This is a genomic window from Brevundimonas sp. FV1ye28 (assembly GCF_058681135.1).
Map to the genome: position 1 here is coordinate 2,732,501 of NZ_CM178731.1, position 55,492 is coordinate 2,787,992.

Sequence of the window (55,492 nt, forward strand, 5' to 3'; positions counted from 1 at the left end):
TTGCTTCAACGCTTCGGCGCTGACGCATTGATATTGTGAAGGAAGAATTGGTCCGGCCCCTCATAGGCTTCGAGGACCTGTTCGAGAGAAGACATTGTCTGACAAAATATCAGGCAGGACCCCACCGGCATTTCTTTCCAGTCGGTCGGATCAGTCCTGCATGAGTTTTGCTGAGAAACGATCAAGCGTTGAAGGGCTTCTGACGGATGCCTTGGCGTAGAGAGGCGATGAAGGACGTGGCAAGCTGCGATAAGAACCGGGGAGGCGCTAGCACCCTTTGATCCGGTTATTTCCGAATGGGGAAACCCACCTTTACGGTCTTCCAACTTTGCTCCCCTTCGGGGGTGCGAGGATTGGCGGATCGTTCAAAGGTATAATGACCTGAATACATAGGGTTCATTAAGCAAACCCGGGGAACTGAAACATCTCAGTACCCGGAGGAAAGGACATCAACCGAGACTCCCGTAGTAGTGGCGAGCGAACCGGGACCAGGCCAGTGCTTCTGTGACATAAAGCCGAACGATCTGGAAAGGTCGGCCATAGCGGGTGAAAGCCCCGTAGGCGTCAAACAGCAGAAGACTCGAGTAGGGCGGGACACGTGAAATCCTGTCTGAACATGGGGGGACCACCCTCCAAGCCTAAGTACTCCTCTACGACCGATAGTGAACAAGTACCGTGAGGGAAAGGTGAAAAGCACCCCGACAAGGGGAGTGAAACAGATCCTGAAATCGGAAGCCTACAAGCAGTCGGAGCCTCCAAGCGAGGTGACGGCGTACCTTTTGTATAATGGGTCAGCGACTTCATGTGTCGAGCAAGCTTAAGCCGTTAGGTGTAGGCGCAGCGAAAGCGAGTCTGAATAGGGCGCTAAGTTCGACGTATGACGACCCGAAACTAGGTGATCTATCCATGAGCAGGCTGAAGGTAAGGTAACACTTACTGGAGGGCCGAACCCGTGAATGTTGAAAAATTCTGGGATGACTTGTGGATAGGGGTGAAAGGCCAATCAAACCTAGACATAGCTGGTTCTCCGCGAAATCTATTTAGGTAGAGCGTCCGACGAATTCCTCAGGGGGTAGAGCACTGGATGGTTGCGGGCTGCGCGAGCGGTACCAATACTAACCAAACTCCGAATACCTGAGAGAACTATCGGGCAGACACACGGCGGGTGCTAACGTCCGTCGTGAAAAGGGAAACAACCCTAACCATCATCTAAGGCCCCCAAGTACTGGCTAAGTGGGAAACGATGTGGGATTGCTTTGACAATCAGGAGGTTGGCTTAGAAGCAGCCATCCTTTAAAGAAAGCGTAACAGCTCACTGATCAAGCGATCCTGCGCGGAAAATGTAACGGGGCTCAAGCCAGTCGCCGAAGATATGGGTTCACGTAAGTGAGCGGTAGCGGAGCGTTCCGTAAGCCGGTGAAGGTCAGGCGTGAGCCTGGCTGGAGGTATCGGAAGTGAGAATGCTGACATGAGTAACGATAGGAGTGTGAGAGACACTCCCGCCGAAAGACCAAGGGTTCCTGCGTAAAGCTAATCTGCGCAGGGTTAGTCGGCCCCTAAGGCGAGGCTGAAAAGCGTAGTCGATGGGAAGCAGGTAAATATTCCTGCACCAGCTGGAAGTGACGGATGGCGCAACTTGTCAGGGCTTATTGGATTGTCCTGGCAGGGAAGTTGTCCCTGGAAATAACTCCAGCAGAGACCGTACCCGAAACCGACACAGGTGGTCAGGTAGAGCATACCAAGGCGTTTGAGAGAACTATGCTGAAGGAACTCGGCAAATTGCACGCGTAACTTCGGAATAAGCGTGACTCTGCTTAGGGCAACCTTTGCAGAGTGGCACAAGCCAGGGGGTAGCGACTGTTTAGCAAAAACACAGGGCTCTGCGAAGCAGCAATGCGACGTATAGGGTCTGACGCCTGCCCGGTGCCTGAAGGTTAAAGGGAGATGTGAAAGCGTCGAACTGAAGCCCAGGTAAACGGCGGCCGTAACTATAACGGTCCTAAGGTAGCGAAATTCCTTGTCGGGTAAGTTCCGACCTGCACGAATGGCGTAACGACTTCCCCACTGTCTCCAGCATAGGCTCAGTGAAATTGAATTCCCCGTGAAGATGCGGGGTTCCCGCGGTCAGACGGAAAGACCCTATGAACCTTTACTATAGCTTCGCCTTGGCGTTAGCGACCGTATGTGTAGGATAGGTGGGAGGCTATGAAACCGGGGCGCCAGCTCTGGTGGAGCCATCCTTGAAATACCACCCTTACTGTCGTTGACGTCTAACCGAGGACCGTTATCCGGTCCCGGGACATGGCGTGGTGGGTAGTTTGACTGGGGCGGTCGCCTCCTAAAGTGTAACGGAGGCGCGCGATGGTGGGCTCAGACCGGTCGGAAATCGGTCGTCGAGTGCAATGGCATAAGCCCGCCTGACTGCGAGACTGACAAGTCGAGCAGAGACGAAAGTCGGCCATAGTGATCCGGTGGTCCCGCGTGGAAGGGCCATCGCTCAACGGATAAAAGGTACTCTAGGGATAACAGGCTGATTTTGCCCAAGAGTCCATATCGACGGCAAAGTTTGGCACCTCGATGTCGGCTCATCACATCCTGGGGCTGGAGCAGGTCCCAAGGGTTCGGCTGTTCGCCGATTAAAGTGGTACGTGAGCTGGGTTCAGAACGTCGTGAGACAGTTTGGTCCCTATCTGCCGTGGGTGTTCGAAGCTTGAGAGGATCTGTCCCTAGTACGAGAGGACCGGGATGGACATACCTCTGGTGTACCTGTCATGGCGCCAGCTGTGCAGCAGGGTAGCTAAGTATGGAATAGATAACCGCTGAAAGCATCTAAGCGGGAAACTAACCTCAAAACAAGGCTTCGCTGAGGATCGTGGAAGACTACCACGTTGATAGGCCAGGTGTGGAAGTGCGGCGACGCATGAAGCTTACTGGTACTAATAATCCGATCGGCTTGATCGTTTCTCAGCAAAACTCATTCGATATTCGAATACGACAATGTCTTCTCGCACAGTCTGATATCCGCTCGGTTGACCTGGTGGTTATGTCGGAGGTTCCCCACCCGATCCCATCCCGAACTCGGTCGTTAAGCCCTCCAGAGCCGATGGTACTATGTCTCAAGGCATGGGAGAGTAGGTCGCCGCCGGGTCTACCAAGCGGATATCAACTGTACCTCTTCTCGAACATCTTCCTTCACACTACCGTTTGCCGCGGGATGGAGCAGCCCGGTAGCTCGTCAGGCTCATAACCTGAAGGTCGCAGGTTCAAATCCTGCTCCCGCACCCAAAAATACCTCACGCCGGTGAGACACTGCAAAAGCCCCGCTGCCCCCCAGCGGGGCTTTTGTGCGTCTGGCACTCAGTTCCGACCGACCGAGAAATCCGTAGCAACCTCGCAGGGTGACCTTGGATATCAAACTCGGACTTGCCGAGGCCTTCGATCGGGATGAACACGATCTGCTCGATCAGCGACCGGATGGCGTTGCGAGCCAACTCGCGCCAAGCAGGGATTGGAGCGGGCAGCGGGAATCGAACCCGCACGAGCAGCTTGGGAAGCTGCCAGGCTACCACTACATCATGCCCGCAGAGCCGGAGGCAACCTAGCGGAAAGCAGGGCCGGCTCAAGGGGCAAGTGTCGGATGGCCTTCTTGCGACAAACCGTCCGGCGACGGAAGCATTGTTGTCCAATCGTCGTAAAGTATTCGGGCCGACTTCTGGTGTGAATATAACTCCGTATCCAGACGGACTGTAATATTCGGGCGATTTTCTGTCATTTCAGCTTTACAATGACCTCCTAAGGGAGCCCCGGGATTGCTGAACTTGTGTCGAACGGCGCGCGGCGATCAGACCATTTCAAACCCGAGGGGATATCGATGCTTCGTCTGACCAAGGTTCTAATGGCCGGTACGGCCGTCCTGGCGCTGGCCGCCTGCGGCTCCGCTGAGGTGGCTTCCCCTGGCGAAGGCGATTTCGGCACGGGGCCGACCACTCCGACCACCCCGACGACGCCGACGACGCCAACGACCCCTCCCGGTACGCCCGCCGCTGACTGCCCGTCCGGCTTCGACAACGTCGGCCTAGTCGCCAATGGCACGCTGCGCGCCTGCCAGTTGCCGGCCACGATCGTCGGTAACCTGACGGTTCCGCTGCGCGCCGGCACCATCTACTCCATCGCGGGCCGCACTCAGGTCGGCGTCGACCTCGGTCTCGACCCCGCCGCTCCGGCTGCCTCGGGCGCCCGCGGCCAGCTGAACATCGAGCCCGGCGTTCGCCTGTTCGCCTCGGGCGGTTCGGACTATCTGATCGTCAACCGTGGTTCGCAAATCTTCGCTGAGGGCACCGCGTCCAACCCGATCATCTTCACCAGCCGCCAGAACGTCGAAGGTACGACTACTCTGACCTCGCAAGGTCAGTGGGGCGGTCTCGTGATCGCCGGTCGCGCACCGCAGGCCAACTGCCAGCTGACGGCTCCGGTGACCTGCACCGGCCAGGTCGAGGGCACCTCGGCCTTCTACGGCGGCAATACTCCGACCGATAACTCGGGCCGCATTCGCTACGTCCAGATCAAGTTCTCGGGCTTCGAAATCTCCACCGGCAACGAACTGCAGGGCCTGACCATGGCCGGCGTCGGTTCGGGAACCACGGTCGAGTTCGTCCAGATCCACAACTCGTCGGACGACGGCATCGAAATCTTCGGCGGTAACGTCAACCTACGCCGTCTGGTCATCACCGGTGCAGACGATGATGGTCTGGACACGGACACCGGCTGGCGCGGTGGTGCCCAGTTCGGCATCGTGACCCAGCGTGCGCCGAACTCGACCAGCCGTTCGGCCGGTTTCGAGTTCTCGGCCGCCCCGGCCGCGACCCCGCTGGCTTCGCGCTACGTTTCGCAGCCAAAGATCGCCAACTTCACCCTTGTCGGCCGGGTTTCGCCGACCGACGCTCACACTGTCGCCCACTTCGACACCGGCACCGATCCGACCATCATCAACTCGGTCTTCACCGCGGCGACCGGCTCGCTCGCGGGCTGCCTGGACATCGCCGACGCTGACACGGCCACCAGCCAGCCGGTGTTCCAGTCGGTCTTCATGTCCTGCCCGGTCTCCTACCGTGCGTCCAACGCCGCTCGCTCGACGGCGACCTTCGCCCAGGCTCCGAGCGCCGGAAACACCGCCGCCGGCACGAACACGATGACGGCTCCCTCGGGCGCCACCCTGACCAACCAGATCCTGACCTTCATCAACGGCGCCAACGAAACCGCCGTGACCCCGGTCAATGCTCCGGCCGTGTACGCCTTCTTCACCGCCACGACCTACGTCGGCGCGGTCCAGAACGCGGCCGACACCTGGTACCTCGGTTGGTCCTGCGGCCTGAACTCCACGACCTGCTGATCACGGAAGCACGGCGGCGGCCCCGTGAGGGGGCGCCGCCGACCTTTCCGCTTTCCGTTTGAACCCCTTCGAGGCGCAGATCATGAAGACGCTTTCCCTGACCCTGACAGGGGTCCTCCTGGCCAGCAGCGCACTTATCGCGCCTTCGCTGGCTCATGCTCAGACCGCGCCCGTCGAACAGACGCCGGCGGAGCAGGCCGTTCCCCAGGTCGATGAGACCACCCAGGTCGACGAGATCGTCGTGCTCGGCCGCTACATTCCAGAACCCAACCGCGAAAGTCCCGAGGTCGCCGCCTTCCTGACGTCGGAAGACCTGCAGCGGACCGGCGACTCCAACGCCGCGGCCGCCTTGACCCGAGTGACGGGCCTGTCGATCGTCGAGGGCCGCTTCATCTACGTGCGTGGCCTGGGCGAGCGCTACTCGTCCGCACTGCTGAACGGTTCGCCCCTGCCCAGCCCCGAGCCGTTGCAGCGTGTCGTGCCGCTGGATCTGTTCCCGTCCTCGATCCTCGAGGGTGTGACGGTGCAGAAGACCTACTCGGTCAACTATCCCGGCGAATTCGGCGGTGGCGTGATCGATCTTCGGACCATCGACGCCCCGGCGGATCCCTTCTTCACCTTCCAGGCCGGCATCGGCGGCAACACCGAGACCACCGCCCAAGAGGGTCTGATCTACTACGGCGGCCGCACCGACTTCCTCGGCTTCGACGACGACACTCGCGACATTCCCGGTCCGCTCGCGCTCGCCTTCAACTCCGGCAACCAGATCCAGGCCGGCCCGAACTATGACGCGACGCAGCTGCGCCGCATCGGTCAGTCGCTCGTGAACGCTCCCTTGCGCCTGTTGCAGAGCGAGGAAATCCCCGTTGATGTGAGCTTCGAGGTCTCGGGCGGCTTCTCCAACGAAACGTCGCTGGGAACGCTCGGCGTCATCCTGGTCGGAGGCTATGACAACAGCTGGCAGACCCGTTCGGGCGTCCAGGAAGAGGCCCAGTTCTCGGGTTCCGACATCGTCGCCTCGACCAGCTACGCCTACGGTTCGACCCAGAATGACGTACAGCTGAACCTGCTCGGCGGCCTGTCGCTGTCGGGCATGGATCATGAGGTCAAGTGGACGAACCTTTACGTCCGCAACACGACCAAGGAGGCCCGCTCGCGGGTCGGGCCGGACTTCGACGCCGGCGGTTCGATCCTGCGCGACGACTACACCGAATGGTTCGTGCGTCAGCTGTTCTCGACCCAACTGGCCGGCGAGCACGCCTTCGCCGACGGGGCCTGGAACCTGGATTGGCGCGCCAACTACTCGACCACCTCGCGTGACGCCCCCTATGAGACCCGTTTCGGCTACGGCCAGAACGCCGGCGGCGACTTCGTCCACGACATCGAGCGCAACCTGATCTCGTTCAGTGAACTGAACGACGATGTCTATTCGGGCGGTGCCGACCTGTCCTACACCCTGCCGCTGTCGGACTACCGTGAGGCGGTCTTCTCGGCGGGCTTTGCCCTGTACGAGAACACCCGTGATTCCGAGCGTCGCGACCTGCGGTTCATCTCGCCCAACGGCCTGACGCCTGACCAGACCGAGAGCCGGGTCGACTTCCTGTTCTCCGACTTCAACATCAACGACAATGTCCTGCAGATCAACGAGATCACCGGATCCAACGGTGCCGCGGCCTATGACGCCGAACTGGTCGTCAACGCGGTCTACGGCCAGGTCGAGGCGGAGATCCTTCCACTGGTCAACCTGACCGCCGGGGTCCGCTTCGAGGACGCGGAGCAGACCGTGACGCCGCGCGACCTGTTCGGTGGCTCGACCACCTTCCAGTCGACCAGCCTCGAAGAACAGTACTACCTGCCCGCCGGCACCCTGACCTGGAACTTCGCCGAGGACATGCAACTGCGTGTCGGCGCCTCCCAGACCATCGGTCGTCCGCAGTTCCGCGAACTGGCTCCGCAGTCCTACACGGACCCGGAAAGCGACCGGACCTTCATCGGCAACCCCTTCCTGGTGGACACCGAGATCCTGAACCTCGACGCCCGGTGGGAGTGGTTCTTCGCCCGCCAGCAGTTCATCACCGCCGGCGTCTTCTACAAGGACCTGGACAAGCCGGTCGAAGCCGTCATCGTCGACGTCGGAAACCAGCGCCAGCAGTCGTTCCTGAACGCACCCCAGGCGACCATCTTCGGCGCCGAGGTCGAGGCCAAGAAATACTTCGAGTACCCCGACAACGGCATGTCCTTCATCGCCAACAAGCGCTGGCTGGTGCAGGCGAACTACACCTACTCGAAGTCCGAGGTATCGGTTGAAGCTAGCGACACCGTCCTGACCCTGGGCGGAGCGGGGACCCCGGAGAGCGCGGCCTTCTTCATCACCGACGGTAGCCGCCTGCAAGGTCAGTCGGAGCACGTCGCCAACCTGCAACTGGGTTGGGAAGACGACATGGCGCGCTCGCAGGCGACCATCATCGTCAACTATGTGTCCGAGCGGATCACCGCCCGCGGCGCCGGCGTCGCGGGAAGCCGCGAGCCCGACTACATCCAGGAACCCGGCGTCTTCCTCGACCTCGTCTATCGCAAGGACTTCACCGCGATGGGCAAGGACCTGGGCTTCGCCGTCGAGCTTCGCAACCTGCTGGGAACGGACTTCGACGAGTACCAGGAACTGGGCAACAAGGTCCGGATCAACAACTACGACCTGGGCTCCAGCGCCTCGGTCAGCCTGACCGCCCGCTTCTAAAGAGGGTTTACGGTTTCAAAGACCAGGGCCGTCCACCGCGAGGTGGGCGGCCCTTTTCCGTTCAGTCCGCGCGATAGACCACCTCGCCGTCCACCACCGTCAGCACCGCCTGGCCCTTGGGGATGTCGGCTTCCGGAACGGTCATCAGGTCGATGTCGAAGGCGGTGAAGTCGGCGCGTTTGCCGACCTCGATCGTGCCGAGTTCGGCCTCGCGGAAGGAGGCGTAGGCGGGCCAGAGGGTGAACATCTTCAGGGCCGTGGCGCGATCGACGGCCTCGTCCGGACGCCAGTCGGGGCCCTGGAAGCCTTCGAGGTCGCGGCGGGCGACGGCGGCGTAGAACTCGATCAGGGGATCGCCGCGCTCGACCGGGGCGTCGGAGCCGCCGACCACCACGACGCCGAGATCGACCAGGCTGTGCCAGGCATAGGCGCCGTCGAGGCGGGCGTCGCCGAGCCGGGCGGAGGCGAAGTGGAAGTCACCGATGGCGTGGCTGGGCTGCATGGAGGCGATGACGGCCAGGTCGCGGAATGTGGCCTCGTCCGAGGGGCGCAGGATCTGGGCGTGCTCGATGCGCCAGCGGGGATCGGCGAGGCCGCGCTGGTCGACGGGGACGGCGGCGAGGGCGCCGCGGTACCAGTCGAGAACCTCGGTATTGCCCCGGTCGCCGATGGCGTGGGTGGCGACCTGGATGCCGGCGCGCAGGGCGTTCTCATAGAGCGGGATCATCTCGGCGCCGCTGGTCTGCATCAGGCCCGAGGTGTGGGGCGCGTCGGCGTAGGGGGCGTGAAGCGCGGCGCCGCGCGAACCGAGGGCGCCGTCGACATAGTATTTGATGGCGCGGGTGATGATCCGGCCGTCCGCGACGCTGCGCGGGCCGGAGGCGACGAGGGCGGCACCCCCGTCCGGGGTGACCGAGTTGTAGACGCGCAGCGGCGCCTCGCCGGCCTCGGCCATCTGTTCCAGCAAGGGGATGTCGGACCAGGGGGCGCTCATGAAGTGGATGCCGGTCCAGCCGTACCGAGCTTCGACCTGGAAGCCGGCGCGGTAGGCGTTCCGCTTCGCCTCGGGGTCGGCCTGGGGCATGAGCGGGGCGAGCAGGGACATGGCCGCATCGACGATGAAGCCGGTGGGTCGGCCGTCCGCACCCTTGGCGATCTCGCCGCCCGAGGGGGCGACGGTCGAGGCGTCGATGTTCGCAGCGGCGAGGGCGGCCGTGGAGGCGGTGATGGCGTGACCGTCGGCGCGCTCGAGCAGGACGATGCGGCCGGGGGCGGCGGCGTCGAGATCGGCTGCGGTCAGGAAGCGGGCGCCGTTCGCGCTCTCGGGCCAGCGGGTCTCGATCCAGCCGCGACCGATGATGGGGCCGTCGGGATGGGCCTCGGCCCAGGCGGTCAGCTTGGCCATCGCGTCGACGACCGAGGTCGAGCCCTCGAGGTTCAGGGTCAGTTCGCGCCAGCCGACGCCGTCGAGGTGGGCGTGGCCGTCGGTGAAGCCGGGGAACAGGGTCGCGCCGTCGAGATCGACGACTTCGAGTCCCTCAGTTCGCGACGGTGGAGCGTCCATTCCCCAAGTGATGAAGTCGATACGCCCGTCCCTGACGATGACCATTTGGGCAGGAGGTTGTCCCTCCACTCCGGTGTAAATCTTTCCACCCCGGATCACGAGATCCTGGGCTTGAGCCGGAAGGGCGAGGGCGACGAGGGCGGCGGCGGTCAGGAGGGATCGAAGCATGAGGTCACCGGACTGGCGGAAATCGGACGGCGAGTTGCGGGGATCGAGAGGCCGGCGTCAAGGCGGCGCGTTGGCCCTTTCCCTCGGGAGGGCGGAGCCGATTCCAGACGTGCGTCATCCCTCCCTGCCCATCGGGCGGAAGTTGTGGGGAAGTGGACGGAGCCTGGGCGTTCGCCCGGAACCGAGATGGCCCCCTGCTTTCGCGTTACGGGGACCGAGTTTAGAATTTTCGGCTCGCGCCGTGGCTCCGTCGCGGTCGGTTCACGCGAGCGGCCGGGGAAGGGTTTCGTGCAGCCTGCCGGGGTGGTGTCAGTTTCGACCCCCGAACCTTTTCGCCGCTTAAACCCAGTCCGACCTCGGCCCGCGACGGGCGGAGGTTTTCAGGTCCCTCCGGGCTCCACGGTTTTACACCCCATGGACAGTCCTGCATCAGCGCCGGTTCGTGCCTCCACAGATCCAGGTCATCGCCGGATCAGGGTCCTCGGCCGCCGCAGCGATACAGTTTCCCGCTCGATCGCGCCCCACCGCACGTCCGGGTCCTGGGCCCAGGACGCCTTCCCCACGCGATGGGACAGTCAGCATTGTAAGGGAGATTTGAAGGGCGCCAGTTCGGAGGGGCCTTAAAAGTTCGGGGTGTTGGAATCGTTGGGGGATTTGGGGTGTGTTTGGCCAAACTTGGACGCCCTTATCCGTGCACCCCGGCGAAGGCCGGGGTCCAGAGCAAGCGCCCAGGCGGCCGGGATGAGGCGTCGGTGTGCTGCCTGAACCTTTGGTGACCTCCATCTGGACCCCGGCCTTCGCCGGGGTGCACGGTGAGAGAGAGAGTGGGTGCGACCCCTCACCTGCCCGCGCCAGGACGACGGCTTCGCCGCCGTGCGCCGCCTCCCTCTCCCGCAGGGGGAGGGCGTTTCCTATGTCTGGGGCATGAAACTGTTCACCATCGGATATGAAGGCGCGACCCAGTCGGAAGTGATCGGCCGGCTGAAGGCCGTCGGCGTGGAGACCCTGGTCGATGTGCGGGCCGTAGCGGCGTCGCGGCGGGCGGGGTTTTCCAAGACTCTTCTCGGCGAAAGCCTGAAGGCCGAGGGGATCGACTATCTGCATCTGCGGGCGCTGGGCACGCCCAAGGCGGGGCGGGAGGCGGCGAAGAAGGGCTATATCCGCGAGATGCGGGCAATCTTCGCCGACCACATGGCCGAACCGGCGTCGCAGCTGCAGCTCGCGCAGCTGAAGGCGCTGGCGGGCGAGAAGCGTGTGGCGATGTTGTGTTTCGAGGCGGACCACGCGGGGTGTCACCGCGCGGTGCTGGCCGAGCGGCTGGCGAGCGAGGACGGGTTCGAGGTGGTGAATCTTTGAACCATGCCTCTCCCGGCGGGAGAGGGTTCAGGAACTTGGAACCCCGACCACGGCATCCACTGAACCCGTTGTCACCGGGTGGTAGCCCGGCCGTGCCTGGGCGTAGACGCGGGTCGCGATCGGACGGCCCCAGTCGCCCTGAGCCCATAGCGAGGTGAACAGCGGCAGGACGAACTTGCGGCGGCCCTGGGACGTCAGGAACCGCTCCAGCGTCGGCACGGCCGGCTGGTAGCGGTGGGCGATGGCGATCTGGAGCCACTGGAACAGGACCTCCGCATTGCCCTCGTTGCGCAGGTTCAGGGTGTTTTCCAGATCGGCGAGCTGGGCGTTTGTCAGCCACGGACGGCTGGCGGCGGCACCCTCGGGTCGCCAATCGAGGAAATGCTGGCGCTCCTGGGTCGACCAGCCGGCCCAGGGAATGGCCGAGGCGGGGCCCTTGGCGACGAAATAGGCGTCGGCGGCGGTGTCGACGGCCGCCAGTTTGGTCGAGGTCGGGGCGACCGCGTTGGACGGCAGGCCGGGCTGATAGATCCAGTTGTCGAGCTGCAACTGGCGCTCCAGCGCCGGGTCGTCGCCGATCAGGTTGGCGCGGATGTCCGTCAGGAAGCCCTGGGCATTCATGGGCCGGAAGGCGTTGCGCTCGAAATAGCCCTTCAGCCAGGCGTCGAAACGCTCGCGCCCGACATGCCGCTCGATGGTGCGCAGGAAGGCGGCACCCTTCTCATAGGCGATGTCGGTCAGGCCCTCGTCGGGATCGCGGCCTTCGAGGTCGAGGTGCAGGCGGGTGTCGAGCGGCGGCAGGTCGGTCAGCGACGACTGAAGGTCGTTCCAGCCGAGGACCTGAAGCATGTCGGCGCGCTCCTTGCCGTAGACCGCCTCCATGATGCGGTTCTCGAAATAGACGGTGAAGCCCTCGTTGAGCCAGAAGTCCGCCCAGGTGGCGTTGGTAACGAGGTTGCCCGACCAGGAGTGGGCCAGTTCGTGGGCGACCAAAGACACCAGCGACTTGTCGCCCGCGACCACGGTGGGGGTGGCGAAGGTCAGGCGCGGGTTCTCCATCCCGCCGAACGGGAAGGAGGGCGGAAGGATCAAGAGGTCGTAGCGACCCCAGGCATAGGGGCCGTAGAGAGCCTCGGCCGCGTCGACCAGCCGGCGCATTTCCGAGAACTCGTTACGGGCGGCCTCGAGACGGCTGGGCTCGGTCCAGACGCCGACGCCCTCGCCCACGGACGCGAACTCCAGGTCGCCGACCGCGAGCGCGATCAGATAGGGCGGAACCGGATTGGTCATGCGGAAGCGGTAGGCGTGGGTCCCCTCGGCGGCGGGCTCGCTGTCGGGCGTCAGCATCTCGGCGGACATGACGGCGGTCAGGGCCTCGGGCACCGTGATCGTGGCCGAATAGGTCTGGCGGATGCCGGGGCTGTCCTGGGTCGGGACCCAGGTGCGGGTCAGGATGGCCTGGCCCTGGGAGAAGAGGAAGGGCTGCTGACCCCCCGCCGTCTGGGCCGGGGTCAGCCACTGGAGGGCGGCGGCGTCGGGACGGGTGGAATAGGTGACGACGATCTTCTGAACCACACCGGCCTCGAAGGCGGGGGTGGTGACGGTCAGTGACTGGCCCTTGATCGGGTCGTCGGCGCCGAGTGCGAACTGCAGCGCATTGCCCTTGGCATCGGCGACGGAGCGAATCTCCAGGTTGCGGACGTCGAGGATGACCTGGGTCGCGCCGGGCTCGCCGGTGACGTCGAGGGTCGCCGTGCCCGACAGGGTCCGGGTGGCGAAGTCGGCGGTCAGGTCGAGGTCGACGTGCTTGACGCGCGCGACCTGGGGCTGGGCGTAGGAATGGACGTCCCGCTCATAGGTCACAGGGGCCGAGGCGGAGGCGGGCAGGGGCGGCATGTCTGACTTCACGTCGCCCTGGCCGCAGGCGGCGAGGAGGGCGAGGGTCGAGGCCATGACGGCGAGGCGGGCGCGGGACATCGAGGCGTACTCCGAAACGTTTCGGGGCGGAGGGAGCCCCGAAAGCGTCGCGAGATCAACCCCCGCATCCTATTCGGCGGGGGCCGGAGCGGTGTTCCTCGCCACGAACAGCCGGCCGCGCTCGGCCAAGAGGACGAACATCAGGGCGGCGACGCCGCAGCCGGTGATGCCCAGGGTCATAGGCACGACCGTGCCGTTGAACGACTGGCCGATGGCGAAGCCGATCAAGGAGCCGATGATGGTCGAGATGAAGCCCTGGGCCGAGGAAGCGGTGCCGGCGATATGGCCCATGGGCTCCATGGCCATGGCTCCGAAATTACCCGCCAGTAGGCCGAAGCAGAACATGGTGAGGCACTGCAGGACGGCGAAGGTCCAGAGGGTCTCGTGGCCGCTGGCCGCGACCAGCAGGTGGATGGCGCCGAAGGTGATGAAGCCCAGAAGCGCCGTGTGGCCGATCATGCGCGAACCCAGCTTCTCCACCAGCTTGGCGTTGACGATGGAGGCGATTGCGATGCCGCCGGCGATCAGGGCGAAGACGGTGGTGAACAGGGCCGGGGCCTCGAACACGTCGAAGAAGATCTGTTGCGACGAGTTGATGAAGGCGAACAGAGCGCCCGTGATCATCGTCATGGCCAGGGTGTAGCCGATGGAGATGCGGTTGGTGACGGCCTCCTTGAAGGCCAGGGCGATGCGCCTGGCCTGGATCGGCAGGCGGTCGTCCGGGTGCAGGGTCTCGGGCAGACGAACGCCCGTCCAGATCATCAGGGCGACCCCGGCAAAGGCGAGGACGCCGAAGATCGCCTCCCACGGCGCGACCAGCAGGATCGCCTGACCCAGAGACGGGGCGATGATCGGCACGCCGAGGAAGACCAGGAAGCTGAGGCTCATGACCCGCGCCATGGTCCGGCCGGAGAACCGGTCGCGCACGATGGAGACGGCCAGCACGCGGGTCGCCGCCGAACCCAGGCCCTGTCCCACGCGGGCCAGGATCAGCATGTCGAAGGTGGTGGCGAGGGCGGCGACGAGGCTGAAGACGACATAGATGCCGACCCCGATCATCAGGACGGGCTTCCTGCCATAGCGATCGGAGAGGGGGCCATAGACGATCTGCATGGCGCCGAAGCCGAGGAGGTAGGCGGTGATGACCCACTGACGGCTGTTCTCGTTGGCGACGCCCAGGGCATTGCCGATGTCGGGCAGGGCCGGAAGCATGGAATCGATGGCCAGCGCATTGAGCGCCATCATTAGGGCGATCATGCAGACGAACTCGGGAAATCCCGGGCCCTTTGCGGCGGGGGCGGCTGCGCTGGGGGAGGTCATCCGGTGCAGATGCGCGCTGCGGCGGCGTGTCGCAACCGTTCAGCCCGTAACTTTTCGCAACTGCGAGATGGCCGTCCTACGGCATGAACTGGATGGTGCGGGCGAACCTGTGATCGGCCGCCGACCGGTCCGTCGTGGCGTCGGCCATCAGGGCGATGGCGGCGTCGCCGAAGCCCATGCCGGGATGGGTTTCCTCCATCACGGTGCAGTCGCCGACGCGACCGTCGGCAAAGGCCGTGCACTCCAGGGTCACGGCCACGCTCTGAAGCATCGGCGCGGGCGCAGGAACCGTCGCGGCGACCGGCGTCGGTTCGGTCTTGAACACGGCCCGCGTCAGCGACGGGGCGCCGACGCTGGGATCGGCAAACAGGGCGAGGGCGACGGTGATGGCGATCATGGAACTGGCCTTTTGAACTGATTTACAAATGTTCAACGAACGGGTGCGTTCCCAATGGCGAGGATGTGCGCCGGACCTATCGCGCCGGTGTGTCGTTCGGCACACTACGGAAACGAACAAAAGGCGACCCATGGCCAAGCGACCGGCGACGGCGAAGAAGACCCTGTCGACGGCGAACCTGAAGGCGTTGGGGGATGCGCGGCTGGCCGAGCTGCTGATGGAGATGGCGGGCGAAGACGCCGGCTGGAAACGGCGGCTGCGGATGGAACTGGCGGCCGAGGTCGGGGCGGCGGATCTTGCGCTCGAAATCGACAAGCGGCTGAACACCCTGGCGGCCAGCCGGGCCAAGGTGTCGTGGAGAAAGCGGCCGGAGCTGATCTCCGATCTCTGGACGGTGCGGCGGATCATCGTTGACAAGCTGGCGGTGATGGACGCCCGACTGGGGCTGGACCGGCTGGTCGCCTGGTTCGACCTCTATCCGGGGCTGTCGGCGCGAGTGAAGGATCCCAAGGGCGAGCTGGCGACGATGTTCGATGCGGCCTCGGCCGATCTGGCGGCGGTCGGGGCGCTGGCGGGGGCGGAGGTTGCGGCGCCGGTCCTGATCGAGGCGGTGAGCACGCGGCTGTCGGAATGGGCCTCCTGGGTCGGTCGCGGGGCGGCGGCGATGGAGCCGGACCTGGCGCGAGCGGTGCTGACGGGGCTGACGGAGGGCAGGCCGAAGGCCACGGGGCGGTTGGCGCTGGTGGTGAGGAAGCTCGCGGACCGGTCTGGGGATCTGGATGCCTGGGTCGCCTCCCTGCCGGACGAGGATCGGGTGAAGCCCGAGATCGGCGCCGAAGTCGCACGCAGGCTGGCCGAGGCCGGGCGGGCGGGCGAGGCGCGGGCGGCGCTGGAGGCCTCGCGGCCTGTGGTGAAAGAGGCGACCCGCTGGGGTCGGCGCGATCCGGAACCCCCGCCGCCTCCGCCCGAGAGCTGGCTGACTGCCGAGGTCGCGGTGCTGGAGGCCGAAGGGGATGCGAAGGGGGCGTCGGACGCCCGCTGGATGCTGTTCGAAAGGACCCTGGCCGAGGCTCCGCTGCGGGCCGAGATCGCCAAGCTGCCGGACTTCGAGGACGTCATCGCCCTAGACCGCGCCTTCGCCCATGCGGCGGCCTACGCGGATGCGACGGCGGGTCTGAGGTTCCTGATGAACTGGCCGGCGCTGCGCGAAGCGGGGGAGATGGTTGTGGCGCGGGCGGGGGAGCTGCGCGGTTCGGCGGACGAGGTGCCGCTGTGGGCGTCACGGCTGGAGGGGCGCAATCCGTCGGCGGCCCTGGTTCTGATCCGGGCGCGGGCCCTGGCGCTCACGCGGCTGGCGCTGGGGGCGGGCGGGGACGAGGTGCAGCAACTGGTGCAGCAGGCGCAGGCGCTGGCGGAGCAGATCGGCGACGACGGCCAGGACGGGTTTCTGCTGGGGCTGGAAGAGGCGGGGCGGCCGGCGAGACGCGGGTGGCGCTAGACGCCGACAGGCAGCCGCCTGGCGGCCCAGATGCCTCGTTCTCCAAAAGAATCCGGGCCGCCTGCCGCCTATATTCTGTAACGCCCTACAGATGCGACACGCCCTGTTTGAACTTTGTTCGGTGAATGGCACCTGAACGGTTTTTGTCTGAAAACAGACACTTAGGAATTTGGGGGGCGCCGCGCAGACGCGGTCGAAGATGGTGCCCCCGGTCGGACTCGAACCGACACTCCTCGCGGAACCGGATTTTGAATCCGGCGCGTCTACCAATTCCACCACAGGGGCCTGCGGACGGACTTCTTAGTGGGGTATCGCGCGTCGCGCTACTTGGGTCAGGATTTTTTCGCGGGCCTCTTAGAGGGCAGGGGGCGAGATCCATTCCCAGCGTCGGTGTTCGTGATCTGGATCTCGGCCTTTGCCGGGATGGACTGAGAGGCGGAGGGATTCTTCAGGTCCGCCCCTTGCGTTCCATCGTGGTGTAACGCACATCCCTCGCCATGACTGACACGCTTCCCGACCTCGCCATCGTCTATGAGCATCCCGAATGGTTCGAGCCGCTGTTCGCGGCGCTGGATCGGCACGGGGTCAGCTATGTGAAGGTCCCGCTGGCCGGGAGCACCTTCGATCCGGCCGGGTCGCCGGCGCCGGGGACGGTGGTGTTCTCGCGCGTGGCGATGTCGTCCTTCCTGCGGGACCCGGAGCATCCGATCTTCTATGCCCAGAGCCTGTTCGAGCACTGGCAGGGGCAGGGGACGCGGGTGGTCAACGCCTCGGCGCTGAATATCGACACCTCCAAGGCGCGGCAGATGTCGCTGATCGCGCGGCTGGGCCTGAGGGGGCCGGCGACGCGGGTGGCCCACCGGCAGGCCGACATTCCGGGCGCGGCCGAGGGGCTGCGCTATCCGGTGCTGGTCAAGGCAGACATCGGCGGGGCCGGGGCCGGCATCACCCGCTATGAGGACGCCGAGAAACTGGCCGAGGCGGCCGGCGAGAAATGGTGCCCGGTCGGGGTCAACGGCATCTCCCTGATCCAGGAATATGCGCCGCGTCGGGACGGCAAGATCACCCGCGTCGAGACGCTGAACGGCAAATATCTCTACGCCATCGACATCGAGAGCCCGGGCGACGCCTTCGACCTGTGCCCAGCCGACGCGTGCCTGGTGCGGCCGGGGGCGCCGACCTTGACGATGACCAGGACGACGCCGAGCCCGGAGATCATCGAGGCGGTCGAGCGGCTGGCCGTCGCGAGCGAGCTGGAGGTCGGGGGCGTCGAGTATCTGATCGACGACCGGGACGGATCGGTCCTGTTCTACGACATCAACGGCCTGTCCAACTTCGTCGCCAAGCCGGTCGAGGTGCTGGGCTTCGACCCGCACGACGATCTGGTCGCGTGGCTGAAGGGCATCGTCGCCGAAGAAAAATCTAAGCGTGCTGAGGGGATCGCCGCATGAGGTACGGATACTGGGCGCCGGTCTTCGGCGGATGGCTGCGCAACATCGCCGACGAGCGCGAGGCCTCGTGGGAGAATGCGTCGCGGCTGGTCAAGCGGTCGGAGGCCCTGGGCTATGACCTGACCCTGATCGCCGAGCTGAACCTGAACGACATCAAGGGGATCGAGGCGCCGGCCCTTGACGCCTGGTCGACGGCGGCGGCGCTGGCGGCGGTGACCGAGACGATCGAGCTGATGGTCGCGGTGCGTCCGAACTTCCACCAGCCGGCCCTGTTCGCCAAGAAGGCGGCCAACATCGACCAGATCTCCGGCGGGCGTCTGGCGCTGAACGTCGTCTCGTCCTGGTGGGCCAAGGAGGCGGAGAGCTATGGCCTGCAGTTCGACCAGCATGACGACCGCTATGCGCGGACGACCGAATGGCTGCAGGTGCTGGATCGTCTGTGGACGGAGAAGCGGGTCGATTTCGAGGGGAAATACTACACCCTGAGCGACGCCATCGTGGAGCCCAAGCCGACCTCGACGCCGGACCGCCCGCGCCCGGTCATCTATGCCGGTGGTGAATCAGAGGCGGCCAAGACCCTGATCGCCAAACACTGCGACGCCTATGTCATGCACGGCGACGAGCCCGAGCATATCGCGGCCAAGATCGCCGACATGCGCGAGCGCCGCGAAGCCTCGGGCCTGCCGCCGATGCAGTACGGCATGGCCGGCTATGCGATCGTGCGCGACACCGAGGCGGAGGCCGCGCGCGAACTGGAGCGGATCACGACCATCCCCGGCCTGGCCGAGGGAACGCCGCCCGCCGGGTTCGCCAACTTCGATCAGTGGCTGTCGGGGACCGAGCTGGAGCGGGAGCTGAAGATCCGCGAATACAGCGTCTCGAACCGGGGCCTGCGCCCCGGGTTCGCCGGCACGCCCGAGAGCATCCGCGCCCGGATGGAAGAGTTCGAGGCGGCCGGCCTGGATCTGGTCCTGCTGCAGATGTCGCCGCAGGAAGAAGAGATGGAGCGGTTTTCGGCCCAGGTGATCCGCCCGAACTAACGCATCCGATAGTTGACGCGGAAGCCGATGATCCGGGGCGCATACTGACCCAGGGTCTCGCCGGGGCTGACGATGCGGGCGTCATTGGTGGCGCGAAGGGCGTTGCGGCCGAAGCGGCCGTCGGCAGGGTGTTCGGATTCGACCTGGCACTGGGCCACCGCGCCGTCCGGCTGGACGACGCAGCTGACGACCGCGAAACCCTCGGCATAGTTGGTGCTGGGATAGGTGGGCCGGGGCGGGCGCGACCAGGTCACGCCTGGCGGCAGGCCGTTCTCGGCGATCTCGGGCAGGAGGTCGTCGCGTGGATCCTCGGTGGGACGGCCGCAGGCGGTCAGGGTCTCGTCGATGGCGGCGGACGAAGCGGGCAGGGTCAGATCGTGGCGCAGATTCCGGCCTTCGCCTGCGCCCCCGGGGATGACGATGCTGACGGGTCCGCCGTCGCGAAGTCCGCGGGCCAGGCTGGCGGGATAGTCGGCCAGGCCGACGGTGCGATCCGTTGTCACGCTCCAGTTCCAGCCGTGGAGTTCACCCTTCTTGTCCGAAATCTGCAGGGTGCGGATGCGGGCGTTGCGCGGCGCCTCGGGCAGGCCGCCGATGATGGCTCCATAGGCCCCGTCCACGCAGCGGAAGCCGATGGTCAGGCCCGTCGAGGTCGGGATGTAGGCGAAGACGGTCTTGCGTTCCGGCTGACGGATGACCTCCCAGTCGTCCTCGGCGACATCCTGGGCCAGGGCGGAACCGGCGCCCGCGATCAGGGCGATGGAGGCGAGGGCTCGAAGACGCATACGCATACTCTCGTCTGGAAGGATCAGGCCGGCTGAACGACCTGTTCGATGGCGCCGAAGATGGAGTGGTGCTTGTCGTTCAGCATCTCGATGCGGACGGTGTCGCCGTGCTTCAGGAAGGGGGTCACGGCCGCGCCGGTGGTGATCGTCTCGACCGTGCGGATCTCGGCGATGCAGGAATAGCCGAGGCCGCCTTCGGAGACCGGCTTGCCCGGGCCGCCGTCGGCGCCCTTGTTGGAGACCGTGCCCGATCCGACGATGGTGCCGGCGACCAGGCTGCGGGTCTTGGCCAGGTGGGCGATCAGGACGCCGAAGTCGAAGGTCATGTCGACGCCGGCATCGGCGCTGCCGAAGTCCTGGCCGTTGAGCTGGACCGAAAGGGCGCCGGACAGTTTGCCGTCCTTCCAGCGATCGCCCAGCGCATCGGGGGTGACGAAGACGGGCGACAGGGTCGAGGCGGGCTTGGACTGGACGAAGCCGAAGCCCTTGCCCAGTTCGCCGGGGATCAGGTTGCGCAAGCTCACGTCGTTGACCAGGCCGACCAGCCGGATATGGCCGCGCGCTTCTTCCGGGGTCACGCCCTGGGGCACGTCGCCGGTGACGACGACGATCTCGGCCTCGAGGTCGCAGCCCCAGGATTCGTCGGCCAGGGGAATCGGGTCGCGGGCGCCCATGAAGTGGTCGGAGCCGCCCTGGTACATCAGGGGATCGGTCCAGAAGCTGGCGGGCATCTCGGCGCCGCGCGCCTTACGCACCAGTTCGACGTGGTTCACATAGGCCGAACCGTCCGCCCACTGATAGGCGCGGGGCAGGGGGGCGGCGGCGTCGCGTTCGTGGAAGCGACCGCGCGGCACGGCCTCGTGGTCGAGGCTCTCGGCCAGGGCGCGAAGCCTGGGTTCCGTGTGTTCCCAGTCGTCCAGCGCGGCCTGAAGCGTCGGGGCGATCAGGAAGGCGTCGGTGAACCAGGCGAGATCCGAGGAGACGACCACGAGGCGACCATCGCGGCCGTGCTTGAGCGAGGCGAGTTTCATGAGGTCAGGCTAGGCGTTTTCTCGTCGCCTGCAAACCGTCAGTGGTGGCCGCCGACGCTGTGGCCGTGCCCGCCGGAGAGGTCGCCGGACGACGGTCGGCGGTTCAGGGCGCGTTGCGCGGCCTTCAGTTCCGCGACCCGTCCGTCCTTGTTCAGCCAATAGTCGTTGAAGGCGCGGACGGCCTTGTCGAGATGGTCGATCTGTTCCGCATGGGTCATGTCGCGCTTCACCGTCTTGGGTGGAGCGGGCTTGTCGCCGCCCTTGTCCGAAGGCGGATCGCAGTGGGTGCGGGTGTCGTGGCAGCCGTCGGTGGTCGGCGTGGCGAGGGGCAGGCCGCCGATATAGACCTGATTGATCGAGACCGGCTGGGCGACGCGGCCGCCGCACACGCAGCCCCTGGGTGTGCCATCGCCGCCGCATCCGCAGGACTTGGCCTCCGGACGGGGCTCGGGCCTTGGCTCGGGTTTGGCGGGTTCATCGATCTTGCCCTCGCCCGCCTGTTTCAGCGCCTTGGTCAGGCCGGCCAGCTCCTTGCCGATGACGATGACGGGGCCCAGGTATTCGTCGATCTTGCGCTCAAGCACCTCGGCCTTCTGCCTCAGCTCGTTGCTGCCGGCCGAACGGGCGTCGGCGGCGTAGCGGCGGATGACGGCGTAGATCTCGCCCGGCGCCTTGTCGGCGTCGGTGCCCCCGGTCTGATCAGCGTGCCAGCGGCCGAGGAAGAACATGCCGGCCGCGAGGGCCAGCAAAAGCAGGAAGAAGACCAGCGCCAGCAGGGGCGGCAGGCCCAGGAACAGGGGTTCGTCGATCCGGGTGACGATCGTGTCCGCCGCTTCGAAATCCGATGGATACATGCCGATCTCCCCGTGGTCGCCGAACGTCGTGCGATCATGACGCAGCGGCGAACGCCTGACCACGGAAAAGGTTAACGACGAAATGTGAAGCTTGTGGGTTCCGGGCGGGCTTCAGGGCGCGTGCAGGATGGCGCGGGCCTCGACGCCCTCGCGGGCGGCGGCGTCGCGGACCTCGACCTCGACGATGATCGCGCCCTCGGGATCGAGCGCCCAGAGGTAGCGGCGTTCCACCTCGACCGTGCGGCCGGACGGGGCGAAGCCCTCGAAGCTATCGCCCCAGGGGGTGATCCGCTTCAGCTCGGGCCAGGTCAGTGAACAGGCGGAGTTGAGCTCCTCCTGGGCCATCTGGGTCAGTTCGTCGGTTGGGCTCATGACGCGCTCACTCAGTGATATCCCTCTCGAAAGTACTGGGTGAACCACAAGCCGTATCGGACCTGAACCCAGAAAACCGCAGTCAATGCCGTAGTGACGGCCAGCATCAACCAGACGCCGCTCGCCATCGCCTTGCCCCTCAGGAAATACCCCATCCTGATCGTTCGACGAGCTTGCCAAGCGTGAACTACGGTATTGAGAACCATCAGCGGGACGATCGTGAACAAAGCCCACAGCGCGTCGAACCAGGACGACGCGACCAGTCCGAGAATGACCACGCCGACCAACCAGACGCGCAGGTTCCATCGATCCTGACGCACAAGAACGGTTTCGTAGTCTTGGTCGCCCTCTGATTTAGAGGGCGAGTTCACGGCCGGGGTTCGTCGCCGTAGATGGCGACATAAGGAGCGCGGTCGGGGCCGATCAGGCCGCGATACATGCCGGTGGTGGTCATGGCGAAGGCGGGGACGCCGGCCGCGTCCATGACGACGACGCCGCCGGATCCGCCGAGCGACAGTGCGTCGTCGACCTCGGCCTGGGCCGCCACCTGGCCGGTCGCGCCGTCGGCGATGCGAGAGCAGATGTCGCGGGCCACTGTGGCGCGGATGTAGAACTCGCCGTCGCCGGTGGCCGAGACTGCGCAGCCGTCACGGTTGGAGGCGTAGGTGCCGGCGCCGATGACCGGCACGTCGCCGACCCGGCCCCAGCGCTTGCCGGTCGTGCCGCCGGTCGAGGTGCCGGCCGCGAGGTGACCCTGGCTGTCGAGGGCGACGGCGCCGACGGTGCCGAACTTGCGCTCGTTCAGCGGCGGGGCGGGCTCCAGCGAAGCCATGCCGGCCGCGGGGGCTCCGGCCGGACGCTCGGGGATGGGCAGCTTGTTGTCGGTCAGGAACTTGACCAGCCCCTGCCAGCGGCGCTCGGTGAAGAAGTAGGACGGCTCGACCTGTTCCAGGTTCTGCGAGGCCGCGAAGCTGTCGGCGCCCGTGCCGATCAACATGACGTGGGGCGAGCGTTCCATCACCGCGCGGGCGGCGGCGATGGGGTGGCGGGTGGTGGTCAGGCCCGCCACGGCGCCCGCGGTCAGGTCCGAACCGTTCATGACGGCGGCGTCCAGTTCGTTGCGACCCGCAGCGGTGAAGACCGCGCCGCGCCCGGCGTTGAACAGGGGATCGTCCTCCATCAGCTGGATCGCGGCCTGGACGGCGTCGAGCGCCTCGCCGCCGCTGCGCAGGACCTCGGCGCCGGCCTCGAGCGCCCGGGTCAGGGCGGCGCGGTAGGCGGCGTCCTGTTCGGGCGACAGGTTGGCACGCTCGATGACGCCCGCACCCCCGTGGATGGCGAAGGACCACTGCGGGCGATCCTGCGCGGCGGCCGGAGCGGCGAGGGCGAGCGCGGCGATGAGGGCGGGAAGCAGTTTCATGGAACGCACCGTATCAACGCGTCTCCTCCCTGTCGCGTAGCGATGGGGAGGTGGATCCGTAGCGAAGCGGAGGAGACGGAGGGGCTCTTTCTGCGTGCGCGAAGAACCCCTCCGTCGGCTCGCAAGGGCTCGCCGCCACCTCCCCATTCGCCAAGCGGCGAACAGGGAGGAGACAGGGTCACGGTTCCCGCTTGTGGTGCGACCATTTCCAGACGCGGTAGGCGACGATGGGGGCGAAGCCGCCGATCAGGGCACCGGCCAGGACGGGCCAGAAGCCCATCTGGAGCCACTGTCCGATCAGGCCGCCGACCACGGCCGCGACGAGCGGGCCGAGGAACGGCAGCCAGGAGGGAGGCGCGACCTTAATTGGCGTCGACCTTGATGACCCCGCGACGGATCTGGTCCAGCTCGATGGAATCGAACAGGGCCTGGAAGTTTCCGTTGCCGAAGCCCTCGTTGCCCTTCCTCTGGATGATCTCGAAGAAGATCGGGCCGAAGGTGTCCTGGGTGAAGATCTGCAGCAGCAGGCCGTCCTCGTCCGAACCGTCGATCAGGATACGGTTCTTGCGCATGCGTTCGACGTCATGCCCGTGGTTGGGCAGGCGTTTGTCGATCAGTTCGAAATAGGTCTCGATCGTATCCTGGAACTGGACGCCGCGTTCGCGCATCGCCTCGACGGTGGCGAAGATGTCGTCGGTGGCCAGTGCGATGTGCTGGATGCCCTCGCCGTTGTAGCGACGCAGGAACTCCTCGATCTGGGAGTTGTCGTCCTGGCTCTCGTTCAGGGGGATGCGGATGGCGCGGTCGGGCGCGATCATGGCCTGAGAAAACAGGCCCGTCGCCTTGCCCTTGATGTCGAAATACTTCTGCTCCTCGAAGGCGAAGACGTCGCCGTAGAAGCCGGACCAGGTCCGCATCTGGCCGCGCTTCACATTGTGGGTCAGGTGGTCGAGCAGGTGCAGGCCGACGTTGTTCTTGCGCTCGGCCTCTTCCCAGCCCTCGATCTCGTCCCAGCTGTCGTAGAGGGAGCCGGTCTCGCCATAGGCGTCGATGATGTAGAGCAGCGACCCGCCGATGCCGCGCAGGACATAGGCGCCGTCGCCCAGCGCGCCGCCGTTGTGCATGTCGGCCGGATGGGCGCCGCGCGCCACAGCGCTGTCATAGGCGGCCTTGGCGTCATTCACGCGGAAGGCCATGCCGTTGGCGGACGGGCCGTGATCCCGGGCGAACTCGCCGGCGTGACCCTCGGGCTTTGTGTGGACCAGGAAGGTGATGTCGCCCTGCTTCATGCGGACGACGCCGTTCTTCGGATTCACGTGGGTCTGGACGAAGCCCATGATCTCGATCTGCTGGATCATGGCCTGGGGGTCGGGGCCGGTGAATTCGACGAACTCAAAGCCGTCGACGCCCAGCGGGTTCTCGTAGACGGGGAGGGCGGCGTCGGCGGTCAGGGGCGAAGTCGGGGTGGTCAGGTCGTCCATGGGGCGTCTCCTGCAATGGGCGGGACCGGGCGGTGTTTCTCAAAAGGGCCTGGTCGATTGGCGCGGAACCTAGTCACCCCGGCCGGACAAGCCAAGCCACGGACGCGCAGACGTGATGGCGGCGTGGGACGACGCTCAGCCGGGAAGGAACCGGGTGGCCCATTCCGCCCCCATCAACAGGCCCACCCCCAGCACGCCCAGCAGCGTCAGCCAGCCGGTCGCCACCGCCGCCCCGCCCAGCACGAACAGGCCGTCGCGCTGGATCAGGCCGACCGACAACAGGGCCAGCGCGATCGAAGGGATGGTGTTGGTCATCGGCAGGACGATGGTCAGGGTGGCCAGGATCATGAAGACGGCGGCCAGGCGCTCACCCGCCCCGGTCGCGAACATCAGAAGGCGCGGTCGCGACAGGCGGTCGATCCAGCCGAGGCGGGTCTCGGCGAACTCGGCCATGGCCTTCAGCCATTTTCCCTTGGCCCGAAGGTTCAGCACCCAGCGCGGCAGCCAGGGCTCCTCGCGACCGATCAGAAGCTGGGCCGCGATCAGGATGATGATCAGTCCGACCGCCTGGGGCACGCCGTACAGGCCCGGCACCAGGCAGGGGATCGACAGGATGAGGATCAGCAGGCCATAGGCGCGCTCGTCCAGCCGGTCACGGATCTGGTGCAGGGTCAGGCCCGCCTCGCCCCCGTCGTCGGCCAGACGCCGCAGAAGCCGGGCCAGGTCGTGGGAGGCGTCGTCCTGATGGCGGGATGGCGGGGTGGTCATGGGGCGCTCCTTAACCGGCCTCGGTGAGGGGGCCAAGCCCGGACACGGAGTCCCGAGGCGAACCCCTCCCCGCCCTTTTTCCGATGGGGGAGGATTGCTCGACGCCCGCCCTTCGGCCGTCTAAGAACAGAGGCATGAGAAGCGCCTATCGCCTGCTGACCCGTTGGTGGACCGCCTTCGCCCTGGCGATCTCGCTGGCGATGCTGGGCGCGGCCCATGCGTTCGAGCGTTTCGCAGGCCTCAGCCCCTGCAACCTGTGCCTAAAGCAGCGCGAAGTCTTCTGGGGCGCGGTGGCCATTTCGCTGGTCGCCACCCTGTGGGCTGTCGTCAGCCAGGCGCGCCGCGGCACGCCGCGCATCGCCGCCTTCCTGTTGTTCGCTGTCTTCGCCACGGGGGCGATCACCGCCGGCTTCCACGCGGGGGGCGAACTGAAGTGGTGGGACCTGCCGGCCCTGTGTTCGGGCGGCGGCGCGGGCACCGATCTGGAAGGCCTGACGTCGCTGGCCCTTGGGACCGGGCCGGCCATTCGCGTGGCCATGTGCGACGCGGTGACGTGGAGCTTCCTCGGCCTGTCGATGGCAGGATGGAATGCCCTGATCTCGGCCGTCCTGGCCGGGTTCAGCCTTCTCGCCGCCAAGAGGCCCAAGGATGCCAGAGCCCCTGGAAACTGAGACCCTGGACACCGGATCCCGCCGCACGCCTCTGCCTCGCCCGGGGCGCGGTGCCATGCGCGCGCGGATGGCCGAGATCCTGCGCGTCGATCACGCCGGAGAGTTTGCGGCGGTCAAGATCTATGAGGCGCAGGCGCGGGTCTTCGACGGCGTGCGCGGCAAGCAGGCCATCGCCGCCGACATGGTCGAGATGCAGGCCGGGGAAGCCGTGCACAAGGCCCGCTTCGACGCCCTGCTGACCGAGCATGGCGTGCGACCCACGGCCATGCTGCCTCTGTGGTCGCTGGCGGCGACGGGGCTGGGCGCGGCGACGGCCCTGATGGGCGAGAAGGCGGCCCACGCCTGTACCGAGGCGGTCGAGAGCGTCATCGAGGAGCACTACGCCGACCAGGTGGCGGAGCTGGCCGATCGCGAGCCCGAGCTGGCGGCCGAGTTGGAGAGGTTCCGGCAGGAGGAGTTGGAGCACCACGACCATGCCATCGCAAACGGGAGCCGCGAGGCGCCGGCCTACCGGCTGCTGAGCGCCGTGATCAAGGCGGGCTGTCGCGTGGCGATCAAGGTGTCCGAACGGGTGTGAGGCCCTCTCCTTCTCCCACAGAGGGGAGAAGGCGGCCCGTCAGATGTGGATCGCGTGGCCCAGGGCGCGCAGGGACGCCTCGTGGAAGGCCTCGCCCAGCGTCGGGTGGACGTGGATGACGCCGGCGACATCCTCCAGCACCGCACCCATTTCCAGCATCTGTGCGAAGCTATTGGACAGTTCCGCCACGTGCTGGCCCACGGCCTGAACGCCGAGGATGCGGTGGTCGGACTTCGACGCCAGGACGCGGACGAAGCCGCCATCCTCGCCCGCCTCGATGGCCAGGGCGCGGCCGATGGCGGCCAGCGGGAAGACCGAGGTGATCACGTCGTCCCGGCCCGCGACGTCGAGCGGACCCAGGCCCGCCGAGACGATCTCCGGCTCGGTGAAACAGACGGCGGCGATGGTGACGGGATCGAAGCGCTTGTCGTGACCCGCGATGATTTCGGCGACGATCTCGCCCTGGGCCGAGCCCTTGTGGGCCAGCATCGGTTCGCCGGTCAGGTCGCCGACGGCCCAGACATTCTTCATCGAGGTGGCGCAGCGGTCGTCGATCTTGACGAACGGCCCGGCCATGGCGACGCCCATGTTCTCTAGACCCCAGCCGGATGTGCGCGGACGACGGCCCACGGTGACCAGGACCTTATCGGCCTCGAGCGACAGCGGTTCGCCGTCCTTCGTCGTGATCGACAGTTTCCCGTCCCCGAACCCGCCCGCGCGGGCACCGAGATGCATCTCGGCACCGTGGTCGGTTAGCCACTTCATGACCGGATCGGTCAGGGCCTTGTCGTAGAGGGGCAGGATACGCTCGGCCATTTCGACGATGGCGACCTGGGCGCCCAGCTTGCGATAGGCGATGCCCAGCTCCAGCCCGATATAGCCGCCGCCGACGACGACCAGTTTCCCCGGCACGGCGTCCAGCGACAGGGCCTCGGTCGAGGAGATGACGTCGCCGCCGAACGGCAGGAAGGGCAGTTCGACCGGCTCCGATCCGGTCGCCAGGATGACGTGTTCGGCCGTGATGGTGATAGGGCCGTCGTCGGTCTCGACGCGGCAGGTCTTGGCGTCCTGGAAGGTCGCCCAGCCCTTGATGACCTTGACCTTCGACTTCTTCAGCAGGGCCGCGACGCCGGTGTTCAGCTTACGGACGATGCCGTCCTTCCACGCGACGGTCTGGGTGAAGTCGATGGCCGGTTCCGACGCCGTGATGCCCAGGGTCCCGTCGCCGGCAGCCTTCGACACGGTCTCGAACTTGGAGGCGGCATGGATTATCGCCTTGGACGGAATACAGCCGACGTTCAGGCAGGTGCCGCCCAGCCCGTCGGAACCGTCCACCAGCACAGTGTCGAGCCCCAGCTGGCCGCAGCGGATCCCTGCGACATAGCCGCCGGTGCCGGCGCCGATGATCAGGACTTTGGTTTTGAGCTGCTGCATTGTGCTTGCCGTCTAGAGGACATAGGGAGCGCGAACGCCCGGATCGTCAGCCGGGAAGTCCTTGGTGTTGCGGGTGACCAGCAATCGGCCGGTCATCTGGGCGGTCGCCCAGATGACCGCGTCCGGGAGTTTCAGACGGTGAGATTTGCGTATCGACACGGCCTGCTCGGCGATCCGGTCCTCGAGACCGACGATCAGATAGCCGTCAAGATAGGTCCGCGTCGGCTCGGTCAGGTCGGGGCTCGCCCCCGCCATCACCTCGATCCAGGAAATGATGCTTATGGCGCGGTCGTCGTACCGATCGATCTCGGCATCGGCCTGCGGCGCGGCGTTGAGATGATCGATCAGGATATTCGTGTCGAACAGCGCCTTCACCATTCGCTACGCAGTCGTTCCTGATAGGCGAGCCCGTCTTCGCCGCCCTGCCCCCAGAGACCAAAGCCATCCTTGACCGTCTGACGCTTGTTGCGTGCGACGTAGTCGTCGATCGCGGCGCGGATCACCGCTGCCCGCGGACGCTTCTCGCGTTTGGCCAGAGCGTCCAACGCCGCGACCTGATCCTCGTTGGCATCCACCAGGATACGCATCTCATTCATCCCTGATATACTGATGGCATATCATATACCGCGAAGGGGCCGGGCGTCCAATCACCCCATCCACAAGGTGGCGGGATGCTCCAGAAGCCCCTTGATGCGCTGCACGAAGACTGCGGCGTCGTGGCCGTCGACGATGCGGTGATCGAAGCTTGACGACAGGTTCATCATCTTGCGCACGACCATCTGGCCGTTCCGGACCACGACCCGGTCCTCGATCTTGTTGGGGCCGACGATGGCGACCTCGGGGTGGTTGATGATCGGGGTGTGGACGAGACCGCCGAGCGTGCCCAGCGAGGTTATGGTGATGGTCGAGCCGCTGAGTTCCTCGCGCTTGGCCAATCCGTCCTTGGCCGCACCGGAGACGCGAGCGATCTCGGCGGCGGTGGCATAGGGGTCGAGCGATTCCGCATGACGGACGACCGGGACCATCAGGCCGTTCGGCGTCTGGGCGGCGATGCCCAGATGGACGGCGGCGTGCTGGGTCAGGATCCCGGCCTCGTCGTCATAGGTGGCGTTGATCTGAGGCTGGTCGCGCAGGGCCACGACGATGGCGCGGGCGATGAAGGGCAGGACGTTGAGCTTGGCCTTGCCGCTGGTCTTGGCCTGGGCGTTCAGGTGGGCGCGGAGTTCCTCCAGCGCGGTGACGTCGATCTCCTCCACATAGGTGATGTGGGGGATGCGCCGAACGCTCTCGGCCATCTTCTCCGCGATCTTGCGGCGCAGGCCGATGATGCGGACCTCGGTGGTCCCTTCGGCCTTGGTGTAGGTCGAGGAGGGCGATGCTCCGTGATCGGACGAAGCGCGGGCACCACCCGAGACGAAGGCGTCGAGGTCTCCGTGTTCGATCCGTCCGGCCGGGCCGGAGCCGGGCACGAACTGCAGCTCCAGACCCAGTTCGCGAGCGCGCTTGCGCACGGCGGGCGAGGCGAGGGGGCGGACGCCGGGGACCTGGGCGGTACGGGCGACGGGTGCGGCCGAGGCGACGGGCGCGGGCTTCGGCGTTTCGGCCTTGGCGACCGGTGCGGGTTTGGGCGCAGCAGCGACCGGAGCAGGCGCGGGCTTCGGGGCGGCGACGACATTGCCTGCGCCCTCCACCTCGAAGCTGACCAGCGGGCCACCGACGGGGACCTGTTGTCCTGCCGCGCCGTGCAGGGCGGCGACGACGCCGGCGACCGGGGAAGTCAGTTCGACGGTGGCCTTGTCGGTCATGATCTCGGCGAGGATCTGGTCTTCGGTAACGGTGTCGCCGACCGCGACGTGCCAGGCGACCAGTTCAGCCTCGGCCGTGCCTTCGCCGACGTCAGGCAGTTTGAAGACGTAGTTGCCGGACGCGGGCACCGACGGGGTCTTCACGACCTCCTCAGCCTCGGGCGCTTCGAGCGCCGGCCCAGCTTCGGGTTCAGGCGCGGCGACCGGAGCGGGCTCGGCCTCGGCGGATGCATTGCCCGCGCCCTCGACCTCGAACTCGACCAGCGGGCCGCCGACGGGCGACATGACGCCGGGTTCGCCGTGCAGGGCGGTAACGACGCCGGAGACGGGCGAGGTCAGTTCGACGGTGGCCTTGTCGGTCATGATGTCGGCCAGGATCTGGTCCTCGGCGACGGTATCGCCGATCTTGACGTGCCAGCCGACCAGCTCGGCCTCGGCCGTGCCTTCACCGACGTCGGGCAGTTTGAAGACGAAACGTCCCATCTCAGCGCCCTCCCATCATCACGGATTTCAGAGCGATGGAGACCCGTTCCGGCCCGGGGAAATACTCCCACTCGAAGGCGTGGGGATAGGGTGTGTCCCAGCCGCAGACGCGGGTGACGGGCGCCTCAAGGTGATAGAAGCAGCGTTCCTGAATCAGGGCTGACAGCTCCCCTCCGTACCCGGACGTTTTCGGCGCCTCGTGCACGATGACGCAGCGGCCGGTCTTCTTCACCGAGGCCTCGATGGTCTCGATGTCGAGCGGGACGAGCGAGCGCAGGTCGATGACTTCGGCGTCCACCCCCGCGTGCTCGGCGCCGGCAAGCGCCACCCAGACCATGGTGCCATAGGCCAGGATGGTGACGTCATTGCCCTCGCGCATGATGCGCGCCTTGCCGATCGGCTCGACATATTTGCCGGTCGGGACCTGGGCGAGTTCCTGCGTCTTCCAAGGCGAGACCGGCTTCTGGTGCCAGCCGTCGAACGGGCCGTTGTAGAGCCGCTTGGGCTCGAAGAAGATAACCGGATCGTCGTCCTCGATCGCCGCGGTCAACAGGCCCTTGGCGTCGTAGGGGTTGGACGGAATGACGACCTTGAGGCCGGCGATGTGCGTGAACAGGGCTTCGGGCGACTGCGAATGGGTCTGGCCGCCGAAGATGCCGCCGCCGTAAGGGCTGCGGATCGTGATCGGCGAGGTGAACTGACCGCCCGAGCGATAGCGCATCTTGGCCGCTTCACTGACGATCTGGTCGTAGGCCGGATAGATGTAGTCGGCGAACTGGATCTCGACGACCGGGCGCAGGCCATAGGCGCCCATGCCGATGGCGGCGGCGACGATGCCGCATTCCGAGATCGGCGCATCGAAGCTGCGGGTCAGGCCGTGCTTCTGCTGCAGCTGGTCGGTGACGCGGAAGACGCCGCCGAAGAAACCCGCGTCCTCGCCGAAGCTGAGGACGTTCGGGTCCTCGGCCATCTTCACATGCAGGGCCGAGTTCAGAGCCTGGATCATGTTCATGGGCTGCACGCCGGTCTCGGGCGCTGCTCCGTCCGGCGTGTTCTCGACGCGGTCGGCCATGTCGGGTTCGATGCCGTCGGTGCGGTCGGCGTCGGTGAAGGTCTGTTCGCTCATCGGGTCAGACTCCCACTTCGCGGCGCTGTTCGATCAGGCGCCAGTCCTCGGTCGCGTAGACCTCTTCGAACATCGTCTTCACCGAGGGGCGCGACTGGCCCAGGGTGCCGATCGCCTCGGACTCCTTGCCGGCGGCGCGGACCTGTTCGACGGCCTCGGCTTCGGCTTCGGCCTGAGCCTCATCCGACCATTCGCCGATGGCGATCAGGTGCTGCTTCAGGCGGACGATGGGATCGCCCAGCGGCCATTTCTCGTGCTCGTCGCCGGGGCGATAGCGGCTGGGGTCGTCGGAGGTCGAGTGCGGGGCGCCGCGATAGGTGAACAGCTCGATCACCGTGGCCCCCTGGTTCGAACGGGCGCGTTCCTCGGCCCACTGGGTCGCGGCCCAGACGGCCAGGAAGTCGTTGCCGTCGACGCGCAGGGCCGGAAGACCATAGCCGATGGCCTTGGAGGCGAAGGTCGTCTCCATCCCGCCGGCGATACCCTGGAAGGACGAGATGGCCCACTGGTTGTTGACGACGTTCAGGATGACCGGCGCGCGATAGACGGCGGCGAAGGTCAGGGCATTGTGGAAGTCGCCTTCGGCCGTTGCGCCGTCGCCGATCCAGCTGATGGCGATCTTGTCGTCGCCCTTGTAGGCGGATGCCATGGCCCAGCCCACGGCCTGCGGCACCTGGGTGCCCAGGTTCCCCGAGATGGTGAAGAAGCCATAGTCCTTGGCCGAATACATGATCGGCAGCTGACGGCCTTTGATCGGGTCCGCCGCGTTGGAATAGATCTGGTTCATCATGTCGACGAGCGGATAGCCGCGCGCGATCAGAAGCCCCTGCTGGCGATAGGTGGGGAAACCCATGTCCTCGCGGGACAGGATCATGCCTTGAGCGACCGCGATGGCCTCTTCACCCGTGCACTTCATATAGAAGCTGGTCTTGCCCTGGCGGTGGGCGCGATGCATCCGGTCGTCGAAGGCGCGGGTCAGGATCATCGCCTTCAGACCCTTCTTCAGGGTCTCGACGTCGAGCCGCGGGTTCCACGGGCCTGTGGCATTGCCCTCATCGTCAAGCACGCGGATCAGGCGGAAGGCCAGGTCGAGCATCTGCACCGGCCGCGCATCGACCGGCGGACGGTCCACGGCGCCGGCGGCGTCGAGCTTCAGATGGCTGAAATCCGGTGCGTCTCCGGGACGCCCCGAGGGCTCCGGCACGCGCAAGGAGAGCGGCTTGGTATTCCTGGTCATTCCATCCTGCCGTTCGGTTGATCCGACCACGCGAGTATTGGCGGCTGGATAGCATGGGAGCGAAATCAAGGCTCGCCTATTTTCGCCTTGCGTCAAGCGGTTTTAGGGTATTTTATTGCGCCATAACGATAAATGGAGAAACGCATTGGCGGACGAACTGGATCCCATCGACGCTCGAATTCTCGACATCCTGCAGCAGGACGCTGGGTTGTCGGTCGCGGAAGTCGCCGAGCGGGTGGGACTGTCTGCATCGCCATGCTGGCGTCGGATCAAGAGACTGGAAGATTCCGGCCTCATTCGCAAGCGGGTCACGCTTCTGGATGCGGCGCTGCTGGGCCTGGACTTCGAGGTCTATGCCATCGTCAAGCTGAACCTGCCGTCGCGCGACAACCTCGACATCTTCGAGGCGGCGGTGGCGACCTGGCCTGAAGTCGTGCAGTGCGCCACCATCACGGGCCGCGAGGACTATGTGCTGAGGATCATCACCTCCGACATGCATGCCTTCGACAAGTTCCTGCGTGACAAGCTTCTGACGCTGGGCATCGTCTCCGACTGCGAGAGCCATATCGTCACCCGGGGCGTGAAGAATGTGACCACCCTGCCGCTGGGCATCATCACGCCGCACGTTTCCTGAACTTCCTCCGCTGTCGGTTGACAGCGGAGCCGTTCGCCGACTAACCGATATGATATAACATCACATCGGAGTTGCCCGTGCCCCTCTTGTCTAGCTGTGCGGCCCTCTGCCTGCTTACCGGTCTCGCCCCCGCCGCCGGTCCGTCAGACCCTGTGGCCCCACAGGCTGACCGTCTCGAGGAAATCGTGGTCCTGGGGCGTCGCGAGGTCCCCCGCGACGCGACCTTGGGCGCCGGGGCGGTGACCGAGCGGATGTCGCCCTCCAGCCGCGCCATCGAGCACGAGCTGATCGAGGCGATCGGAGCCCGTCGCTTGGCCGATGCTCTCGAACTGGTGAGTGGCGTCAGTCAGCAGAACAACCGCGGCGGAGTGATGGACAACTTCGCCATACGCGGCTTCCTCGGCACCCCGGACGGCGGGGCGGAATATTACGTCGACGGCTTCCTGGCCAACCGGGGCATGGCTCCGCCGCGCGACCCGGCGACCTCCGAGCGGATCGAGATCCTCAAGGGTCCGGCGGGCGCCCTGTTCGGCGACATCGACCCGGCGGGCCGCGTCAACATGGTCTCCAAGACGCCGCGCTTCCTGCCTGCCGTCGAGGTCACGGCCAGCGTCGGTTCCTTCGGCCTGACGCGCGGCGAGATGGATGTGACCGGCCCTCTCTCCGAGACCCTGGCGGGGCGTCTGGTGGTGGCGGGCGAGACCAGTTCCGGCTGGCGCGATCATGTCGGGACCGATCGGTCGGTGATCGCCCCGTCCTTGACCTGGCGACCAAACGACGACCTGCGCCTGACCTATGTGGGGGAGTTCACGACGCTGAGCACCCTGTTCGACCGGGGCATGCCGGCGATCAACGGCGACGCTCTCGCCCTGCCGGTTTCGAACTACTACGGGGAGCCCGGCGACGGGGCGACCCGGTTCCGCAACGAGCGCCATCAGGTTACGGGCGAGTACCGGCTGAGCGACGACTGGAGCCTGAACGGCGGGGTGGCCTGGCGCGGCGGGTCGCTGAAGGGGCTGTCCAGCGATCACTCCCGCCTGGTCGGCGATACCCTGTGGCGACAGCGACGCGGACGGGACTTCACCGTCGAGGACCTGTCGGCGCGCCTGGAATTGAACGGCCGGGTCGAGGCGGCGGGAACCCACGTGCTGGGCTTCGGGGTGAAGGCCTATGAGCTGACCTACGGCGAGCGCTGGCTGCGGATCAATCCGAACGCCGCCAACCCCTATGGCATCAATCTGCTGCGCCCGGTCTACGGCGTCGTGCCGGCCCCGACGCCGCTTCCGTTCACGGACAATCTGGAGACCCGCACGGTCGTCACCCTCTATGCCCAGGACCTGTGGGAGGTGACCGACCGTCTCAGCCTTTTGGCCGGGGTTCGGTACGACGACTACAGCCAGACGATCCGCAACAACCGCACCGGAGCGGTCGGCGAGAACAGGGATGACCCGGTCGACTATCGGCTGGCCGCCCGCTACCGCGTGATCGGAGCCCTGACCGCCCATGCCAGCTTCGGCCAGTCTTTCGTGCTGAACTCGGGGACGGGCCGTGATGGGTCGGGCTTCGCGCCGGAGACGGGCGAGGGTTACGAGGTCGGGCTGTCCGGCGCCTGGGACGGCGTCGATGTGGCCGCGACGGTCTTCGATATCGAGAAGACCAGTATCCTGACCAACGACCCGGTGGACCCCAACTATCTGGCGCCGGTCGGCCGGCTGACCACGCGCGGTGTGGAGCTGGATGGCTCGGTCCGCATCGGCGAGGCCTGGCAGATCATCGCCAACTACGCCTGGACCGATGCGGAGACCGACGACGCATCCTTCGCCACCAAGGATGTGCTCGACGTGCCGGAGCATTCCGGCTCCCTCTTCGTCGTCGGCCGTTTCGCGACCTCGCACGGCATGGACTGGTCGCTGATGACGGGCGCGACCTATGTCGGGGAGCGGGCCGGGGCCATCGACGCGAGCGGTCTGCGCCTGCCGGACTACTGGAAGGCCAAGGCGGCGGTCGAGTACGGGGTGACGCCCGAGATCACTGCCCGTCTGGAGGTGGATAACCTGTTCGACGAGCGATACGCGGCCAGTTCCTACAGCCCGCTGTGGATATTCCCCGGGGCTCCCCGGCGGGTGACCGCCTCACTTCGCGTGTCACTGTAACCGCGACCGTTGCATCTGTGGTTCTCGGAGGCGATGTTGGCGCATCGGCTCTGAGGAACACGACATGATCGAGATGGTGATCGACGCCCGCAAGAAGGATCTCGGCGGGTTCGAGGTCGGGCGCATCCTGCCCTTCCATTCGCGCCGCATGGTCGGACCCTTCATCTTCCTGGATCACATGGGGCCGGCCGAGTTCGCGCCGGGCAGTGAGGCGATCAATGTGCGGCCCCACCCGCACATCGGCCTGTCGACACTGACCTATCTGTTCGAGGGCGAGATCATGCACCGCGACAGCCTGGGCTATACCCAGGCGATCCGGCCGGGCGAGGTCAACTGGATGACCGCCGGCAAGGGCATCACCCATTCCGAGCGCACCGATCCGCTGAAGAAGGCCCAGGGCGGGCCGATGAACGGCATGCAGGCCTGGATCGCCCTGCCCGACGAGGCCGAAGAGATCGATCCGTCCTTCCAGCACTATGGCGAGGACGCATTGCCGGCCTATGAGAACGGCGGCCTGTTCGCACGTCTGGTGGCCGGCGAGGCCTATGGCGCCAAGGCCAATGTGAAGACCTCGTCGCCTCTCTTCTATGTGCACTGGGAGATGAAGGAGGGCGTCCGCACCGCCCCGCCTCCGGGCAAGGGTGCGGGCGGCATGTCCGAACGCGCCCTCTATGTCGCCAAGGGCAGTATCGAGGTCGGCGACCGAACCTTCCACGAAGGCCAGATGATCGTGCTCGAGCCCAATGCAGAGCCGACGGTGAAATCCCTAAGTCAGGCGACCGTCATGGCCCTGGGCGGCGAGCCGATCGGCGAGCGGCTGATCTGGTGGAACTTCGTCTCGTCGTCCCAGGCGCGGCTGGATCAGGCCAAGGCCGACTGGCAGGCGGGCCGGATGAAGCTGCCGGACGAGGACGATCTGGAGTTCATCCCCTTGCCCGAAGACGCGGCGGTCACCACCCGCTCCGAGCCGATCAAGCCCGAGCCGACGCACCCGGTCTGACGAAGGCTCAGGGGGCGCGTCCTTCTCCGGCGGTCCGCTTCACCGGCCGCCGCATGGAACCAGAAATCTAGGCGGCGGCCGCGGTTTCGGACTCGTCGCCGGCGCCCATCACGGCTTCGATGGCGGCGAAGAGGCTGGCGTGGGTCAGGGGTTTGGCGACGTGGCCGTCCATGCCGGCGGCCAGGCAGCGTGCCGCGTCCTCGGGCATGGCGTCGGCTGTCACCGCCAGGATCGGCGTGCGGGCGCAGGCGCCGTTCAGGGCGCGGATCGCCTGGGTCGCCGCCAGGCCGTCCATGCGCGGCATCCGCACATCCATCAGGATCAGATCATAGGGCGCGGCGGAGGCCATCTCGACAGCCTCGACGCCATCGACCGCTTCGAAAATATCGCAGCCGAGCGGGGCCAGCATCAGGCGGGCGACCTCGCGATTGGTCGGATGGTCGTCGACGATCAGGACGCGCGCCGGCTCGGCCGTTTCGGCCAGGGTCGGGTCGGCGGCCTCGGCGACCGCCGTCTGTTCGGCCAGCGGCAGTGGCAGGCGCACGACGAAGGTCGAACCGGCGCTGGAGGTGCTTTCCAGCGCGATCTGGCCCCCCATGGCGCGGGTCAGGCGATGGGCGACGGCGAGGCCGAGCCCCGCGCCGACATGGTCGCGACTGATGGAATCGTCCGCCTGGACGAAGGCGTCGAAGAGGTTGGGGACCAACTCCGGGGCCACGCCCGGACCGGTGTCGATCACGCGGAAGACGGTCAGCGGCCCCTCGCGTCCGACGCGGACGACCACCTCGCCCTCGGTCGTGAACTTGACCGCGTTGGAGACCAGCCGGTGCAGGATCTGGCGCAGACGTCTCCGATCGGCCAGCACGGGCGCATCGCCTCCCGCCAGGACGTCGAGGCGGATGGGCAGCCGCTTGAACGCCGCGCAATCGCCGCTGGCGGCCGCCACCTGGACCAGCAGGGCCGCCGGATCGATGACGTCCTGGGCCATGACGGCGTCGCCGCGCGACACTTCCAGCACGTCTTCGACCAGGGTCAGGAGCGCGGCGCTGGACCGCTGAATCTCCGCGACCTGGCGGCGGGCCTCCTTGGCCAGACTGGGACGGCGCGACAGCACCTCCGCATAGCCAACGACGCCGTGCAGAGGGGTCCGCATTTCGTGGCTCATCAGGGCGAGGAAACGCGACTTGGCGGCGTCGGCGGCCTCGGCCCGACGGCGAGCGTCCTGGGCGGCCCGGGTGCGGGTCTGGAGGCGCTCGAGCATCCGACGACGCTCCGATACGACGGTCGATACCGGCAAGGCCACGGCGATCAGGCTCAGCAGGAAGCCGTAGAAGACGTTCAACTGGCGCACGACGGTCGGCACATTGGCCAACTCCGGGTCCACGACGAGACGCTGCAAAGTGACGGGGCCATGCCCGGTGACGGTGGCGAATCCGCCGATCAGCGTGACCAGGAGGATGGCGAGGGCCGTGCCGGTGGTCGAGACGCGAAACACCAGCAGCAGCAGGGCCGGGAAGATCAAATAGGTGATCGGCACGGCGGACTGAGAGAAGACGATGACAGAAACCGCCGTCAGCAAACTGACCAGGGCGATGCTTTCCTTGGGGCCGGCCGTCGCGCCGGTGTCCCGGAAGCGATGGCGGCGGGCCAGCAGCAACAGCGTCGGGGTCACCGTCAGAAGGCCCAGAGCCTCCATCGCGAAGTATCGTTGCAAGGTGAAGGCGTAGAGGTCAGGCGAATAGACTTTGATCACGGCGGCGATGGTCACGATGATCAGGGTGACCGTCAGGACGGCGGGCGTCACCGCCGCCAGAGCGAAGCGGACCAGGCGATGAGGACGGCGCAGGTCGAGCGCGGCACCGCAGAAGCGTCTGGCCAGGACGCCGGCGATCAACACCTCGGCGAGGTTCAGCACGGCGTTCAGCCACAGGAATGGCATGGGGTCACCCCGCACCACGTTGCTGGCGAGGTTGACGGCGAAACACACGGCGAGGACGGCGATGGCCTTCTTGCGACGCAGCTGGAGGAAGGCGGCCAGGAGGATGCCGTTGGCGGGCCACATGACGACCGCGCCGAACTCTCGCGCGCTCCACATGCCGATGAGCAGGCTTGCGCAGAACAACGCGACATAGGCCCAGGCCGGAGGTCCCGCCTCGCGTCCTGTCTCGTGGCGGAAGATCCGCCAGCGACCTTGCATCAGTGTCTTCCCCTGCCGCATGAATTGGTCATGCCACCACAAGCGTTAAGGCTGGGTAGAACAGGAATGCGTAATTCCCCTTATAGGGGCAACGTATCGGGCGTCGTGTCGAGGGCGGAAAAGGTTGCACGAAAGGGCTGAAAACGGTGGCGCGTGGACACCCGGCAACAGTCAGGCTTGAGCCCGGCTGCGGACGGTGGACAGTTTCAAAAGGTTAATATAACGCTGTTTAGGCGGCTCGCCCGGCCTTTCAGGACTTCGCCTGACAGGGGAAAAGCGAAGTATCGCAAGGACTTGAGGGGAGCTGAACATGGATCCGATCACATCGATCGCGGCCGCCATGCTGATCTCCGGCGCCGCAGCGTCGGACGGACATGGTTGCCCCGAGGCACCACATTACGGCGACGTCCCGTGCTCGTGCACGCGCGTCGTCGACTTCTACGGCCCATGGACCGGCGGCGGCGCCGGCTGGCCCGGACCGGGCGGCTGGGGCCCCCCGATCAACAACCCGGGACCCGCCATCCACGTGGGTTCGCCCGGCGTGCGCGTGATCGGTCGTCCGATCAACGTGGCCGGCCCGACCATCTACATCGACGGACCCCCGGTCTATGTCGACGCGCCGCCGATCCGCATCGCGCCGGCCCAGATCTACGTCCAGCGTCCGGAAGTCATCGTCCGTCCGTCGGAAATCCTGGTCGAGCCGCCGGAAGTCCACTTCTCGGACTGCGCCGACGGCACCGTCTGCACCCCGGCTTCGAGCCACTAAGCCGACCACGGTCTGAAACGACGAGAGGCCCGGACGGAAGTCCGGGCCTCTTTTCTTTGTGGCGACGGCGCATGCCGGAACTCAGTGCGGATGAAGAGGCGAAGCAGGCTCGGTGGTGCGAGAGCGGGAGAGCTTAGTCCGCGGCCGCTTCGGCTTCGACCCGAGCGACATCGTCCTCTTGTCCAGCCGTCGAAGTGACTTTCGCGGCGGTGGTCTCCGTCGTCGGGGTGGCGCAGTAGTCGCGCGTTTCGCGGGCCAGGCCCATGTAGCCGCCGTCCAGGGCGGTCTTCACCGCCAGGTCGCACTTCTGCTGGCCCAGCAGACGGGCGACCTCGAGGCGAACGGCCTGATAGGCGTCCTGACGGTCACGCAGGGTGCGGGCGGCGCGGCGGTCGTCGGGCAGACACAGAGACATCCAGCCGGCGTCGGCACAGCGGGTGACCAGTTGAGCCTCACGTTCGGTGAGGACACCGCTGTCGATGGGCAGGATCGGTCCAGCTTCCGCCGCGGGTGCAGCTAGGGGCGTGGCCGGCGCGTTCGTCGTCGGCGCGACCGGTACCGGAATGAGCGCCTCGGGCGGCACGGTCTCGGTCTCGACCGATGGCGCGGAGCCCAGGACGGTGGCGGGCGCGTCGGCGACGATATTGGTCCCGGGAACCGGTACGATCAGGATGTCTGGCACTGCATAGCGGCAGACATACCGCCCGTTTTCAAGCGCACAGGATTGCAACGACGCCTGAACCGCCTGGCCGCCTTCGGTCACGGCGACGGGAGGCGCGAGCAGGGGGCTCGCGAACAGGGCGAACATCAGGCTGATCATGGATTCCTCCCGCCGGACGACCCGGCGACGGGGGCGTCGGGCATGCGATCGACAGCCACATTAACCCTTTCGCCGAGGTCGGACCTAGCGAAATCTCAGTCTTCGGCGACCGCCGTTTCGTCGAGGCGGGGCGTCTCGTCCACCAGGCGGGCGTGGTGGCGTTTCTGGCGGCGCTCGACGGCGTAGCTGACCAGCCACAGCGCCATCGCCCAGGCCGCGCCGACGCACCAGCCGGCCATGACGTCCGACGCCCAGTGGGCGCCCAGGTAAACGCGGGTCACGCCGACCAACAGGGCGAAGACCATGCCGACGCCCAGCACGTAGGCCTTGAGCCGCCGCCTGGGGAAGGCGCGCGTCATCATCACCGCGACCGTCAGATAGAACACGGTCGACAACAGAGCGTGACCGGACGGGAAGCTGGCGTTCAAGGTCTCCACCGCCTGGTAGGCGGCCGGCGGGCGCTGGCGCTCGAACACGGCCTTGAGGCCTTCGCTGAGCATCACGCCGCCGGCGAGCCCCACCACCAGCAGCAGGGCCGAGAGGCGCTTTCGCAGAATGAACAGCATCCCGATGGCGACGATGGCGAACAGCCCCAGCACCGCGATCCCGCCCAGGGAGGTGATGTCGGCGGCGGCTTCGTGCAGCCACCAGGGGCCGCGCGGCTGGCCGGCGATCGGCTGCATCCAGTGCAGCACCATCTGGTCAAAGGCCTGGCCGTCGGCCTCGGTCATGTCGTCGGCGATCTCGACGAAGGTCATGATGCCCAGGGTGATGACGGCCAGGGCGCCCAGGGCGGCGAACTCGGCGCGCGCCACGGTGAGCGCACGGCGCAGAAAAGGGACGAGATCGGAAGCTTGCATCGCTCGCCAACGGCCAAGCTGGCCGGCCGTTCCCGATCACGGCTTCGTGAATCCTGTCACAATGGTGCGTCGCACAGCCGTCGCGGCTTTTGCACAGGCTCATCCCCCGTCTCGACGTGATTCGAGACGAATTCCGGCGTCAAGCCCGTTGACCATTGGTTAGGCATCTGCGCCCCATATATTGGTTCGGGGCGTGCTTCGGCCACTAGATGCAGTGGTTGTGGCGCAGGTGGCTTCTCTACGATTTTTGTTCAGGGCGATGACGATTATGGCTGGCGGCGAAGCGTTGAAGACAGTGGAATTCGAGGCGGTTAAGGCTGCGCCGGCGTCCGAAAAGCCCCTTCTGACGGTGGTGAAGAGCCTCGAACTGGACCGGTCGCGCGACGACCTGCTGACCGATTTCGGCAAGAAGACGCTGGAGGATCGCTACCTGCTGGCGGGCGAGAGCTACCAGGACATGTTCGCGCGCGTCTCGACGGCCTATGCCGACGACGCCGACCACGCCCAGCGTGTCTACGACTACATGTCCAAGCTGTGGTTCATGCCCTCGACGCCGGTGCTGTCGAACGGCGGCGCGAACCGTGGCCTGCCGATCTCCTGCTTCCTGAACTCGGTGCAGGACTCACTCGACGGCATCCAGCGCGTCTGGAACGAGAACGTCTCGCTGGCCTCGAACGGCGGCGGCATCGGCACCTACTGGGGCGGTGTCCGCTCCATCGGCGAGAAGGTGAAGGGCGCGGGCCAGACCAGCGGCATCATCCCCTTCATCCGCGTGATGGATTCCCTGACCCTGGCGATCAGCCAAGGCTCGCTGCGTCGCGGTTCGGCGGCGGTGTATCTGGATGTGCACCACCCGGAGATCGAGGAGTTCCTGGAGATCCGCAAACCTTCGGGCGACTTCAACAGGAAGTCTCTGAACCTGCACCATGGCCTGAACATCACCGACGAGTTCATGGAGGCCGTGAAGGCCGGCGCCCAGTTCGGCCTGCGCTCGCCCAAGAACGACGAGGTCCTGCGCTACGTCGACGCCCGCTCGCTGTGGCAGAAGATCCTCGAGATCCGCCTGCAGACCGGCGAGCCCTATCTGATCTTCTCCGACACGGTGAACCGCCAGATGCCCAAGCATCAGCGCGAGCTGGGCCTGAAGGTGAAGCAGTCGAACCTGTGCAGCGAGATCATGCTGCACACCGGCCCCGACCATCTGGGTATCGACCGCACCGCCGTCTGCTGCCTGTCGTCGGTCAACGCCGAGAAGTTCCTGGAGTGGCGCGAAGAGCCCCGCTTCATCGAGGACGTGATGCGCTTCCTGGACAATGTCCTGGAAGACTTCATCACCCGCGCCCCGCCGGAAATGGCCGCCGCCGTCTATTCGGCCAAGCGCGAGCGTTCGGTGGGTCTGGGCCTGATGGGCTTCCACTCCTTCCTGCAGGCGCAGGGCGTGGCGTTCGAGTCCGCCATGGCCAAGTCGTGGAACATGCGTCTGTTCAAACACCTGCGTCGCGAAGCCGACAAGGCCAGCGTCAAACTGGCCGAAGAGAAGGGGCCTTGCGAGGACGCAGCCGATCGCGGCGTCATGGAGCGGTTCAGCCACAAGCTGGCCATCGCCCCGACGGCCTCGATCTCGATCATCTGCGGCGGCACATCGGCCGGTATCGAGCCGATCCCGGCCAACATCTATACCCACAAGACCCTGTCGGGCTCGTTCGCGGTCAAGAACCCCTACCTGGAGAAGCTGCTCGACGGCTACGGCGCCAACACCGACGCGGTCTGGAACTCCATCCTCGAGAACGAGGGTTCGGTCCAGCACCTGACCATGCTGAACGACGACGAGAAGGGGATATTCAAGACCGCCTTCGAACTGGACCAGCGCTGGGTCGTCGAGCTGTCGGCCGACCGCTCGCCGGAAATCTGCCAGGCCCAGTCGATCAACCTGTTCATCCCCGGTGACGTCAACAAGTGGGACCTGCACATGCTGCACTGGCGCGCGTGGGAAACCGGAGTGAAGTCGCTCTACTACCTGCGCTCCAAGTCGGTGCAGCGCGCCGCCTTCGCCGGCGCTGAGGACAAGGCCGAGGTCGAGCCCGATCCGAACCAGCCGGACCTCTTCTCGGCCGCCCCGACCGATTACGACGAGTGCCTGGCCTGCCAATAATCGGGCGCGATTTCGCTACCTGATCCTGACGAGCGGTTCCCTGGGGGAGCCGCTCGTTTGCGTTTGAACGCGGCACCCTGGCCGTTAATCCTCTCCAAGACCCCTGATCGGGGAACCCCTGCGTCAGAACTCGCGTTGCGCGATCATGTCAGGAAGGTGTCGCGAAAATGCGATTGGACTCATTCTCAATCCGGTGCAGGGTGAAGCCTGTTAACGGACTGTGAGGGGACCGTTGATCTATCTGAGGCATCTTGTTCTGAGCGTAATCGCACTGACGGCCACGGCCGTTCCGGTGGGCGCACAGACATGGGTGAACCAGAACTGGTCAGAGACCCAGCAGGAGACCGCCTCCAGCATCACCGCCAGACTGAACGGCCAGGCCGGTTTCAACGTCGCCTCGAGCCGCGATTTCGGCCCCGTCGTCGAGTTCGCCGGCGACTACACGCCGGTCGCGGAGCGTAGCCCTTTCGCCGCTACAACAACCCGCGACGTCTGGCATGAGGCTGAGGGTTACAGCGACCGGCTGAGGCTCCGCGCGCGGGGCGAACTGCGTCGCGCGGACGGTTCGCCCGTGCCGCTGACGCCCATGGATCAGGCCGTGTTCGATGCCGAAGGCTATGAGGTCAGCTACACGCGCGGCTGGACGACGGCGCGCGGCTATACGGCCTCGGGTCTGGAAGTCACCCTGACGCCGCACGTCGGCATCGGCGCGGGCGACCGGGGCGGCACGGCCGAGGCCGGTGCGACCCTGAAGATCGGCTCGAGCGCGGACCGAATCCTGCCGGAAGGCGCAGCTGCATTCGGCGAGCGGGCCCGCTGGTACATCTACGCCGCCGGATCGGGCACGGCCGTCGGCTATAATTTCGCGCGCAACCGCGACGGCCAATACGCCAGCTCCGGCTACAGCCGCGACAGCGGATCCTTCCTCGGCGACGCCTCGATCGGCGTGGCCCTGCGCAAGGGCGACATGCAGGGCTCGTTCGGCCTCGTCTATCGCGAGATCGAGGCCGAGGGCATGACCGGCCATGGCATCGACAACGACGTGTCCGAAGGCCTGGTGGCCTTCCAGCTGTCGATCAAGCCGGAATGGTAGGAGAGAGGCAGTAGAGCTTAGGCAGTAGGCAGTAGGGAAAAACCGCTGTTCGCCGCCACGATGCCCCTTCTACTGCCTACTGCCTACTGCCTACTGCCTTGCCTTCAGATCCAGCCCCGGCGCTTGAAATAGACCAAGGGCGCGACGGCCGAGATCACCATCAGGCCGAGCGCCATCGGATAGCCCTCCATCCAGCGCAGTTCGGGCATGTGCTCGAAATTCATGCCGTAGATCGCCCCGATCAGGGTCGGCGGCATCAACACCGCCGTGAAGATCGAGAACATCTTGAAGATCGAGGACTGCTCGATGTTGATCAGGCCGAGCGCAGCCGAGAGCTGGAAATTGATCCCCGCCGCGATCGACTGGTTGTGCGAGATCAGGCTGGCGGCGTCGCGGCTGAGCGAGCGCAGGTGTTCGCGCGGCTCTTCGGTGTGTTCGAACCAGTCGTCGACGGCGACGAAGGCGAAGACGCGCGCCAGGCCGGCCAGGCTCTGTTCGATGCGGGCATTGGCCATGTGGGCGCGGCCCAGCTTGGTCACCAGGTGTTTGAACCCGACCGTCTTGCCTTCCGTGAAGACGTGGGTCCCGACGCCCTCGACCTTCGCCGCCAGGCCCGACAGGACGTCGGAGGCGCGGTCGATGATCGCCTCCATCAGGTTCAGGAACATGTCGGCCCCGGTGTTGCACAGGGCCGGCTCGCGCTCGAGCTTGTCTGTGAACAGGGTGAAGGGGCGCGGGTCGAAATAGCGGATCGTTACCATCGGCCCCTGGGTCAGGACGAAGGTGACCGGATCGATTCCCGGCAGATCGTCGTCGCCCCGATGCAGGATGTCGGCGGTGACATAGGTGGCCCCGCCCTCGCGATAGAGGCGGCTGGAGGCCTCCAGTTCGCTCATTTCGGCCCGTGTGGGGATGGAGATGCCGAGCGCCTTCTCGACCGCGCGGTCCTCGCCGTGGCTGGGTTCGATCATGTCGATCCACAGGGTGTCGGACGGCATTTCCCAGCCGCCGATGACGTCGATCTCGACCGCCTCGCAGGTGGGCCGGCCCGAACGATAGAGGCGGATCATTCGGGACGCTCGATTGTCGGGGTTGGCCAGGGCCTAGTTTTGCGCCGGAGCGGTCGTGGTGTTGGCGGCGACCTGACGACCCGCGGAATAGGCGTCGCGGGCGCCGTTATAGATGAAGCCGTAGGTCGGATAGACGGTCGAGCCGAGGTCGCGGATCGGGTTGTACCAGACCTTGACCTGGGACCAGTCATTCTGGCCCGAGACGTCGACGACGGTGACGTTTTCCTCGACGCGGCCACGGCTGCCGCCCCAGTTGGCGTGGGTCACGCGGATCACGCGGTCGGTCAGGATGTCGGAGACGACGGCAACATGGCCACGGCTCATGCGGCCTTCGGGGCGGAAGACCAGGACCGAGCCCGTCTCGGGCGCGCGGCCGGTGCGGAAGCGGTCAACAGCCTGATTCCACCAGGTCCAGGCGTCGCCGAAGATATTGATGCCCGAGAACATGCGGGCGAAGGTTACGCACTGCCAGTACGGATCGTCGGCTTTGGCGGGGGCGGGCGACAGGGCGAAAAAGCCCAGGCAAGCGGCAACCAGCGCGGCGGTGATCCGTTTCGTCATGTTGCAAATGTTTCCGACTGTTACGCCCGGCACTATCCCTAGACGATAGTGAACGCGGGGTAAAAGCCCCTTTTCAGGCGAGTTGAGGATCGCCTGTGCGCGCTTTCGCACGATCGGCGCGACGTTGTGCAATGCCGCGAAGCGCCCGCCGGGCGGGGAATTCCACCAAGTGATAGCTGACCGCCGCGACCACCGGCAGCATCAGGAAGACGGCCAGCCACACGAAGAGTTGAAGCTTGTCGCCGCCCCCCGTGAGCCTGGACGCGGCGTTCACGGCCAGCAGTTTCCAAGGCACCACGACCATATAGACCGAGTAGCTGATCTCGCCGAGATAGACGGCCGGCTTTGACGCCAGCCAGCCGGCGCGCGCGTTCGGAAGCGAGGCCAGGGCCAGGATCAGGGCACCGCACAGGGGGACGATGACGGCATCGGGCGCCTGCAGCGAACCGGCGACCGCGATGGCGACGGCAACGCTGCCCGCCAAGAGGCCCGGACGGGGCAGGGTGATCTTGCGATGCATCAGATACAGCGCACAGCCCAGCGCGAAACAGGGGACGATCCGCAGGGCGCCCCAGGCGATGGTGGCCTGGGTCAAGGGGAAGCCGGCCAGCATCTGGAAGACGATGTACAAACCCACGAGGAAGACCACCGCGCCGATGACGGCCGCGATCGGCCGCTCGCGCAGACGCCAGGCACCGAAGGCGAAGACGGGGAACGAGAGGTAGGCGAACCACTCCGCCGAAATAGACCAGGACGGATGGTTCCACCCGGCCACAGGCGCGAAGCCCCAGGCGTGGACCATCAGGATATTGGCCGGCAGGGACGACCAGCTGAGGATGTTGCCGTTGACGTTCATCCCGGCGGCGACCGCGCCGAAGGCCAGAACGCCGACGCCGACCAGGGTGGCGATATGCAGCGGATAGACCCGCGCGATCCGCGCCCACAGGAAGGAGCCGTAGCTGAACCGCTTCTCGCCGTGCGCCGCCAGATAGACGTGGCAGAGGATGAAGCCCGAGAGGACGAAGAACAACTCGACCCCAAGATAGCCCTTGGCCACCAGGTTTGGCATCCAGCTCACGTCCAGATCCGGCCAGAAGGCGAACAGAGCCACCCAGATGGCGGCGCCGAAGCGCAGCGCGGTGAGCGGTCGCAGGTCCTGCGGCGTTTCCAACTGGGTCATTCACCCCATATGCAGCCGACGCGGTTCCAGAACCGTTAAGTGAGCCATGAAAGATTTCGACGTGACCGAACCCGCCCCCCTCCATCAAGGCCTGACCTTCGACGATGTCGCCGCCTCGGCCGCCGCTTCCGCGGACCTGACGGAGGCGCAGGGACAGGTCGCCCTGACCGGGGCGCTCGGCCTGCTGGACCGTCACGCCGCCCGTGAACCGCTGGCCGCCCTCTATGCCGCCGTGCCCGGAGCCGAGGCCGCTGCTCACTCCAAGGCGGCCGAGCGCCCGAAACGCGGCCTGTTCGGCGGCCTCATGGCGTCGGCGGGTGGCGTATCGGGCGCGGCGGTGGCGGAGGCCATGGGGCTGCTGGAACGGCTCAAGCACGACGGCGTGGACAAGGCGGCCCTCAAACGTCTGCTGCCCGCCGCGCGCGAGCGGGTCCGGGCGGCGACGGGTCGGGACCTGCTGGGCGAGGCGGTCAAGAGCGTGCCGGGCGTCGGGCCACTGCTCGGGGACGGCTAAGGCGCCGGCTGGCTCTCCAGGAACGCCACCGAGGCCGCGCAGCCGTTCAGGGTCTGCGAGCCCAGCTCGACGCGCGCGGTCAGGGGATAGATCCGGTCGCTCATCCCGTCCGAGCACTCCGTGGCGATCAGGGTGACGACCAGGGTCGTGCCATCCGCGCCGGCGGCGGCGTAGACGGCCGTGGTCCCCTGGATCGTCGGGCCGGGGTTGGTCGCGGTCACGCCGGGATGATCGACGGCGGTATAGGCCAGGGTCTCGGGCGAGATCTCGACGCCCCAGAAGGGTTCGGTGCCGATGGCGCGAACCGGCTGGTTCAGGTCGACCCCGGCGAGGAGAGAGGGCGGGGCGGGCGCAGGGGCCTCGGCCGGCGCAGGCTCGTTCGCGTTGGAACAGGCGGCGAGGCCAAGCAGGGCCAGGGCGAAAAAGGATGGTGCGAGAACAGGCAGGCGCATCGGATCGGCTCCGGGACGAGGGTCAGGCGGACCATGCCGGGGGCGGGGCCGCTGTTCAATATGCGTCGCGGTCCTCGCCGGGCTCACGCCCAGGATCCAGGGTGTTGTCGACCCCGTCGTCCCAGCCCTCGCGATGCGACTTGAACGCCAGGGCCATGAGCCCCCAGGTCAGGCCCACGGTTCCCGCGACGCCCAGAGCCATGGCGATCCAGCCGTGCAGCGGCAGGTCGCCACCGCCGATGGCGACCCAGAACAGGCCCAGCCCCCAGGTTGCGCAGGCCGATACGGCGAGCGCCAGGAGGACGCGCAGGATCTGACGACGGAAATCGGTCATGGCCCTTGATACCACGGAAAGAGCCTCCGGTGCGCGGTCAGGCTGAGACTGCGATCCGGCGCCGCGCCCGGCGGGTCTGTCGGGCCATCCGGGGGCAGGTCAGGAGCAGCCTGTGCAGGCCCGCGACCACCAAGGCGGTCAAGGCCCAGGACAGCAGTATGTCCGACAGGAAGTGACCGCCGAACGCGATCCGGTTCAGCGACAGGGCCCACCCGTATCCGACCGCGAGCGGCAGGACCCAGGTCCGCAGGCCCGCCGGGCACATCAGCACGATGACGGCGACCATCCAGGCGGCGGACGATCCCTCCCCCGAGACGAAGGAGCAGTTAGACAGGCATTGGTCCGTCATCTGCCAGGCGCGGGTGAAGTCGGCGTCGCCGCCGAAGGTCTCGATCTGGATGGGGCGAGCGCGGCCCCACATCGACTTCAGCACGCCGTTGACGACCACGCCGGACGCGAGCGCGAGGCCGGCGATAAGGACCAGGGCGCGGCGGGCTGGAAGCGTCAATCGACGCGGATCGCGGAGCAGGCCGCCCGCGACGGTCGCGAGCAGCCCGAGCAGCATCAGTCCCATGACCCAGCTGGAGGATTTACGCAGGGCCCTGAGCGCCGGGTCGCTCGACAGGGCGAAGCCGGCGTCCGAATGGAACAGGGCGCTGATGGCCAGGTCGACCCCGGGCAGGGCGATGAAATAGGCGGACAGGACGACCGTGGCGATCAGGGCGACGACGACCGGCTCGCGCAGTCGCAGACCCGCCGCGAGCGTCAATCGGACACGGGTCACGCCCCGGCGCAGGCCGTGGATGGTGACCAGAGGCCGCGCGCGGCGACCTGGGCCGGTGATTGCCTGAATATCCGTCATCGATTCCCCCAAATCGAGCCGCAGGGGTCTGGATGGCTGAATCGTGAGGCGGTCGTGTCACGGAAACATAGGTGTTCGGCGTCTGTCCGGCGTCGTGTTCGTGTAGAGCCGTCCGTGGCCGCATCGCTTATGGCCACGCTTGATCGACTTCACCCGGTCGCGAGGACCGTCTAGACCTCGGACATGCCTGAACTTCCCGAGGTCGAGACGGTCCGACGCGGCCTTGAGCCGGTGCTGGTCGGCGCCCGCCTGACGCGGGTGCGTCAGAACCGCCCGGACCTGCGCTTTCCCTTCCCGGACCGGTTCGTCGAACGGCTGGAAGGCGCCAGTGTCGAGCGGATCGATCGGCGGGCGAAATATCTGCTGGCGGCCCTGTCGACCGGCGAGACCTGGGTCGCCCACCTGGGCATGACCGGCCGGTTCACCGTGGACGGCGAACAGCTGGGCGAGTTCGAGGAGCCGGCGCCGATCGCCGGCAAGCACGAGCACATGAGCTTCTGCGCCTTGCGCGATGGACGCGCCACACGGGTGGGTTTCGCCGACGCCCGCCGGTTCGGATTCATGGGTCTGATCTCCACCGATCAGGTCGAGAGCCATCCGTGGTTCATCGGCATGGGGCCGGAGCCTCTGGGCAATGGCTTTTCCGCCGTCCATCTGGCCGAGGCCTTCGACGGCAAGACGCAGAACATCAAGGTGTCGCTGCTCGACCAGCGGATCGTCGCGGGGCTGGGCAATATCTATGTCTGCGAGGCCCTGTACCGCGCGCGCATCTCGCCGTTGATCGCGGCGGGCAAACTCACAAGGCCCCGGCTCGAGACCCTGACCTCGGTCATCCGCGACGTGCTCAACGACGCCATCGCGGCGGGCGGATCGACGTTGAAGGACTTCGCCAACGCCGAGGGCGGCCAAGGCTATTTCCAGCACCGGTTCGACGTCTACGGCCGCGAGGGCAAGCCTTGCCTGGCCGACGGCTGCACCGGCGTCGTGAAGCGGATCGTCCAGGGCGGACGCTCCACCTTCTATTGCCCGAGTTGCCAGAAGCGATGACCGACCAACGCATCATCCTGTTCCGGGGCATGAACACCGGCGGCGTCCGCGCGCCCGTCGGCGAGCAGCGAGCGATGGCCGCCGAGATGGGGCTCGGCAATCCCCGCACGCTTCAGGCCAGCGGCAATCTGGTGGTAGAGACCGGGATGGCGACGGCGGCGCTGGAAGCCGCGATCGAGACGGAGATGGAGCGTCGCTTCGACGTGAAGATCGCCGCGATGGCCCGCACGCCGCCGCAGTGGACGAAGCTTATCACCGCCAATCCCTTCCCGGAGGAGGCGGCCGCGCATCCGTCGAAGGTCGTGGCCATGGTCATGAAGGACGGGATCAAGCCCGGAGCGTTGGACGCCTGTCGCGCGCTGGCCGCCGGCGGCGAAGCGGTCGAGGCCGTCGACAACATCCTCTATTTCTGGTTCCCCAACGGCCAGGGCGAGAGCGGCATCTTCAAGACGGCCACGCCGAAGATGCTGGGCATGGGCACCGGCCGGAACTGGAACACGGTGTTGAAGCTCGGCGAGATAGTTGGTGTCCTATAACTTCGACCTGATGTAAAAAATAATGGACATTGTGTCCGCTTCATGTGACATCTCCTCAGCCGCCTGTCGCGGTGGGAGGCTGTTCGATGTCGTTTCGCGAGAAACATCTGTGGATCACGGTTCTGACCACTGTCGTGGTCTGGGCCATCTATTTCCGCGAGCTCATCGTTCGGGTGATGGACGGCGGCATGTCCGATCCGAGGTTTCCCATCATCATGGGTGTCGCCTTCGCCGGCGCCGTCTTCGTGGTGTCGGTGATCGAGGTCGCCCTGACCGCCATCGCGACCCTCACGACGCCCAAGGCCGAGCGCGGCATGCGCGACGAGCGCGAGGTCCACGCCGCGCTGAAAGCCAGCCACGTCGCCCTTATGCTGCTGATCGTTCTGGTGATCAGTCTGTCCGTCGCGGCCTATTTCACCGCCCTGGCCGCCCCGACCTTCGGCACGCATCTGGATGTGACGTCTGGCGGGGTTCTGGTGGTCATGGCCAATATCATGGTCGCCTGTATCGTCGTGGCGGAGTTGGTCCGGGCCGGATTGACCCTTGCCCTGCTGCGGGCCCTGCGGTGACCAAGGGGCCGCCGCCGATCCGGAACCGCATCCGCGAGCTGCGCTTCCATGCCGGGGAGATGACCCAGGCGGACCTGGCCACGCGGATCGGCATGACGCGCCAGACCATCGTCGCCATGGAACAGGGCAAATACTCGCCCAGCCTGGAGGCCGCCTTCCGCATCGCCGCGGTCTTCGGCGTCGCGATCACCGAGGTGTTCCAGTGGGAGGGGTGAAGCGCTAGACCGGGGCGAACAGAGGAGCGCCCCATGTCCGACGCCTACGCCAACATCCTGATCGAGCGCCACGCCGACGGATACGCCGTGGTCACCCTGAACCGGCCGGAGGCGCTGAACGCGCTGAACTCGGCCCTGTTCAAGGACATCGCTGACTTCCTGGACGCGGTCGAGCACGATGACGGCGTCCGCTGCCTGATCCTGACCGGCTCGGGCGACAAGGCGTTCGCCGCCGGCGCCGACATCAAGGAAATGGCGGACCAGTCCTATGCCCAGATGTACACGGGCAACTATTTCGCCCTCGGCCACGACCGGATCACCCGGTTCCGCAAGCCCATCATCGCGGCCGTAAATGGTTTCGCCCTGGGCGGCGGCTGCGAGCTGGCCATGCTGTGCGACTTCATCATCGCTTCCGACAAGGCGAAGTTCGGCCAGCCCGAGATCAACCTCGGCGTCGCGCCCGGCATCGGTGGCTCCCAGCGGCTGACGCGTCTGGTCGGCAAGTCCAAGGCCATGGACATGGTCCTGACCGCCCGGATGATGGACGCGGCCGAAGCCGAGCGCGCGGGCCTCGCCTCCCGCGTCTTCCCGCACGACACCCTGCTGGGCGAGGTCCGCAAGATCGCCGCGAAGATCGCCTCCCAGAGCCCGCTGGCCGTCATGGCCAACAAGGAGATGGTCAACGCCGCCCTGGAGACGACCCTGACGCAAGGCGTCCAGTTCGAACGCCGCCTGTTCCACTCCCTGTTCGCCTTCGAGGATCAGAAGGAGGGGATGGCGGCCTTCGTCGAGAAGCGGAAGCCGGAGTTCAAGGGGAAGTGAGGCGGTAGGCAGTAGGCAGTAGGCAATAGGGAGGTGAGCGCGCCAGCGGCGGCCGTGAGCGCTCGCTTTTTTCTTCTAATGCCTACTGCCTACTGCCTATTGCCTCCCTTCCCAGACTCCACTTGCCCCCCTGACCCTGTTCCGCTATAGCCGCCCGCTCTTGAAGATTTTCCGCGCCGTGGACGGGTGTCTGCGGCGTTTCCGTTGATAGGTTTGACGATGGCCAACAATCCCGGCGCCAAGAAAGCGATCCGCAAGATCGCCGCGCGTACCGAAGTGAACAAGTCGCGCCGCACGCGCGTTCGCACCTTCCTGCGCAAGTTCCAGGAAGCCGTGACGGGTGGCGACGCCGCCGCCGCTCAGGGCGCTTTCGTGGAGGCGCAATCCGAGCTGATGCGCGCCGTCACCAAGGGCGTCGTTCACAAGAACACGGGCTCGCGCAAGGTGTCTCGCCTGCACGCCCAACTGAAGAAAATGTCGGCCGCCTAAGCCTCTAGGTACGACTACGTACACAGGCCGGCCGCGGGTGGGTTTCACGCATCCGTCATGCGAAAATACAGTGATTTCAACGGCGAGTGGGCGCAAGCTTACTCGCCGTTTCGCCGTGTGCGGATAAGTCTCCACACGGGAATTCGGGTTCGCCGAACAGGCGAACCGGGCATTTTCTCAAGCGGGATTTGGCTTTAGCGGAGTCAAACAATTTAACTGCGAATCGGCTCGCGAATCAGCGTTGACCGGGGCCGCGCCGGGCGTAAGTTTTGGCCTCTAACGCACTTCCATCCCCACACGGATGAAGACGGAGCGGGGGCGAACCCCTGCGCCGGCGGGAGAAGTCTGTCCGAGAGGTCGACCCCAATTTCTGAAGCCCCCGCTTCAGAGATCAGGAGAACTCGACCCCGCGACAGGCCGACCCGGCGATGGGTCGGAGCCAGACGGCTTCGGCGTGGCATGAATTTTTACGGCGGGTTGTACGGACGATGGGGGGCTTGGCGTTGGCGAACATGACGGACCCGGACCGGATCTGGAACGAGGCTTCGGTGAAGCTTCGCGCGGAGATCGGCGATGGCCCGTTCAGCTCCTATATCGCGCCGTCGGCGGTGCGGATCGACAGCGCCGGCCAGCTGATCCTCGTCACCCCGACCGGCTATGCGCGCGACTGGGTGCGCAAGAACGCCCTGCGTCGTCTGAACGAGCTGTGGCTGGGCCTGGACGGCCTGTCGCGCCGTCTGGAGGTCCGTTGCCGCGCCGAGGTGGGTTCGCCCCCGCCTGCGTCCGCCGTGACCCTCCAGGCCCTCTCGGCGGCCCCCGGAGAGCCTTCCGTCGCCCCGACGGTGCCACCGGTTACCGACGGCGCCCGCGCCGTGCGCGCGGCGGGCCTGCAGGAACGCCTGACCTTCGACAGCTTCGTCGAGGGCCAGGGCAACGCCTTCGCCCTGGCCATCGCCCGCCAGACGGCGTCGTGGGCCGACGGCCACTTCAACCCGATCTTCTTCTGCGGACCCTATGGCTACGGCAAGACCCACCTGCTGAACGCCATCGCCTGGGAGGCGCAGCGCCTGCGCCCCGACGCCAAGGTCGTCTACCTGACCGCCGAACGGTTCCTGTCGACCTTCGTCAAGGCGATGCAGGACCGCTCGACCGCCGCCTTCAAGGAAAGCCTGCGTAGCGCCGACATGCTGCTGCTGGACGACGTCCAGTTCGTGGGCGGCAAGGCCTCGACCCAGGAAGAGCTGCTGTCGACGCTGACGGCCCTGATCGAGGACGGCAAACGGATAGTCCTCTCGGCCGACCGTCCGCCCATGGCCCTGACCGAGGTCGAGCCGCGCCTGCGCAGTCACCTGGCCGCCGGCCTGACCTGCCCGGTCGAGCCCGCCGACCGCGCCCTGAAGATCGCGGTGGCGCAGAACCGCCTGAACGCCTTCGCCAGGATGGGCGTGGTGTCGGGCGAGGCATCGCGCGAGGTCCTGGAACAGGTCGTCGATCGCACGCCCGGTTCGGTGCGTGAGCTCGAAGGCGCCGTGAACACCCTGGCCGCCGCAGCCGGATCGCGGCTGTCGTCCCTGGGCGTCGAAGAGACCCTGACCCTGCTGGGCTCGGCCCTGCGCGGAGGCCCCGAGCGCCGCATCACCGTGGACGAGATCCAGAAGACGGTGGCCGAGCATTTCAACATGAAACAGGCGGACCTCTTGTCGGAGCGCCGCACCCGCGCCGTGGCCCGTCCGCGCCAGATCGCCATGTGGCTGTGCAAACAGCACACGACCCGCTCCTATCCCGACATCGGCCGTCGCTTCGGCGGGCGCGACCACACCACGGTCCTGCACGGCGTGCGCAAGATCGAGGAGCTGATGCCCCAGGACGACCAGATCGCCCGCGACGTCGAGGCCCTGACGCGCAAGTTGCGGGGCTGACTTCGGCGGCCTTTGCGTCTTCGGCCGGCACTGTTGGCAGTCTCGGCGGTCCACGGCCCGAAGATTTTGCAGTTCACGGGTTCGCAGATTAGCAGTCAGACACTGCTGGTTGACGGTCTCATTTCTCACCGTGCACCCCGGCGAAAGCCGGGGTCCAGACGGCGAAAACCGTCATTGGATGGACCTCCGGATGCGCCATCCCGGCAGCCTTCTTCCGTGATCTGGACCCCGGCCTTCGCCGGGGTGCAAGGGTGTAAAGCCGTGCAGGCGCTTAGAGCGTCAGTTCGCCCTCGTCCTCACCGTCCC

At 66.3% G+C, this 55,492-nt stretch carries 50 protein-coding genes, 3 tRNA genes and 2 rRNA genes (1 of these 55 only partly in view); 25 read left to right on the forward strand and 30 right to left on the reverse strand.

Going from position 1 to position 55,492, the window contains the following annotated elements; all coding sequences use genetic code 11:
- Positions 1–179: 179 nt before the first annotated feature.
- The 3 genes from ACW171_RS13455 to ACW171_RS13465 all read left to right on the forward strand — a co-directional run bounded on the left by ACW171_RS13455 (position 180) and on the right by ACW171_RS13465 (position 3,285).
- A 23S ribosomal RNA gene (locus ACW171_RS13455) occupies positions 180–2,961 on the forward strand.
- A 72-nt stretch (positions 2,962–3,033) separates the two neighbouring features.
- Positions 3,034–3,148: ribosomal RNA gene (rrf, locus tag ACW171_RS13460) — 5S ribosomal RNA — on the forward strand.
- Between the two features lie 60 nt (positions 3,149–3,208).
- Positions 3,209–3,285: transfer RNA gene (locus ACW171_RS13465), tRNA-Met, on the forward strand.
- A gap of 224 nt (positions 3,286–3,509) precedes the next feature.
- Here ACW171_RS13465 and ACW171_RS13470 read toward each other — a convergent pair.
- A tRNA-Gly gene (locus ACW171_RS13470) sits at positions 3,510–3,583 on the reverse strand.
- A gap of 288 nt (positions 3,584–3,871) precedes the next feature.
- On the opposite strand from ACW171_RS13470, the gene ACW171_RS13475 reads away from it, so the two are divergent.
- Complete coding sequence (locus ACW171_RS13475; protein WP_492093865.1) at positions 3,872–5,389, forward strand: beta-helix domain-containing protein; 1,518 nt, start codon at positions 3,872–3,874, stop codon at positions 5,387–5,389.
- An 82-nt stretch (positions 5,390–5,471) separates the two neighbouring features.
- Positions 5,472–8,126, forward strand: a complete 2,655-nt coding sequence (locus ACW171_RS13480) for a TonB-dependent receptor domain-containing protein (RefSeq protein WP_492093866.1) — start codon at positions 5,472–5,474, stop codon at positions 8,124–8,126.
- 61 nt (positions 8,127–8,187) lie between these two features.
- On the opposite strand, the gene ACW171_RS13485 is transcribed toward ACW171_RS13480, so the two are convergent.
- A complete protein-coding gene (locus ACW171_RS13485; RefSeq protein WP_492093867.1) occupies positions 8,188–9,858 on the reverse strand; it encodes an amidohydrolase in 1,671 nt (556 codons plus the stop codon).
- 924 nt (positions 9,859–10,782) lie between these two features.
- Here ACW171_RS13485 and ACW171_RS13490 point away from each other — a divergent pair.
- Entirely contained in the window at positions 10,783–11,214 is a 432-nt protein-coding gene (locus ACW171_RS13490) for a DUF488 domain-containing protein (protein WP_492096633.1), read from the forward strand.
- Between the two features lie 27 nt (positions 11,215–11,241).
- On the opposite strand, the gene ACW171_RS13495 is transcribed toward ACW171_RS13490, so the two are convergent.
- The 3 genes from ACW171_RS13495 to ACW171_RS13505 all read right to left on the reverse strand — a co-directional run bounded on the left by ACW171_RS13495 (position 11,242) and on the right by ACW171_RS13505 (position 14,908).
- A complete protein-coding gene (locus ACW171_RS13495) occupies positions 11,242–13,191 on the reverse strand; it encodes a M1 family metallopeptidase (RefSeq protein ID WP_492093868.1) in 1,950 nt (649 codons plus the stop codon).
- A 69-nt stretch (positions 13,192–13,260) separates the two neighbouring features.
- Positions 13,261–14,511: a multidrug effflux MFS transporter gene (locus ACW171_RS13500; protein ID WP_492093869.1), complete on the reverse strand. Its 1,251-nt coding sequence runs from the start codon at positions 14,509–14,511 to the stop codon at positions 13,261–13,263.
- Positions 14,512–14,587: 76 nt separating this feature from the next.
- Positions 14,588–14,908, reverse strand: a complete 321-nt coding sequence (locus ACW171_RS13505; protein ID WP_492093870.1) for a hypothetical protein — start codon at positions 14,906–14,908, stop codon at positions 14,588–14,590.
- Positions 14,909–15,038: 130 nt separating this feature from the next.
- Here ACW171_RS13505 and ACW171_RS13510 point away from each other — a divergent pair, with 130 nt between their 5' ends.
- On the forward strand, positions 15,039–16,406 hold the full coding sequence (locus ACW171_RS13510; protein ID WP_492093871.1) for a DUF6880 family protein: 1,368 nt from the start codon (positions 15,039–15,041) through the stop codon (positions 16,404–16,406).
- 200 nt (positions 16,407–16,606) lie between these two features.
- On the opposite strand, the gene ACW171_RS13515 is transcribed toward ACW171_RS13510, so the two are convergent.
- Positions 16,607–16,691, reverse strand: a tRNA-Leu gene (locus ACW171_RS13515).
- Between the two features lie 212 nt (positions 16,692–16,903).
- Here ACW171_RS13515 and ACW171_RS13520 point away from each other — a divergent pair.
- Together ACW171_RS13520 and ACW171_RS13525 are read left to right on the forward strand one after the other, a co-directional pair.
- Positions 16,904–17,857, forward strand: a complete 954-nt coding sequence (locus tag ACW171_RS13520; protein WP_492093872.1) for an ATP-grasp domain-containing protein — start codon at positions 16,904–16,906, stop codon at positions 17,855–17,857.
- Positions 17,854–18,897: an LLM class flavin-dependent oxidoreductase gene (locus ACW171_RS13525; protein WP_492093873.1), complete on the forward strand. Its 1,044-nt coding sequence runs from the start codon at positions 17,854–17,856 to the stop codon at positions 18,895–18,897. The genes ACW171_RS13520 and ACW171_RS13525 overlap by 4 nt, the downstream gene beginning before the upstream one ends.
- On the opposite strand, the gene ACW171_RS13530 is transcribed toward ACW171_RS13525, so the two are convergent.
- The 8 genes from ACW171_RS13530 to ACW171_RS13565 all read right to left on the reverse strand — a co-directional run bounded on the left by ACW171_RS13530 (position 18,894) and on the right by ACW171_RS13565 (position 25,608).
- On the reverse strand, positions 18,894–19,688 hold the full coding sequence (locus ACW171_RS13530; protein WP_492093874.1) for an energy transducer TonB: 795 nt from the start codon (positions 19,686–19,688) through the stop codon (positions 18,894–18,896). The genes ACW171_RS13525 and ACW171_RS13530 overlap by 4 nt on opposite strands.
- A gap of 17 nt (positions 19,689–19,705) precedes the next feature.
- Complete coding sequence (locus tag ACW171_RS13535; protein ID WP_492093875.1) at positions 19,706–20,713, reverse strand: fumarylacetoacetate hydrolase family protein; 1,008 nt, start codon at positions 20,711–20,713, stop codon at positions 19,706–19,708.
- 38 nt (positions 20,714–20,751) lie between these two features.
- Positions 20,752–21,567 carry a hypothetical protein gene (locus tag ACW171_RS13540; protein WP_492093876.1) on the reverse strand — a complete coding sequence of 272 codons (816 nt, stop codon included), beginning with the start codon at positions 21,565–21,567 and terminating at the stop codon, positions 20,752–20,754.
- Positions 21,568–21,678: 111 nt separating this feature from the next.
- Positions 21,679–21,939 (reverse strand): hypothetical protein, encoded by a 261-nt coding sequence (locus tag ACW171_RS13545; protein WP_492093877.1) that lies wholly within the window; start codon positions 21,937–21,939, stop codon positions 21,679–21,681.
- A gap of 11 nt (positions 21,940–21,950) precedes the next feature.
- Positions 21,951–22,310 carry a hypothetical protein gene (locus ACW171_RS13550; protein WP_492093878.1) on the reverse strand — a complete coding sequence of 120 codons (360 nt, stop codon included), beginning with the start codon at positions 22,308–22,310 and terminating at the stop codon, positions 21,951–21,953.
- A complete protein-coding gene (locus tag ACW171_RS13555) occupies positions 22,307–23,359 on the reverse strand; it encodes an isoaspartyl peptidase/L-asparaginase family protein (protein ID WP_492093879.1) in 1,053 nt (350 codons plus the stop codon). Before ACW171_RS13555 ends, ACW171_RS13550 begins: the two co-directional genes overlap by 4 nt.
- Positions 23,360–23,721: 362 nt before the next feature.
- Positions 23,722–24,840 carry a 4-hydroxyphenylpyruvate dioxygenase gene (hppD, locus tag ACW171_RS13560; RefSeq protein ID WP_492093880.1) on the reverse strand — a complete coding sequence of 373 codons (1,119 nt, stop codon included), beginning with the start codon at positions 24,838–24,840 and terminating at the stop codon, positions 23,722–23,724.
- A gap of 135 nt (positions 24,841–24,975) precedes the next feature.
- The gene (locus ACW171_RS13565) at positions 24,976–25,608 is read right to left on the reverse strand and encodes an exopolysaccharide biosynthesis protein (RefSeq protein ID WP_492093881.1); all 633 of its coding nucleotides are present in this window, start codon (positions 25,606–25,608) and stop codon (positions 24,976–24,978) included.
- A 134-nt stretch (positions 25,609–25,742) separates the two neighbouring features.
- Here ACW171_RS13565 and ACW171_RS13570 point away from each other — a divergent pair, with 134 nt between their 5' ends.
- A complete protein-coding gene (locus ACW171_RS13570) occupies positions 25,743–26,279 on the forward strand; it encodes a disulfide bond formation protein B (protein WP_492093882.1) in 537 nt (178 codons plus the stop codon).
- A complete protein-coding gene (locus ACW171_RS13575) occupies positions 26,257–26,856 on the forward strand; it encodes a demethoxyubiquinone hydroxylase family protein (protein ID WP_492093883.1) in 600 nt (199 codons plus the stop codon). The genes ACW171_RS13570 and ACW171_RS13575 overlap by 23 nt, the downstream gene beginning before the upstream one ends.
- 39 nt (positions 26,857–26,895) lie before the next feature.
- On the opposite strand, the gene lpdA is transcribed toward ACW171_RS13575, so the two are convergent.
- From lpdA to ACW171_RS13605, 6 genes are read right to left on the reverse strand one after another with little or no spacing between them, the layout of a single operon-like run.
- Complete coding sequence (lpdA, locus tag ACW171_RS13580) at positions 26,896–28,290, reverse strand: dihydrolipoyl dehydrogenase (RefSeq protein ID WP_492093884.1); 1,395 nt, start codon at positions 28,288–28,290, stop codon at positions 26,896–26,898.
- A gap of 12 nt (positions 28,291–28,302) precedes the next feature.
- Positions 28,303–28,668 carry a type II toxin-antitoxin system VapC family toxin gene (locus ACW171_RS13585; RefSeq protein WP_492093885.1) on the reverse strand — a complete coding sequence of 122 codons (366 nt, stop codon included), beginning with the start codon at positions 28,666–28,668 and terminating at the stop codon, positions 28,303–28,305.
- Entirely contained in the window at positions 28,662–28,877 is a 216-nt protein-coding gene (locus ACW171_RS13590; RefSeq protein ID WP_492093886.1) for a ribbon-helix-helix protein, CopG family, read from the reverse strand. Before ACW171_RS13590 ends, ACW171_RS13585 begins: the two co-directional genes overlap by 7 nt.
- A 60-nt stretch (positions 28,878–28,937) precedes the next feature.
- On the reverse strand, positions 28,938–30,578 hold the full coding sequence (locus ACW171_RS13595) for a dihydrolipoyl dehydrogenase family protein (RefSeq protein ID WP_492093887.1): 1,641 nt from the start codon (positions 30,576–30,578) through the stop codon (positions 28,938–28,940).
- A 1-nt stretch (position 30,579) separates the two neighbouring features.
- On the reverse strand, positions 30,580–31,704 hold the full coding sequence (locus ACW171_RS13600; protein ID WP_492093888.1) for an alpha-ketoacid dehydrogenase subunit beta: 1,125 nt from the start codon (positions 31,702–31,704) through the stop codon (positions 30,580–30,582).
- 4 nt (positions 31,705–31,708) lie between these two features.
- Positions 31,709–32,941, reverse strand: a complete 1,233-nt coding sequence (locus ACW171_RS13605) for a 3-methyl-2-oxobutanoate dehydrogenase (2-methylpropanoyl-transferring) subunit alpha (protein WP_492093889.1) — start codon at positions 32,939–32,941, stop codon at positions 31,709–31,711.
- A gap of 145 nt (positions 32,942–33,086) precedes the next feature.
- Between ACW171_RS13605 and ACW171_RS13610 the strand changes: the two genes are divergently transcribed.
- From ACW171_RS13610 to ACW171_RS13620, 3 genes are all read left to right on the forward strand, one after another.
- Entirely contained in the window at positions 33,087–33,575 is a 489-nt protein-coding gene (locus ACW171_RS13610; protein ID WP_492093890.1) for an Lrp/AsnC family transcriptional regulator, read from the forward strand.
- A gap of 77 nt (positions 33,576–33,652) precedes the next feature.
- Entirely contained in the window at positions 33,653–35,728 is a 2,076-nt protein-coding gene (locus tag ACW171_RS13615; protein ID WP_492093891.1) for a TonB-dependent siderophore receptor, read from the forward strand.
- 64 nt (positions 35,729–35,792) lie between these two features.
- Positions 35,793–36,728 carry a pirin family protein gene (locus ACW171_RS13620; RefSeq protein WP_492093892.1) on the forward strand — a complete coding sequence of 312 codons (936 nt, stop codon included), beginning with the start codon at positions 35,793–35,795 and terminating at the stop codon, positions 36,726–36,728.
- A gap of 67 nt (positions 36,729–36,795) precedes the next feature.
- Here the strand turns inward: ACW171_RS13620 and ACW171_RS13625 are convergent, their stop codons facing one another.
- Positions 36,796–38,946: a hybrid sensor histidine kinase/response regulator gene (locus ACW171_RS13625; RefSeq protein ID WP_492093893.1), complete on the reverse strand. Its 2,151-nt coding sequence runs from the start codon at positions 38,944–38,946 to the stop codon at positions 36,796–36,798.
- 289 nt (positions 38,947–39,235) lie between these two features.
- Between ACW171_RS13625 and ACW171_RS13630 the strand changes: the two genes are divergently transcribed.
- Complete coding sequence (locus ACW171_RS13630; protein ID WP_492093894.1) at positions 39,236–39,691, forward strand: hypothetical protein; 456 nt, start codon at positions 39,236–39,238, stop codon at positions 39,689–39,691.
- Positions 39,692–39,824: 133 nt separating this feature from the next.
- Here the strand turns inward: ACW171_RS13630 and ACW171_RS13635 are convergent, their stop codons facing one another.
- Together ACW171_RS13635 and ACW171_RS13640 are read right to left on the reverse strand one after the other, a co-directional pair.
- On the reverse strand, positions 39,825–40,511 hold the full coding sequence (locus tag ACW171_RS13635) for a hypothetical protein (protein ID WP_492093895.1): 687 nt from the start codon (positions 40,509–40,511) through the stop codon (positions 39,825–39,827).
- Between the two features lie 95 nt (positions 40,512–40,606).
- Positions 40,607–41,371 carry a phosphatase PAP2 family protein gene (locus ACW171_RS13640; protein ID WP_492093896.1) on the reverse strand — a complete coding sequence of 255 codons (765 nt, stop codon included), beginning with the start codon at positions 41,369–41,371 and terminating at the stop codon, positions 40,607–40,609.
- Positions 41,372–41,630: 259 nt separating this feature from the next.
- Here ACW171_RS13640 and ACW171_RS13645 point away from each other — a divergent pair, with 259 nt between their 5' ends.
- Positions 41,631–43,523, forward strand: a complete 1,893-nt coding sequence (locus ACW171_RS13645; RefSeq protein ID WP_492093897.1) for a ribonucleoside-diphosphate reductase subunit alpha — start codon at positions 41,631–41,633, stop codon at positions 43,521–43,523.
- 232 nt (positions 43,524–43,755) lie between these two features.
- The gene (locus ACW171_RS13650) at positions 43,756–44,616 is read left to right on the forward strand and encodes a lipid A-modifier LpxR family protein (protein WP_492093898.1); all 861 of its coding nucleotides are present in this window, start codon (positions 43,756–43,758) and stop codon (positions 44,614–44,616) included.
- A 104-nt stretch (positions 44,617–44,720) separates the two neighbouring features.
- Here ACW171_RS13650 and ACW171_RS13655 read toward each other — a convergent pair whose 3' ends face one another.
- From ACW171_RS13655 to ACW171_RS13665, 3 genes are all read right to left on the reverse strand, one after another.
- Entirely contained in the window at positions 44,721–45,686 is a 966-nt protein-coding gene (locus ACW171_RS13655) for a magnesium transporter CorA family protein (protein ID WP_492093899.1), read from the reverse strand.
- Positions 45,687–45,719: 33 nt separating this feature from the next.
- Entirely contained in the window at positions 45,720–46,247 is a 528-nt protein-coding gene (locus tag ACW171_RS13660) for a CHAP domain-containing protein (protein ID WP_492093900.1), read from the reverse strand.
- 73 nt (positions 46,248–46,320) lie between these two features.
- Positions 46,321–47,427: an acyltransferase family protein gene (locus ACW171_RS13665; protein WP_492093901.1), complete on the reverse strand. Its 1,107-nt coding sequence runs from the start codon at positions 47,425–47,427 to the stop codon at positions 46,321–46,323.
- Between the two features lie 46 nt (positions 47,428–47,473).
- Between ACW171_RS13665 and ACW171_RS13670 the strand changes: the two genes are divergently transcribed.
- Positions 47,474–47,941: a hypothetical protein gene (locus ACW171_RS13670; protein WP_492093902.1), complete on the forward strand. Its 468-nt coding sequence runs from the start codon at positions 47,474–47,476 to the stop codon at positions 47,939–47,941.
- Here ACW171_RS13670 and ACW171_RS13675 read toward each other — a convergent pair.
- Genes ACW171_RS13675 through ACW171_RS13685 form a run of 3 tightly spaced genes read right to left on the reverse strand, consistent with a single transcriptional unit; the run spans position 47,938 to position 49,589 of the window.
- On the reverse strand, positions 47,938–48,393 hold the full coding sequence (locus ACW171_RS13675) for a COG3650 family protein (protein ID WP_492093903.1): 456 nt from the start codon (positions 48,391–48,393) through the stop codon (positions 47,938–47,940). The two genes, ACW171_RS13670 and ACW171_RS13675, sit on opposite strands and share 4 nt — an antisense overlap.
- Before the next feature lie 55 nt (positions 48,394–48,448).
- Positions 48,449–48,727, reverse strand: a complete 279-nt coding sequence (locus ACW171_RS13680; RefSeq protein WP_492093904.1) for a hypothetical protein — start codon at positions 48,725–48,727, stop codon at positions 48,449–48,451.
- Positions 48,728–48,764: 37 nt separating this feature from the next.
- Positions 48,765–49,589: a phosphatase PAP2 family protein gene (locus ACW171_RS13685; RefSeq protein ID WP_492093905.1), complete on the reverse strand. Its 825-nt coding sequence runs from the start codon at positions 49,587–49,589 to the stop codon at positions 48,765–48,767.
- A gap of 183 nt (positions 49,590–49,772) precedes the next feature.
- On the opposite strand from ACW171_RS13685, the gene mutM reads away from it, so the two are divergent.
- The 7 genes from mutM to dnaA all read left to right on the forward strand — a co-directional run bounded on the left by mutM (position 49,773) and on the right by dnaA (position 55,186).
- Positions 49,773–50,636, forward strand: coding sequence for a bifunctional DNA-formamidopyrimidine glycosylase/DNA-(apurinic or apyrimidinic site) lyase (gene mutM / locus ACW171_RS13690; protein ID WP_492093906.1), 864 nt, complete (start codon positions 49,773–49,775; stop codon positions 50,634–50,636).
- The gene (locus tag ACW171_RS13695) at positions 50,633–51,172 is read left to right on the forward strand and encodes a DUF1697 domain-containing protein (RefSeq protein WP_492093907.1); all 540 of its coding nucleotides are present in this window, start codon (positions 50,633–50,635) and stop codon (positions 51,170–51,172) included. The genes mutM and ACW171_RS13695 overlap by 4 nt, the downstream gene beginning before the upstream one ends.
- A gap of 86 nt (positions 51,173–51,258) precedes the next feature.
- The gene (locus ACW171_RS13700) at positions 51,259–51,741 is read left to right on the forward strand and encodes a hypothetical protein (RefSeq protein WP_492093908.1); all 483 of its coding nucleotides are present in this window, start codon (positions 51,259–51,261) and stop codon (positions 51,739–51,741) included.
- Positions 51,738–51,956 carry a helix-turn-helix transcriptional regulator gene (locus ACW171_RS13705; RefSeq protein ID WP_298159282.1) on the forward strand — a complete coding sequence of 73 codons (219 nt, stop codon included), beginning with the start codon at positions 51,738–51,740 and terminating at the stop codon, positions 51,954–51,956. Before ACW171_RS13700 ends, ACW171_RS13705 begins: the two co-directional genes overlap by 4 nt.
- A 33-nt stretch (positions 51,957–51,989) precedes the next feature.
- Positions 51,990–52,778 (forward strand): enoyl-CoA hydratase-related protein, encoded by a 789-nt coding sequence (locus tag ACW171_RS13710; protein WP_492093909.1) that lies wholly within the window; start codon positions 51,990–51,992, stop codon positions 52,776–52,778.
- Between the two features lie 219 nt (positions 52,779–52,997).
- Positions 52,998–53,267, forward strand: a complete 270-nt coding sequence (rpsT, locus tag ACW171_RS13715) for a 30S ribosomal protein S20 (protein WP_298159288.1) — start codon at positions 52,998–53,000, stop codon at positions 53,265–53,267.
- A gap of 512 nt (positions 53,268–53,779) precedes the next feature.
- Positions 53,780–55,186: a chromosomal replication initiator protein DnaA gene (dnaA, locus tag ACW171_RS13720; RefSeq protein WP_492093910.1), complete on the forward strand. Its 1,407-nt coding sequence runs from the start codon at positions 53,780–53,782 to the stop codon at positions 55,184–55,186.
- A 271-nt stretch (positions 55,187–55,457) separates the two neighbouring features.
- Here the strand turns inward: dnaA and ACW171_RS13725 are convergent, their stop codons facing one another.
- Positions 55,458–55,492, reverse strand: the 3' portion of a protein-coding gene (locus tag ACW171_RS13725; RefSeq protein ID WP_492093911.1) for a pyridoxamine 5'-phosphate oxidase family protein. 397 nt of this gene lie beyond the right edge of the window; only the last 35 of its 432 coding nucleotides appear in the window; its start codon lies beyond the right edge, outside the window; it ends in the stop codon at positions 55,458–55,460.

What these genes read in the sequence shown, in the direction of transcription:
- ACW171_RS13475 (WP_492093865.1), top strand. Translation starts at nt 3,872, where the DNA reads ATGCTTCGTCTGACCAAGGTTCTAATGGCCGGTACGGCCGTCCTGGCG.
- ACW171_RS13480 (WP_492093866.1), top strand. Translation starts at nt 5,472, where the DNA reads ATGAAGACGCTTTCCCTGACCCTGACAGGGGTCCTCCTGGCCAGCAGC.
- ACW171_RS13485 (WP_492093867.1), bottom strand. Translation starts at nt 9,858, where the DNA reads ATGCTTCGATCCCTCCTGACCGCCGCCGCCCTCGTCGCCCTCGCCCTT.
- ACW171_RS13490 (WP_492096633.1), top strand. Translation starts at nt 10,783, where the DNA reads ATGAAACTGTTCACCATCGGATATGAAGGCGCGACCCAGTCGGAAGTG.
- ACW171_RS13495 (WP_492093868.1), bottom strand. Translation starts at nt 13,191, where the DNA reads ATGTCCCGCGCCCGCCTCGCCGTCATGGCCTCGACCCTCGCCCTCCTC.
- ACW171_RS13500 (WP_492093869.1), bottom strand. Translation starts at nt 14,511, where the DNA reads ATGACCTCCCCCAGCGCAGCCGCCCCCGCCGCAAAGGGCCCGGGATTT.
- ACW171_RS13505 (WP_492093870.1), bottom strand. Translation starts at nt 14,908, where the DNA reads ATGATCGCCATCACCGTCGCCCTCGCCCTGTTTGCCGATCCCAGCGTC.
- ACW171_RS13510 (WP_492093871.1), top strand. Translation starts at nt 15,039, where the DNA reads ATGGCCAAGCGACCGGCGACGGCGAAGAAGACCCTGTCGACGGCGAAC.
- ACW171_RS13520 (WP_492093872.1), top strand. Translation starts at nt 16,904, where the DNA reads ATGACTGACACGCTTCCCGACCTCGCCATCGTCTATGAGCATCCCGAA.
- ACW171_RS13525 (WP_492093873.1), top strand. Translation starts at nt 17,854, where the DNA reads ATGAGGTACGGATACTGGGCGCCGGTCTTCGGCGGATGGCTGCGCAAC.
- ACW171_RS13530 (WP_492093874.1), bottom strand. Translation starts at nt 19,688, where the DNA reads ATGCGTATGCGTCTTCGAGCCCTCGCCTCCATCGCCCTGATCGCGGGC.
- ACW171_RS13535 (WP_492093875.1), bottom strand. Translation starts at nt 20,713, where the DNA reads ATGAAACTCGCCTCGCTCAAGCACGGCCGCGATGGTCGCCTCGTGGTC.
- ACW171_RS13540 (WP_492093876.1), bottom strand. Translation starts at nt 21,567, where the DNA reads ATGTATCCATCGGATTTCGAAGCGGCGGACACGATCGTCACCCGGATC.
- ACW171_RS13545 (WP_492093877.1), bottom strand. Translation starts at nt 21,939, where the DNA reads ATGAGCCCAACCGACGAACTGACCCAGATGGCCCAGGAGGAGCTCAAC.
- ACW171_RS13555 (WP_492093879.1), bottom strand. Translation starts at nt 23,359, where the DNA reads ATGAAACTGCTTCCCGCCCTCATCGCCGCGCTCGCCCTCGCCGCTCCG.
- hppD (WP_492093880.1), bottom strand. Translation starts at nt 24,840, where the DNA reads ATGGACGACCTGACCACCCCGACTTCGCCCCTGACCGCCGACGCCGCC.
- ACW171_RS13565 (WP_492093881.1), bottom strand. Translation starts at nt 25,608, where the DNA reads ATGACCACCCCGCCATCCCGCCATCAGGACGACGCCTCCCACGACCTG.
- ACW171_RS13570 (WP_492093882.1), top strand. Translation starts at nt 25,743, where the DNA reads ATGAGAAGCGCCTATCGCCTGCTGACCCGTTGGTGGACCGCCTTCGCC.
- ACW171_RS13575 (WP_492093883.1), top strand. Translation starts at nt 26,257, where the DNA reads ATGCCAGAGCCCCTGGAAACTGAGACCCTGGACACCGGATCCCGCCGC.
- lpdA (WP_492093884.1), bottom strand. Translation starts at nt 28,290, where the DNA reads ATGCAGCAGCTCAAAACCAAAGTCCTGATCATCGGCGCCGGCACCGGC.
- ACW171_RS13585 (WP_492093885.1), bottom strand. Translation starts at nt 28,668, where the DNA reads ATGGTGAAGGCGCTGTTCGACACGAATATCCTGATCGATCATCTCAAC.
- ACW171_RS13590 (WP_492093886.1), bottom strand. Translation starts at nt 28,877, where the DNA reads ATGCGTATCCTGGTGGATGCCAACGAGGATCAGGTCGCGGCGTTGGAC.
- ACW171_RS13595 (WP_492093887.1), bottom strand. Translation starts at nt 30,578, where the DNA reads ATGGGACGTTTCGTCTTCAAACTGCCCGACGTCGGTGAAGGCACGGCC.
- ACW171_RS13600 (WP_492093888.1), bottom strand. Translation starts at nt 31,704, where the DNA reads ATGAGCGAACAGACCTTCACCGACGCCGACCGCACCGACGGCATCGAA.
- ACW171_RS13605 (WP_492093889.1), bottom strand. Translation starts at nt 32,941, where the DNA reads ATGACCAGGAATACCAAGCCGCTCTCCTTGCGCGTGCCGGAGCCCTCG.
- ACW171_RS13620 (WP_492093892.1), top strand. Translation starts at nt 35,793, where the DNA reads ATGATCGAGATGGTGATCGACGCCCGCAAGAAGGATCTCGGCGGGTTC.
- ACW171_RS13625 (WP_492093893.1), bottom strand. Translation starts at nt 38,946, where the DNA reads ATGCGGCAGGGGAAGACACTGATGCAAGGTCGCTGGCGGATCTTCCGC.
- ACW171_RS13630 (WP_492093894.1), top strand. Translation starts at nt 39,236, where the DNA reads ATGGATCCGATCACATCGATCGCGGCCGCCATGCTGATCTCCGGCGCC.
- ACW171_RS13635 (WP_492093895.1), bottom strand. Translation starts at nt 40,511, where the DNA reads ATGATCAGCCTGATGTTCGCCCTGTTCGCGAGCCCCCTGCTCGCGCCT.
- ACW171_RS13640 (WP_492093896.1), bottom strand. Translation starts at nt 41,371, where the DNA reads ATGCAAGCTTCCGATCTCGTCCCTTTTCTGCGCCGTGCGCTCACCGTG.
- ACW171_RS13645 (WP_492093897.1), top strand. Translation starts at nt 41,631, where the DNA reads ATGACGATTATGGCTGGCGGCGAAGCGTTGAAGACAGTGGAATTCGAG.
- ACW171_RS13655 (WP_492093899.1), bottom strand. Translation starts at nt 45,686, where the DNA reads ATGATCCGCCTCTATCGTTCGGGCCGGCCCACCTGCGAGGCGGTCGAG.
- ACW171_RS13660 (WP_492093900.1), bottom strand. Translation starts at nt 46,247, where the DNA reads ATGACGAAACGGATCACCGCCGCGCTGGTTGCCGCTTGCCTGGGCTTT.
- ACW171_RS13665 (WP_492093901.1), bottom strand. Translation starts at nt 47,427, where the DNA reads ATGACCCAGTTGGAAACGCCGCAGGACCTGCGACCGCTCACCGCGCTG.
- ACW171_RS13670 (WP_492093902.1), top strand. Translation starts at nt 47,474, where the DNA reads ATGAAAGATTTCGACGTGACCGAACCCGCCCCCCTCCATCAAGGCCTG.
- ACW171_RS13675 (WP_492093903.1), bottom strand. Translation starts at nt 48,393, where the DNA reads ATGCGCCTGCCTGTTCTCGCACCATCCTTTTTCGCCCTGGCCCTGCTT.
- ACW171_RS13680 (WP_492093904.1), bottom strand. Translation starts at nt 48,727, where the DNA reads ATGACCGATTTCCGTCGTCAGATCCTGCGCGTCCTCCTGGCGCTCGCC.
- ACW171_RS13685 (WP_492093905.1), bottom strand. Translation starts at nt 49,589, where the DNA reads ATGACGGATATTCAGGCAATCACCGGCCCAGGTCGCCGCGCGCGGCCT.
- mutM (WP_492093906.1), top strand. Translation starts at nt 49,773, where the DNA reads ATGCCTGAACTTCCCGAGGTCGAGACGGTCCGACGCGGCCTTGAGCCG.
- ACW171_RS13695 (WP_492093907.1), top strand. Translation starts at nt 50,633, where the DNA reads ATGACCGACCAACGCATCATCCTGTTCCGGGGCATGAACACCGGCGGC.
- ACW171_RS13700 (WP_492093908.1), top strand. Translation starts at nt 51,259, where the DNA reads ATGTCGTTTCGCGAGAAACATCTGTGGATCACGGTTCTGACCACTGTC.
- ACW171_RS13710 (WP_492093909.1), top strand. Translation starts at nt 51,990, where the DNA reads ATGTCCGACGCCTACGCCAACATCCTGATCGAGCGCCACGCCGACGGA.
- rpsT (WP_298159288.1), top strand. Translation starts at nt 52,998, where the DNA reads ATGGCCAACAATCCCGGCGCCAAGAAAGCGATCCGCAAGATCGCCGCG.
- dnaA (WP_492093910.1), top strand. Translation starts at nt 53,780, where the DNA reads ATGACGGACCCGGACCGGATCTGGAACGAGGCTTCGGTGAAGCTTCGC.